At 64.0% G+C, this 57,671-nt stretch carries 49 protein-coding genes (1 of these 49 running past the window's edge); 25 read left to right on the plus strand and 24 right to left on the minus strand.

The features are described 5' to 3' along the window. A partial coding sequence (locus HYH07_RS28100) for an SDR family oxidoreductase (RefSeq protein WP_220005508.1) occupies positions 1–330 on the plus strand: 330 nt, incomplete at its 5' end. An 83-nt stretch (positions 331–413) separates the two neighbouring features. On the opposite strand, the gene HYH07_RS28105 is transcribed toward HYH07_RS28100, so the two are convergent. After that, positions 414–845: a DUF3775 domain-containing protein gene (locus HYH07_RS28105; RefSeq protein ID WP_220005509.1), complete on the minus strand. Its 432-nt coding sequence runs from the start codon at positions 843–845 to the stop codon at positions 414–416. A gap of 126 nt (positions 846–971) precedes the next feature. Here HYH07_RS28105 and HYH07_RS28110 point away from each other — a divergent pair, with 126 nt between their 5' ends. The 6 genes from HYH07_RS28110 to HYH07_RS28135 all read left to right on the plus strand — a co-directional run bounded on the left by HYH07_RS28110 (position 972) and on the right by HYH07_RS28135 (position 6,457). Continuing rightward, positions 972–1,823 carry an MBL fold metallo-hydrolase gene (locus HYH07_RS28110; RefSeq protein WP_220005510.1) on the plus strand — a complete coding sequence of 284 codons (852 nt, stop codon included), beginning with the start codon at positions 972–974 and terminating at the stop codon, positions 1,821–1,823. A gap of 267 nt (positions 1,824–2,090) precedes the next feature. After that, positions 2,091–2,933, plus strand: a complete 843-nt coding sequence (locus tag HYH07_RS28115) for a fumarylacetoacetate hydrolase family protein (RefSeq protein WP_057746856.1) — start codon at positions 2,091–2,093, stop codon at positions 2,931–2,933. Positions 2,934–3,096: 163 nt separating this feature from the next. Continuing rightward, on the plus strand, positions 3,097–3,708 hold the full coding sequence (locus HYH07_RS28120; RefSeq protein ID WP_220005511.1) for a glutathione S-transferase family protein: 612 nt from the start codon (positions 3,097–3,099) through the stop codon (positions 3,706–3,708). 106 nt (positions 3,709–3,814) lie between these two features. Next, a complete protein-coding gene (locus tag HYH07_RS28125) occupies positions 3,815–4,687 on the plus strand; it encodes an MBL fold metallo-hydrolase (protein ID WP_220005512.1) in 873 nt (290 codons plus the stop codon). Positions 4,688–4,808: 121 nt separating this feature from the next. Continuing rightward, positions 4,809–5,966 carry an alpha/beta fold hydrolase gene (locus tag HYH07_RS28130; RefSeq protein WP_220005513.1) on the plus strand — a complete coding sequence of 386 codons (1,158 nt, stop codon included), beginning with the start codon at positions 4,809–4,811 and terminating at the stop codon, positions 5,964–5,966. Between the two features lie 110 nt (positions 5,967–6,076). After that, the gene (locus HYH07_RS28135; protein ID WP_220005514.1) at positions 6,077–6,457 is read left to right on the plus strand and encodes a hypothetical protein; all 381 of its coding nucleotides are present in this window, start codon (positions 6,077–6,079) and stop codon (positions 6,455–6,457) included. Between the two features lie 119 nt (positions 6,458–6,576). Here HYH07_RS28135 and HYH07_RS28140 read toward each other — a convergent pair whose 3' ends face one another. Then, on the minus strand, positions 6,577–7,299 hold the full coding sequence (locus HYH07_RS28140) for a hypothetical protein (protein ID WP_220005579.1): 723 nt from the start codon (positions 7,297–7,299) through the stop codon (positions 6,577–6,579). 181 nt (positions 7,300–7,480) lie between these two features. Here HYH07_RS28140 and mbfA point away from each other — a divergent pair, with 181 nt between their 5' ends. The 4 genes from mbfA to HYH07_RS28160 all read left to right on the plus strand — a co-directional run bounded on the left by mbfA (position 7,481) and on the right by HYH07_RS28160 (position 11,163). Continuing rightward, on the plus strand, positions 7,481–8,452 hold the full coding sequence (gene mbfA, locus HYH07_RS28145) for an iron exporter MbfA (RefSeq protein ID WP_057746251.1): 972 nt from the start codon (positions 7,481–7,483) through the stop codon (positions 8,450–8,452). A gap of 80 nt (positions 8,453–8,532) precedes the next feature. After that, on the plus strand, positions 8,533–9,063 hold the full coding sequence (locus HYH07_RS28150; protein ID WP_220005515.1) for a cytochrome b: 531 nt from the start codon (positions 8,533–8,535) through the stop codon (positions 9,061–9,063). 101 nt (positions 9,064–9,164) lie between these two features. Beyond that, the gene (locus HYH07_RS28155; protein WP_220005516.1) at positions 9,165–10,637 is read left to right on the plus strand and encodes an amidase; all 1,473 of its coding nucleotides are present in this window, start codon (positions 9,165–9,167) and stop codon (positions 10,635–10,637) included. A gap of 172 nt (positions 10,638–10,809) precedes the next feature. Continuing rightward, positions 10,810–11,163: a nuclear transport factor 2 family protein gene (locus HYH07_RS28160; RefSeq protein WP_220005517.1), complete on the plus strand. Its 354-nt coding sequence runs from the start codon at positions 10,810–10,812 to the stop codon at positions 11,161–11,163. A gap of 148 nt (positions 11,164–11,311) precedes the next feature. On the opposite strand, the gene HYH07_RS28165 is transcribed toward HYH07_RS28160, so the two are convergent. Together HYH07_RS28165 and HYH07_RS28170 are read right to left on the minus strand one after the other, a co-directional pair. Next, complete coding sequence (locus tag HYH07_RS28165; protein ID WP_220005518.1) at positions 11,312–12,400, minus strand: Zn-dependent alcohol dehydrogenase; 1,089 nt, start codon at positions 12,398–12,400, stop codon at positions 11,312–11,314. A 71-nt stretch (positions 12,401–12,471) separates the two neighbouring features. After that, positions 12,472–14,256 carry an acyl-CoA dehydrogenase family protein gene (locus HYH07_RS28170; RefSeq protein ID WP_220005519.1) on the minus strand — a complete coding sequence of 595 codons (1,785 nt, stop codon included), beginning with the start codon at positions 14,254–14,256 and terminating at the stop codon, positions 12,472–12,474. A 234-nt stretch (positions 14,257–14,490) separates the two neighbouring features. On the opposite strand from HYH07_RS28170, the gene HYH07_RS28175 reads away from it, so the two are divergent. Next, positions 14,491–15,192, plus strand: coding sequence for an SDR family NAD(P)-dependent oxidoreductase (locus tag HYH07_RS28175; RefSeq protein ID WP_220005520.1), 702 nt, complete (start codon positions 14,491–14,493; stop codon positions 15,190–15,192). A gap of 131 nt (positions 15,193–15,323) precedes the next feature. Next, entirely contained in the window at positions 15,324–16,154 is an 831-nt protein-coding gene (locus HYH07_RS28180) for an enoyl-CoA hydratase (RefSeq protein WP_220005521.1), read from the plus strand. 210 nt (positions 16,155–16,364) lie between these two features. Here the strand turns inward: HYH07_RS28180 and HYH07_RS28185 are convergent, their stop codons facing one another. Both HYH07_RS28185 and HYH07_RS28190 read right to left on the minus strand, forming a co-directional pair. Continuing rightward, complete coding sequence (locus HYH07_RS28185) at positions 16,365–16,988, minus strand: GNAT family N-acetyltransferase (RefSeq protein WP_220005522.1); 624 nt, start codon at positions 16,986–16,988, stop codon at positions 16,365–16,367. Positions 16,989–17,055: 67 nt separating this feature from the next. After that, positions 17,056–17,259, minus strand: a complete 204-nt coding sequence (locus tag HYH07_RS28190) for a DUF1127 domain-containing protein (protein WP_220005523.1) — start codon at positions 17,257–17,259, stop codon at positions 17,056–17,058. A gap of 110 nt (positions 17,260–17,369) precedes the next feature. On the opposite strand from HYH07_RS28190, the gene HYH07_RS28195 reads away from it, so the two are divergent. Together HYH07_RS28195 and HYH07_RS28200 are read left to right on the plus strand one after the other, a co-directional pair. After that, on the plus strand, positions 17,370–18,263 hold the full coding sequence (locus tag HYH07_RS28195; protein ID WP_220005524.1) for a transcriptional regulator GcvA: 894 nt from the start codon (positions 17,370–17,372) through the stop codon (positions 18,261–18,263). Between the two features lie 143 nt (positions 18,264–18,406). Continuing rightward, positions 18,407–19,738, plus strand: coding sequence for an MFS transporter (locus HYH07_RS28200; RefSeq protein ID WP_220005525.1), 1,332 nt, complete (start codon positions 18,407–18,409; stop codon positions 19,736–19,738). Positions 19,739–19,858: 120 nt separating this feature from the next. Here HYH07_RS28200 and HYH07_RS28205 read toward each other — a convergent pair whose 3' ends face one another. The 3 genes from HYH07_RS28205 to HYH07_RS28215 are packed head-to-tail and all read right to left on the minus strand — an operon-like array spanning position 19,859 to position 22,465. After that, positions 19,859–20,272 carry a Rieske (2Fe-2S) protein gene (locus tag HYH07_RS28205; RefSeq protein WP_220005526.1) on the minus strand — a complete coding sequence of 138 codons (414 nt, stop codon included), beginning with the start codon at positions 20,270–20,272 and terminating at the stop codon, positions 19,859–19,861. Next, positions 20,272–21,381 carry an amidohydrolase family protein gene (locus HYH07_RS28210; protein WP_220005527.1) on the minus strand — a complete coding sequence of 370 codons (1,110 nt, stop codon included), beginning with the start codon at positions 21,379–21,381 and terminating at the stop codon, positions 20,272–20,274. The genes HYH07_RS28205 and HYH07_RS28210 overlap by 1 nt, the downstream gene beginning before the upstream one ends. Positions 21,382–21,406: 25 nt before the next feature. Beyond that, a complete protein-coding gene (locus HYH07_RS28215) occupies positions 21,407–22,465 on the minus strand; it encodes an amidohydrolase family protein (protein ID WP_220005528.1) in 1,059 nt (352 codons plus the stop codon). Positions 22,466–22,685: 220 nt separating this feature from the next. On the opposite strand from HYH07_RS28215, the gene HYH07_RS28220 reads away from it, so the two are divergent. Further along, a complete protein-coding gene (locus HYH07_RS28220; protein WP_220005529.1) occupies positions 22,686–23,168 on the plus strand; it encodes a CinA family protein in 483 nt (160 codons plus the stop codon). Between the two features lie 198 nt (positions 23,169–23,366). Here the strand turns inward: HYH07_RS28220 and HYH07_RS28225 are convergent, their stop codons facing one another. The 13 genes from HYH07_RS28225 to HYH07_RS28285 all read right to left on the minus strand — a co-directional run bounded on the left by HYH07_RS28225 (position 23,367) and on the right by HYH07_RS28285 (position 37,755). Next, entirely contained in the window at positions 23,367–23,642 is a 276-nt protein-coding gene (locus tag HYH07_RS28225; RefSeq protein WP_057746200.1) for a DUF1488 family protein, read from the minus strand. A gap of 101 nt (positions 23,643–23,743) precedes the next feature. Continuing rightward, a complete protein-coding gene (locus tag HYH07_RS28230) occupies positions 23,744–24,379 on the minus strand; it encodes a tetratricopeptide repeat protein (RefSeq protein ID WP_220005530.1) in 636 nt (211 codons plus the stop codon). Between the two features lie 147 nt (positions 24,380–24,526). Beyond that, positions 24,527–25,996, minus strand: coding sequence for an AMP nucleosidase (locus HYH07_RS28235; RefSeq protein WP_220005531.1), 1,470 nt, complete (start codon positions 25,994–25,996; stop codon positions 24,527–24,529). Between the two features lie 265 nt (positions 25,997–26,261). After that, on the minus strand, positions 26,262–27,596 hold the full coding sequence (locus HYH07_RS28240; protein ID WP_220005532.1) for an HlyD family type I secretion periplasmic adaptor subunit: 1,335 nt from the start codon (positions 27,594–27,596) through the stop codon (positions 26,262–26,264). Further along, positions 27,593–29,341: a type I secretion system permease/ATPase gene (locus tag HYH07_RS28245; RefSeq protein WP_220005533.1), complete on the minus strand. Its 1,749-nt coding sequence runs from the start codon at positions 29,339–29,341 to the stop codon at positions 27,593–27,595. The genes HYH07_RS28240 and HYH07_RS28245 overlap by 4 nt, the downstream gene beginning before the upstream one ends. 263 nt (positions 29,342–29,604) lie before the next feature. Beyond that, entirely contained in the window at positions 29,605–29,874 is a 270-nt protein-coding gene (locus HYH07_RS28250; protein WP_220005534.1) for a GlsB/YeaQ/YmgE family stress response membrane protein, read from the minus strand. 189 nt (positions 29,875–30,063) lie between these two features. Then, positions 30,064–31,035: an ABC transporter ATP-binding protein gene (locus HYH07_RS28255; protein WP_220005535.1), complete on the minus strand. Its 972-nt coding sequence runs from the start codon at positions 31,033–31,035 to the stop codon at positions 30,064–30,066. Then, positions 31,032–32,447 (minus strand): amidase, encoded by a 1,416-nt coding sequence (locus HYH07_RS28260; protein ID WP_220005536.1) that lies wholly within the window; start codon positions 32,445–32,447, stop codon positions 31,032–31,034. Before HYH07_RS28260 ends, HYH07_RS28255 begins: the two co-directional genes overlap by 4 nt. Then, on the minus strand, positions 32,444–32,641 hold the full coding sequence (locus tag HYH07_RS28265; protein WP_220005537.1) for a hypothetical protein: 198 nt from the start codon (positions 32,639–32,641) through the stop codon (positions 32,444–32,446). The genes HYH07_RS28260 and HYH07_RS28265 overlap by 4 nt, the downstream gene beginning before the upstream one ends. Then, positions 32,638–33,699 (minus strand): ABC transporter ATP-binding protein, encoded by a 1,062-nt coding sequence (locus tag HYH07_RS28270; protein ID WP_220005538.1) that lies wholly within the window; start codon positions 33,697–33,699, stop codon positions 32,638–32,640. Before HYH07_RS28270 ends, HYH07_RS28265 begins: the two co-directional genes overlap by 4 nt. Positions 33,700–33,883: 184 nt before the next feature. Next, positions 33,884–34,789, minus strand: a complete 906-nt coding sequence (locus HYH07_RS28275; RefSeq protein WP_220005539.1) for an ABC transporter permease — start codon at positions 34,787–34,789, stop codon at positions 33,884–33,886. 207 nt (positions 34,790–34,996) lie between these two features. After that, positions 34,997–35,950, minus strand: a complete 954-nt coding sequence (locus tag HYH07_RS28280) for an ABC transporter permease (RefSeq protein ID WP_220005540.1) — start codon at positions 35,948–35,950, stop codon at positions 34,997–34,999. Positions 35,951–36,096: 146 nt separating this feature from the next. Beyond that, positions 36,097–37,755, minus strand: a complete 1,659-nt coding sequence (locus HYH07_RS28285) for an ABC transporter substrate-binding protein (protein WP_220005541.1) — start codon at positions 37,753–37,755, stop codon at positions 36,097–36,099. Positions 37,756–37,957: 202 nt separating this feature from the next. Here HYH07_RS28285 and HYH07_RS28290 point away from each other — a divergent pair, with 202 nt between their 5' ends. Continuing rightward, a complete protein-coding gene (locus HYH07_RS28290; RefSeq protein ID WP_220005542.1) occupies positions 37,958–39,553 on the plus strand; it encodes an ABC transporter substrate-binding protein in 1,596 nt (531 codons plus the stop codon). A gap of 141 nt (positions 39,554–39,694) precedes the next feature. On the opposite strand, the gene HYH07_RS28295 is transcribed toward HYH07_RS28290, so the two are convergent. Both HYH07_RS28295 and HYH07_RS28300 read right to left on the minus strand, forming a co-directional pair. Then, positions 39,695–41,929, minus strand: coding sequence for a CHASE2 domain-containing protein (locus tag HYH07_RS28295; protein WP_220005543.1), 2,235 nt, complete (start codon positions 41,927–41,929; stop codon positions 39,695–39,697). Positions 41,930–42,046: 117 nt separating this feature from the next. Further along, a complete protein-coding gene (locus HYH07_RS28300; RefSeq protein WP_220005544.1) occupies positions 42,047–50,797 on the minus strand; it encodes a VCBS domain-containing protein in 8,751 nt (2,916 codons plus the stop codon). A 611-nt stretch (positions 50,798–51,408) separates the two neighbouring features. Here HYH07_RS28300 and HYH07_RS28305 point away from each other — a divergent pair. The 8 genes from HYH07_RS28305 to HYH07_RS28340 form a co-directional block, all read left to right on the plus strand. Beyond that, positions 51,409–52,155, plus strand: a complete 747-nt coding sequence (locus HYH07_RS28305; RefSeq protein ID WP_220005545.1) for a transglutaminase-like cysteine peptidase — start codon at positions 51,409–51,411, stop codon at positions 52,153–52,155. 226 nt (positions 52,156–52,381) lie between these two features. Further along, the gene (locus tag HYH07_RS28310) at positions 52,382–53,131 is read left to right on the plus strand and encodes an ABC transporter ATP-binding protein (RefSeq protein ID WP_057746846.1); all 750 of its coding nucleotides are present in this window, start codon (positions 52,382–52,384) and stop codon (positions 53,129–53,131) included. Continuing rightward, complete coding sequence (locus HYH07_RS28315; RefSeq protein WP_220005546.1) at positions 53,128–54,654, plus strand: permease; 1,527 nt, start codon at positions 53,128–53,130, stop codon at positions 54,652–54,654. The genes HYH07_RS28310 and HYH07_RS28315 overlap by 4 nt, the downstream gene beginning before the upstream one ends. A gap of 63 nt (positions 54,655–54,717) precedes the next feature. Then, positions 54,718–54,972, plus strand: coding sequence for an AbrB/MazE/SpoVT family DNA-binding domain-containing protein (locus tag HYH07_RS28320; protein WP_220005547.1), 255 nt, complete (start codon positions 54,718–54,720; stop codon positions 54,970–54,972). After that, the gene (locus HYH07_RS28325) at positions 54,969–55,364 is read left to right on the plus strand and encodes a type II toxin-antitoxin system VapC family toxin (RefSeq protein ID WP_220005548.1); all 396 of its coding nucleotides are present in this window, start codon (positions 54,969–54,971) and stop codon (positions 55,362–55,364) included. The genes HYH07_RS28320 and HYH07_RS28325 overlap by 4 nt, the downstream gene beginning before the upstream one ends. A 71-nt stretch (positions 55,365–55,435) precedes the next feature. Beyond that, complete coding sequence (locus tag HYH07_RS28330) at positions 55,436–56,251, plus strand: MBL fold metallo-hydrolase (protein ID WP_220005549.1); 816 nt, start codon at positions 55,436–55,438, stop codon at positions 56,249–56,251. A gap of 69 nt (positions 56,252–56,320) precedes the next feature. Then, positions 56,321–57,265 (plus strand): EamA family transporter, encoded by a 945-nt coding sequence (locus HYH07_RS28335; protein ID WP_220005550.1) that lies wholly within the window; start codon positions 56,321–56,323, stop codon positions 57,263–57,265. A 74-nt stretch (positions 57,266–57,339) separates the two neighbouring features. After that, a protein-coding gene (locus HYH07_RS28340) for a hypothetical protein (protein WP_220005551.1) crosses the window boundary here: on the plus strand, positions 57,340–57,671 show its 5' portion. 190 nt of this gene lie beyond the right edge of the window; 332 of the gene's 522 nt are visible here — the first part of the coding sequence; it begins with the start codon at positions 57,340–57,342; the stop codon falls past the right edge of the window.

Genomic DNA, 57,671 nt, shown 5'->3' on the forward strand with positions numbered 1-57,671 from the left:
GGCCTCTCCAACGGCGCGCGTGCCGGCCTCACCGGCTTCATCGCCGGCCTGTCGCGCAAGACCGTGATCAACAACGTCACCATCAACGGCCTGTTGCCGGGCCCGTTCGAGACCGATCGCCTGACCGGCACCGCCAAGGCCGAGGCCGACAAGCGCGGCACGACGCCGCAAGCGATCCTGGCCGAGCGGGCAAAACTCAACCCCGCCGGCCGCTTCGGCCAGCCCGACGAGTTCGGCTACGCCTGCGCCTTCCTCTGCGGCGCCAAGGCCGGCTTCATCACCGGCCAGAACATTTTGCTGGACGGTGGCGCGTTCCCGGGAACGCTGTGAGGCCAGTGGTGCTTCAACCTCTCCGAAGGGAGAGGTTGAAGCGGGCTCGCGGCTCGACCGATCAAACTCGAAGCGATTTTGCCTTACGACACCGGCGTGGTCCGCTCGTCGCTCCAGTCGATGCCGAGCTCGTCCATGCCGTCGGCGAGCAGATCGCCCAGCATCGGCTCGCCCAGGAGATATCGCACCGTCTCGCGGCGTGGCGCCTTGTACTCGCTGCGCGCCTCGACCGCGCGGGCGCGCAAATCGTCCCACTCCTCGACATCCCCGTCGCCACGGCCCAGCCACATCAGCGTGACCAGGTCGACCTGCTCGTCCTCGTTCAGCGCCCGGATGAAGCTGGCGAGCTCAGCTGCGACCGGATCGGAATTGTTGTCCTCGAGCACGTCGATCTCATCGTCGTCGGAGGGATTGGAGCCCGAATCCGGATCTGACCCGGATTCCTTGACGTCGAATTCGCGCGCCTTCTCGATGATGAAGGCGACCTTGTCGGCGGAAATCGCAAGCTCGGGCATGGGCTCCCCCTTTGGATCTCGACGGGTTCCTCACATAACGCAACATCACGACAGATGATCCATTGCGCTTGGCGGCGGAAAATGTGCATCTTTCGGCGGCAAACAGAGAAAATGGGGGTACGCCCGATGCGGTGGAGGGTCGGCCAGGTCAAAATCACTGGGATCGTCGAAATGGAGACGGTCGGCTCGACCCGCTTCATCCTGCCGGCCGCCACCAATGACGAAATCCGGAAGCTGCCCTGGCTGATCCCGCATTTCGCCACCGACGAAGGCCGGCTGAAAATGTCGATCCATTCGCTGGTGGTGGAGACGGCGGCGCGCCGCATCGTGGTCGACACCGGCCTCGGCAACGACAAGCAGGGCCGCGGCGTCCCGGTCTGGAATAACCGCAACACGCCGTTCCTCGAGATGATGACGGAAGCAGGCTTTCCGCCCGACAGTATCGATACCGTGCTGTGCACGCATCTGCACGTCGATCATGTCGGCTGGAATACGAAGCTGGTCGATGGCACATGGGTGCCGACCTTCCCGAAGGCGCGCTACCTGTTCGGCAGGACCGAATATGACTATTGGCGTGACTACAGGGCCGAGCCGGACAAGGTCGCGGTGTTCAACGATTCCGTGAAGCCTATCATCGATGCGGGCCTGGCCGAGCTGATCCCGAGCGATCATCGGATTTGCGAAGCGATCAGCGTTATCCCGACGCCGGGCCACAGCCCCGGGCATATGAGCGTGCTGATCGAATCCGGCGGCGAAGAGGCGCTGCTCAGCGGCGATGTCGCCCATCACCCCTGCCAGATGGCGCATCTCGACTGGTGCTCGGTCGTCGACACCGACACCGCTCAATCGGCCGCGAGCCGGCACAAGGTGTTCTCGCGCTTTGCCGACACCCCGACGCTGGTGATTGGCGGGCATTTCTCCGCCGGGCACATCAAACGGGACGGGGATGCGTTCAGGTTCGAGGCGCTGGGATCGTAGGGTGGGTTAGCCCTGCGGCTGCGCGAAGCGCAGTCGAGGGCGTAACCCACCTCTTCTGTTTCCGCAGAGGCAGAATTGGTGGGTTACGCCGAGCAGATGCGCTTTGCGCATCTGCGGGGCTAACCCACCCTACGATCCCGGGGTACGATCACTAACCCACCCACAAAGTAAGGGCTGCAATGCATCCCCTTTCGGCGGTTGAATTTCCCGCCGTGCTGTTCCATGAAGCTGTTCAACCGATCAGTCCATCCCAAGGGAGAAACCAGAATGAAGCTTGTTCGTTACGGCGAAAAGGGTGCGGAAAAGCCCGGCCTGATCGACAAATCCGGCCAGTTGCGCGACCTGTCGGCCCATCTGAAGGACCTCACCGGCGAGGCCTATTCCCCGGAATCCCTGAAGAAGCTCGCTGCCATCGACCCCGCCTCACTGCCCGCCGTCTCCGGCAAGCCGCGCTTCGGCGCACCCGTCACCGGCATCTCGAAATTCGTCGCGATCGGCCTCAACTACAGCGACCACGCCAAGGAGACCGGCGCTGCCATTCCGACCGAGCCGATCATCTTCATGAAGGCCAACACCTCGCTGTCGGGCCCGAACGACAACGTCGAGAAGCCGCGCGGCTCGACCAAGCTCGACTGGGAGGTCGAGATCGCCGCCATCATCGGCACCCGCGCCAAATACGTCTCGGAGGCCGACGCGCTGAACTACGTCGCCGGCTATTGCGTCTGCAACGACGTCTCCGAGCGCAACTTCCAGATCGAGCGCCTGGGTCAGTGGACCAAGGGCAAGTCGCACGACACGTTCGGCCCGCTCGGCCCCTGGCTCGCCACCAAGGACGAGATCAAGGACGTGCAGAACCTGTCGATGTGGCTCGACGTCAATGGTCAGCGCCGCCAGACCGGCTCGACCAAGACCATGATCTTCTCGATGGCCAAGTGCGTCTCCTACGTCTCGCAGTTCATGACGCTGCTGCCGGGTGACATCATCACCACGGGCACCCCGCCCGGCGTCGGACTCGGCATGAAGCCGCCGACCTTCCTCAATGTCGGCGACGTCGTCACGCTCGGCATCGAAGGCCTCGGCGAGCAGCGCCAGGAGATCGTGGCGGCGTAGGGCCGCTACGACCTCTCCCCGGCATTGCGAGCGAAGCGAAGCAATCCAGAATTCCTCTGCGGAAACAGACTGGATTGCTTCGTCGCCAGCGCAAAATTGCTTCGCAATTTTGTCGCGGGCTCCTCGCAATGACGATCGCAATTTTCATTTTCGGATGCTCGCCATGAAACTCTCCTTCTCCGCCGCCTCCCCTTTTGCCCGCAAGGTGCGCATCGCCGCGATCGAGCTCGGGCTGATCGACAAGATCGAGTTCATGCCGGCGACGGTCGCGCCCGGCACGGCCAACGAGGACTATTCGAAGATCACGCCGCTGAAGAAGCTGCCGGTGCTGATCACCAATGATGGCGACGTCATTCTGGATTCCTACGTCATCGTCGAATATCTCAACGAGATGGCGGGCGGCAGCCTGATCCCGGATTACGGCCCGCGGCGCTGGAAGACCAAGACCAATCACTCCCTCATCAACGGCATGCTCGATTCCATGCTGCTGTGCCGCTACGAGAAGATGGTGCGGCCGCAGGGCCTGCAATGGCAGGCGTGGTCGGACGACCATTGGAACCGGGCCTGGACCGGCATGGCGCGCTTCGAGAACATGCCCGAGGTGCTGAACGGCCCGTTCGACATCTCGCAGATCGGCCTTGTTTGCGTGCTCGGCTATGCCGACTTCCGCTTCGCCGATTGCGGCTGGCGCAAGGCCTATCCGAAGCTCGATGCCTTCCACCAGAAGATGCTGGAGCGGCCCTCGGTGAAGATCTCGGTCCCGCCGGCCGCGTAGCGGGATGATCATCAGCTCGCTTTAGGCTTGTTGTTGAGCGGGATCCTGTCGGAAAACCGCTGCATACTTTGTTTGCGGATCATGCTGCAACCAGCGGGAGTTCCTCATGAGCCTGAAATTTTCCGTCGGCGACCTCACCATCCATCGCGTCATCGAGCAGGAAACTTCATTCGTGCCGGCACTGGACATGCTGCCGGGACTGACGCCTGAGGTCCTGGCCGAGAACCGGGCGTGGATGCGGCAGGCCAAAGCACTGGACGAGCAGGATGTGCTGCTGCTGTGCTTCCAGTCCTATGTGGTGAAGACGCCGCACCACACCATCTTGATCGACAGCTGCATCGGCAACGACAAGCCGCGCCCCAATCGCGCGAAATGGAACATGAAGACCGACGACACCTATTTGCGCGCGCTCAATGCCGCGGGAGTCTCGGTCGACGACATCGACTTCGTGATGTGCACGCATCTGCATGTCGATCACGTCGGCTGGAACACGCGGCTGGAGAACGGCCGCTGGGTGCCGACCTTCCCCAGGGCGCGCTACCTCTTCGCCAAGCAGGAATACGATCACTGGTTCGAGCAGAATGCAAAGACGGCGATCCCGCCCTTCGTCGACAGCGTGCTGCCCGTGGTCGAAGCCAAGCGCCACGAGCTCGTCGGCAACGATCACCAGATCGGCGACCACGTCCGTATCCTGCCGACGCCCGGCCATACGCCGGGCCACATCGCTGTTACGATGGGCCGCGGCAAGGACGATGCGGTGTTTTCAGGCGATCTCATGCACTCGCCCTTGCAAACGCTTTATCCGGAGCTGTCGATCAAGTTCGACGTCGATCCGGCCAAGGCGGCCACGACGCGCCGCAGCTTCCTCGAGCGCTATTGCGACACCGATACGCTGTGCTGCACCGCGCATTTCCCCTCGCCGTCGGTGGGGAAGATCAGGCGCAAAGGCAACGCGTTCGTGTGTGCGGCGGTGGAGTGAAATGCCGTAGGGTGGGCAAAGGCGCCCTTGCGCCGTGCCCACCATCTCTCTCGATCACGAAAAATGCGTGGGCACGCTCCGCTTTGCCCACCCTACCGTTCCGCCCGCGTGGAGAGAAGCGATGACATCACTCGCCGACATTCCCCTGCCCGCCGGGATCCGCTCGCGTTATGTCGACGGCATCAACGGGCTGCGCATGCATGTGCTCGAGGCCGGTTTCGAGACCAAGAGCCGTCCCTGCATCCTGCTGCTGCACGGCTTTCCCGAGCTCGCCTTCTCCTGGCGCAAGGTGATGCCGGCGCTGGCCGGGGCCGGCTATCACGTGCTCGCACCCGATCAGCGTGGCTATGGCCGCACCACCGGATGGACCGCGGATTACGACGGCGATCTCGCACCGTTCTCGCTCCTTAATCTGGTGCGCGATGCACTCTCCCTCGTATCGGCGTTCGGCTACAGGCAGGTCGATCTCGCCGGGCATGATTTCGGCAGCCCGGTCGCGGCCTGGTGCGCGCTGATCCGGCCCGACGTGTTTCGCTCGGTGACGCTGATGAGCGCACCGTTCGGCGGTGCGCCGCCACTGCCGTTCAATACCGTCGATGCGCCGGCGAAGCCCGCGGTCGAAGATCCCGTGCATCGTGAGCTCGCCGCGCTGCCGCGCCCGCGCATCCACTATCAATGGTACTATTCGACACGCACGGCCAATGCCGACATGCTGCACGCGCCACAAGGCCTGCATGATTTCCTGCGCGCCTACTATCATCACAAGAGCGCGGACTGGACCGACAACAAGCCGTATCCGCTGCAATCATGGTCGGCGAACGAGCTTGCAAAACTGCCGACTTATTACGTGATGAATCTCGGCGAGACCATGGCCGAGACGGTCGCGAAGGAGATGCCATCGCGCGCCGCGATCGCCGCCAACCAATGGCTGCCGGACAGCGATCTCGCCTTTTACAGCGCCGAATATAGCCGGACCGGATTCCAGGGCGGGCTGCAATGGTATCGCTACGGCACGTCGGGCATGCTCAACGACGAGATGCAGCTGTTCGCCGGGCGCAGCATCGACGTGCCCTCCTGCTTCATCTCGGGCAAGCAGGATTGGGGCACCTATCAGCGCCCCGGCGTGTTCGAGGCGATGCAGGGCCCCGGCTGCACGAAGCTGCTCGGCTGCCATCTCGTCGACGGTGCTGGTCATTGGGTGCAACAAGAGCAGCCGGCGGAGGTCAGCCGGTTGCTGTTACAATTCCTCCGCCGCGCCGACACAGTCTCCGCAAGCTGAGCGACGCCACCCTCCAGCCACAAGGCATTAATCGGCGGTTCAGGGAACATTCGGCAATATTTGACGTTGCGAGATGCCGGAGCTGAGTCCGGCGACCATGGAGAACGACATTGGACAAGAAGATCGCCGGACTATTGGGAGCCGTGGCCGCACTCGGAACGCTAGGTGCCGCCCAGGCTGCGCCCGCGCCGACGGACGTCCTCCAGGCGAATTCATACGCGGACCTGCTCGAGCCGATTGCGAACGCCAGCGCCTTGCTGCAAGCCATCGATGAAGAGGCTCCGCCAAAAGCGAGCGAGAATGTTCAGCTCGCTCAATTCTACTACCATCATCATCATCATCACCATCACCACCACAGCTTCTATCGTCGTCGCTACTACGACTACGACGAGCCGGTCGTGGTGGTCCCGCGATATCGGCGGTATTATCATCACCATCATCACCATCACCACCACCATCATCACAGCTTCTATCGCCGCGACTACTACTGAGGTCGCCGATACCAGGATCGAGATGAACAGGACCTGCGGGTCCTGTTTGCATTTGATGACGGGAAACCAGGAAAGATAGGCAAGATCGCAGGGGCACAGTCCAGGAAGGGTCATCCGCCCTATCCGTTACGAGCCTTCTCCTTGGCCGCGCGGTGCAGGTGCCGATAGGTACCATCGAATACCGTATCAGATGACGACGTCCACTCGGTGCCTGCGGCCAGCTTGGGCCGATTGGCGTAGATCCGGCGGGCCTGCAGCTCGCGCTCTGCCGCTTCCTCCTCGCTCATCGGCTCGAGCTCGAAGGTCGCCTCCTCGGGAATGACGATGATTTGCGCGAAGGGCTCGTTGGGTCGGAAGATATGGGTTCGGCCCTCGGCCGGCGCCTTGAAGACGCAAAAGAACATCATGGGCCACCAATTGCGGATCAGCGCGGGGACCGCAATCGGCACGGTGTCGGTCGGATCGGCATAGAATCGCGGATGCGGCTCGGTGCGAACAGCCATGCCCTTTGCGACCTTGAGATCGAGCAGGATCTGATAGGTGTAGAAGGCGTCACCAAACTTGCGAAACGGTGGCCATTCCGCGCCGCCTTCGGGCGGCTCGCCCCAATCGGCTTCGAGGATCAAGCGCCCCTCTCTGGTCGTGACGTGAAGCTCGAAATCATAGGGATAGAACAGCTCGATGCCATATTGCGCGCCCTCGGAAAAGGGCACGCAGTGCCAGACCTGCTCACGCGAACCGTTCGCACGTGGTTCGCGCTTGCCGGCCCATCCGGGGATTTCGAGCTTGGTGCGGCGCGGCGCCAGCCGGGAATCATTCAGACGAAATTTGACCTTGTCCATCATTCCACCCGTCCACCCACATCCAAAGATTCGAACCAGTACGACGGGACCCGGTTCCGTGCACCCACGCACCGCTGTGACGTTCGCATGCAAGCCTTCGCGCGGCTCGCGTGAATTGACCCTGAACGAATTGCAGCCTATAGCAGTTTAGAATGCTTCTAAACTACATCAGGCGCAGTCAGTGAAGAATTTTGCCGATTTGACCGAGCGTGAAGTGCTGGCGGTCGCAATTTCCTCCGAAGAGGAGGACAGCCGCATCTACATGACCTTCGCCGAGGATCTCAAGGAGCGATATCCGGATTCGGCCAAGCTCTTCGAGCAGATGGCCGAGGAGGAGCGCAGCCACCGCCACATGCTGCTGGAAATGTATGAGCAGCGCTTCGGCCAGCATCTGCCGCCGATCCGCCGCGAAGACGTCAAGGGATTCCTGAAGCGCCGCCCGGTCTGGCTCACCAAGAACTTGCCGCTCGACACCATCCGCAGGGAGGTCGAGACCATGGAATTGCAGGCCGAGCGCTTTTACGTGAAGGCCGCCGAACACGCCCAGGATGTCGGTGTGCGCCGCCTGCTCGGCGATCTCGCGGAAGCCGAGAAAGGCCATGAAGAGACCGCTGCGAAACTGACAGACCAGATCCTGAGCTCCGACGTGCGCGCGGAAGAAGACCGCACCAACCGCCGCATGTTCGTGCTGCAATATGTGCAGCCGGGCCTCGCCGGCCTGATGGACGGCTCGGTCTCGACACTGGCGCCGTTGTTCGCTGCGGCCTTCGCCACACACCAGAACTGGCAGACGTTCCTGGTCGGCCTTGCTGCCTCCATCGGTGCCGGCATCAGCATGGGCTTTGCCGAAGCGTTGTCCGACGACGGCTCGCTCACAGGGCGCGGATCTCCATGGCTGCGCGGCCTCACCTGCGGCGCGATGACGACGCTCGGCGGGCTCGGTCACACCGCACCCTATCTGGTGCCCGACCACTGGGCCAACGCGTTCTGGATCGCGACCGGAATCGCAGGCGTCGTCGTGTTCTTCGAATTGTGGGCGATCGCCTTCATCCGCTCGCGCTACATGGACACGCCGTTCCTCCAGGCCGTGTTCCAGATCGTTCTCGGCGGCGCGATCGTGCTGGCGGTGGGAATATTGATCGGGGCGGCATAGGCGGCGGCGATGAAGCAACGTCGTTCATATCTCGTCGCGATCGTGAATCTGATCGGCGCAGCAGCAACTCCAGGTCCTCCATGATGCGCCACTTGCAATACGGCACACCTGCCAAGGTCTTCCATTGGTGCATCGTCGCGCTGCTCGCCGTGCAATACCCGATCGGCTGGCTGATGCCGGATATCCATCGCGGCATGAGCCCGGGTGCCGGAATGACGTTTCACGTCTCGATCGGGATCGCGATTCTCGTGCTGACGGCTCTCCGCCTGGTCTGGCGGCTCGCTCATCCGGTCGCGCCCGAAAGTTCTCTTCCCGTCTGGCAGCGCCTGAGCTCCGAGGTCGTGCACTGGCTGCTCTACGCGCTGGTGCTGGCGACGACAATCTCGGGCTGGCTGTTTGCCTCCTTCCGGGGCTGGTCGGTGTCGTTCTTCTATCTCGTGCCGCTGCCGATGCTGGCGTCCGACAACGCCGCAGCAGGGCGTACCATTGACGGCTTTCACCAGGCGATGGAATGGGCGCTGCTCGTCACCATCGTCGTTCACGTCGCCGCCGCGCTTGCGCACATCTTCATCTATCGCGACCGCGTGATGCAGCGAATGCTGCCAGGATAGCGCCGGGGATATCGTCAGGGCAGATCAACCGCGATCAAACGTCGGTTGCGGCATCGGCTAAAACTGCGCATCATCCATCAGTTGAAGCGCAGGAGCATGTCGTGGCGAAATCGGAATGGAGTTTCAAGAGCGCGGTCGAGCTGTCGGCTGCATTGGCAGCAAAAAAGGTCTCCGCCGTCGAACTCACGCAGGATGCGATCGACCGCATCGAGCGTCATGACGGCAAGATCAACGCGATCTGCGTGCGGGATTTCGATCGCGCCCTCGACGCGGCGCGCGCAGCTGACGCGGCGCTGGCGCGCGGCGAGCGCAAGCCGCTGCTCGGCCTGCCGATGATGATCAAGGAATCTTTCAACATCGCCGGCCTGCCCACGACCTGGGGGTTCGTGCCACATAAGGATTTCAGGCCTGCGGAAGACGCACTGCCGGTGGCCCGCATCAAAGAGGCTGGCGGCGTGATCCTCGGTAAGACCAACGTGCCGGTCGGCCTCAGCGACTGGCAGAGCTACAACGACATCTACGGCACCACGAGCAATCCCTACCATCTCGGCCGCACGCCGGGTGGATCGTCCGGGGGATCATCGGCAGCCCTTGCCGCGGGTTATTGCGCGCTCGCTACCGGCTCCGACATCGGCGGCTCCCTGCGCGTGCCGGCATTTCATTGCGGCATCTTCGCCCACAAGCCGACCCTCAATCTCTGCCCCGCCCGCGGTGAGACGCCGCCGCCATTTCCAGCCCTTCCCCGCGAAGGCGATCTCGCGGTCATCGGCCCGATGGCACGCACCGCTGCGGATCTCTCCTTGCTGCTCGACGTCATGGCCGGACCGGATCCGCTGGATGCCGGTGTCGCCTACAAGCTCGAGCTGCCCGTCGCGCGACATCAGTCGTTGCAGGATTTTCGTGTCCTGGTGATCGACAGCCATCCGCTGCTGCCGGCCGATCGGGATGTCCGTGGCGCGATCGACAGGCTAGCGACGGATCTTGCGAAGGCCGGCGTGACCGTCGCGCGCGAGAGCGCACTGCTGCCGGATTTCGCGGAGACGTCGCGGCTTTACATGCGGATGCTGCTGAGCTTCCTCGGCGCGTTCTTCCCACCCGACGAGCTCGCGGATTCGCGGGCGCGAGCAAGCCAGTTGTCGCCGGAGGACCGCAGCCTCGGCGCGGAGCGGCTGCGCGGCACGATTGCAAGCCACCGCGCCTGGGTGCTCGACGCAGGCAGCCGCGCAGGCCTGCGCGCGCGATGGCGCGCGCTGTTCAACAGCTTCGACGCGGTGATCTGCCCCATCATGCCGACGCCGGCCTTTCCGCATGATCATCTGCCCGATCAGAACCTGCGACGCATCAGCATCGACGGCACGGATTATCCCTATGTCGATCAGCTTGCCTGGCCGGGCATAGCAACGCTTCCGGGCCTGCCTGCGACGGCCGTTCCGCTCGGTCTGTCGAAGGACGGCCTGCCGGTCGGCGTGCAGATCGTCGGCCCGTGGCTCGAAGACCGCACGCCGCTGAAGCTCGCCGAGCTGATCGAGCGCGAGTTCGGCGGGTTCGTGCCGCCGAAGATGTTTGACGATTAGTGGTTCACCCCACCGTCATTGCGAGGAGCTCGCGACAAAATTGCGCAGCAATTTTGCGCTGATGCGACGAAGCAATCCAGACTACATCCGCGGAAACATCTCTGGATTGCTTCGCTTCGCTCGCAATGACGGAGCAAAATAATTGACGGCTTCGATAGGGAGAGGAAGCACCATGAGCCAGGACCTCGAACAGCTCACCGCACTCAACCGCGACTACGTCGCCTCAGTGCAGAACTGCGACGTCAAGCGCTTTGACGAGATCCTGGCGCCGGAGTTTTACTGCTCCAATCCCGACAAGACGCTGGTCGACCGCGCCGCCTTCCTGGAGCAGACCGCGCAGCCGATCGCGATCCGCAACCTGCACGCCTTCGACGTCATCATCCGCATCATGGGCGACTTCGCCATCATTCACGCGGCGACGAGCTACACCACCGCCGACGGCCAGCAGGCGACGGGGCGGTATACCGATTGCTGGGCGAAGAAGAACGGGACGTGGCTGGCGGTGTCGGCACACGTGTCGCGGTGAGGAGGGCACGCTGCCGCTCCACACTCAGCTGTCATGCCCCGGCTTGACCGGGGCATCCAGTACGCCGCGGCGATTATTCGTTCATACAACTTCCGCCGCGGAGTACTGGATCGCCCGCCTTCGCGGGCGATGACACCGTCGTTGTGGCCTAACTATCAAACACGATGACGCTGCGCAGCGTCTTGCCGGCCTTCATGTTGGCAAAGCCCTCGTTGATCTCGCTGAGCTTCAGCTTGGCCGAGATCCAGTCTTCCAGGTGCAGCCGGCCGCGCAGGTAGAAATCGACCAGGCGCGGCATGTCGACGCGGAAATGGTTGGAGCCCATCGACGAGCCCTGAATCTTCCGCTCCCTCAGGAAGTCGAAACCGTGCAGCTCGATCTTCTGGCCGAACGGGATCATGCCGACGATGGTGGCGGTGCCGCCCGAGGCCAGCATGGCGAAGGCCTGCTCGGCGGTCTCCTTGCGGCCGAGCACCTCGAAGGAATGCTGCACGCCGCCATTGGTGAGGTCGCGCACCTGCTTCACCACGTCGCCGTCGGCGGGGTTGATGATGTCGGTCGCGCCCAGCTTGGTCGCCAGCTGCAGCTTGGCCGGGTTGGTGTCGATGGCGATGATGCGGCCGGCGCCGGCGATCTGCGCGCCGTTGATCGCGGCCATGCCGACGCCGCCGCAGCCGATGACCGCGACCGTCTCGCCGGCCGTGACCTTCGCCGTATTCACCACCGCGCCGTAGCCGGTGATGACGCCGCAGCCGATCAGCGCAGCGAGCTCGAGCGGCATGTCTTTGCGGATTTTGACGATGGCGTTCTCGTGCACGAGCATCTGCTCGGCGAAGGACGAGAGATTGAGGAACTGGTGCAGCTTCTCGGGTTTCGACCACTGCATCCGATCTGAGACGCCCGGCAGCATCTTCACCGTGGTGTCGGTGCAGAGCACGGTGCGGCCGGTGGTGCAATTGTCGCAGGTGCCGCAGAACACGGACAGGCAGGTGACGACGTGATCGCCGGGCTTCACATAAGTCACGTCGGAGCCGACCTGCTCGACGATCCCAGCTGATTCATGGCCGAGCACCGCGGGCAGCGGATGCGGGTAGAGGCCTTCCATGAAGTGAAGGTCCGAATGGCAGAGGCCAGCGACAGCAGTGCGGATCAGGACCTCGCGCGGCCCTGGCTTCGGCAGGCTGACATCCTCGATGACGAGCGGCTTGTTGACTTCATAGAGGACGGCGGCCTTCATCGGTGTTCCCTCGTTGTTATGATTTTTTGAGTGCGGCTTCTATCTCTCCCTATGGGAGAGGTGAAAAGAGCCTACGCTGCCAGAACGAGTTCGCCAACCTCGCTCATGCCGGCCGAGCTGTCGCCGAGCAGAAGCGATCCGATCTTCGCCTGCACAGCATTTTCCGTCAGCCGGAACGGATCGCTCGGCGACACGCGATGGTCGATCACCAGCCGCGACAGCAGCAACCGGCGCGCATCGCCGCGCCTGTCGTGGATGCGATGCGCCTCCCAGGCGAGCGCCACTGCGCTGGCGACATGATAGAGCAGGCTCGTGGCGCGCCGCGCCTCGGCCTCGTTCTCGGACTTGCCGGCGACCTCGCGCGCGAAGTGGACCGCACGATCGACGAAGCCGCGCAGATTGTCGCGCCAGGCCTGCGGCACCGAGGCACTGTCATCGAGCCGCGCATGCAGATCGGCCGCGAGCGCGGATTCGGCACCATGGCGGCCGACCGCGCGCCTGAGCGCGTCGATCGCGACGATGTTGCCGGTGCCTTCCCAGACCGAGCCGAGATGCGCATCGCGCAGCAGGCGCGGGGTGGCGAATTCCTCGATATAGCCGATGCCGCCGCGCATCTCGAGCGCATCGCCGCAGACTTTTCGCGCGTCACGCGTGGCGCGGAATTTCAAGGTTGGCGTCAGGATGCGCAGCAGCGCCGCCGCGTCCTGGCTGCCGGCTTCGGCGCGGTCGAGCGCGTCTGCGGTGAGAAAGCTCATCGACAGCGCCTGCTCGACCGGCAGCATGATCTTCAGCATCTGGCGACGGCCGAGCGGCAGATCGATGATGCGGCTGCCGAACACGACGCGGTTCGTCGCCACCGTCATCGCATCATGATAGGCGCGGCGCATCAGCGCGGTCGACTTGACGCCATTGGAGAGCCGCGACGAGTTCACCATCTCGGCCATCTGCACGAAGCCGCGGTCGAGCTTGCCGACCGCATAGGCGATCGCGCCTTCGAGCTTGATCTCGCCCGAGGCCATCGAGCGGGTGCCGAGCTTGTCCTTCAGACGCACGATCCGATAGTGGTTCTGCGCGTCGTCATCGAGGAAGCGCGGCATCAGGAACAGGCCGACGCCGCGCGTGCCGGGGCCGGCGCCCTCCGGGCGCGCCAGCAGCATCACGACCTTGGCGTCCGCATTCGAGCAGAACCATTTCTCGCCGTAGAGGCGCCAGTGATCGCCCTCCTGCACCGCGCGCGTGGTGAGCATGCCGACGTCGGAGCCGCCTTCCTTCTCCGTCATGAATTGGCCGCCCTGCGTCAGCTTGCTCATGTCGGTCGAGGTCAGGCCATCGAGATATTTTGCCTTCAGCGCCTCACTGCCGAAATTCGAAAGCAATTTGGCGCAGCCATCGGTCACATTGATCGGGCAGCCCATGCCGAATTCGGTCTGGTTGAACAGAAACGTGAAAGCATGCTTGGCGACGACAGGATATTTGTCGGGCCAGCCCATGATGCCCTTGGCGTTCGACAGCGCGTGGATGCCGAATTCGCCGAAGGCGGCGTTCTCCAGCTCGCGATAGGCCGGGTGATATTCGATCCACTGCACGTCGCGGCCGAACTTGTCGCGCTGATGCAATATCGGCGTGTGCCGGTCGGCCAGCCGCGCGCATTCATCGAGACGGCCGCCGGCGAGCTCGCCGAGGCGGCCGAGATGCGGCTCGATGTGGCGAAACAGATTATCCGGCAGATGGATGCGCAGGAGGTCCGTCAGCGCCGGATCGGCACGGTAGAAATTCATGCCTGACGTGTCGGCCGCCAGCAGGCCGGAAGGTGCGGCCGCGGCACTTTTCGGCTGCGCTGTGACCGACTTGTGCATGATCGTCCTCTTCGTTTCCGCCCGGCGGCAGTTCTTATCGCTTGCCGCTTGAGATGATGTCGATCATGCTCCCGTCGCGAGAGGCGATAAAGCTGCAAATTGTCAGGGAGGCATGATTGCCGTGAAGGAGCAATTCGCTCTGCGGAATTGTGATCGGCAGGCCCATGGGGCCGGCTGGCTGTCCGCACGGCGGATGCCTAGATCAACGGCGTCCCGTCCCCGAGAGATCACATCATGGAACCTCCGAAATACACGATCGCGCTCATCGTCGGCGCCGGCGCAGGCCTGAGCGCCTCGCTGGCACGGCTGCTGTCGGCGCAAGGCATCCGCGTCGCGCTGGCCGCGCGCAAGATCGAGAAGCTGGGCGCATTGTGCAGCGAGACCGGCGCGAAGGCCTATGCCTGCAACGCCACCGAGCCTGAGGAGGTCGAGCGCCTGTTTGGCCTGGTCGAGCGCGAGATCGGCACGCCCGACCTCGTCGTTTACAACGCCTCTGGCCGTTCGCGCGGGCCGTTCGTCGAGCTGGTCCCGACCGATGTCGCGAATGCCATCGCGGTCAGCGCCTATGGCGGCTTCCTGGTGGCGCAGCAGGCCGCCAAGCGCATGGTGCCGAACCAGCACGGCGCGATCCTGTTCACCGGCGCCTCGGCCAGCGTCAAGGGCTATGCGCAATCCGCCCCGTTCGCGATGGGCAAGTTCGCGCTGCGCGGCCTCGCGCAGAGCATGGCACGCGAATTGTCGCCGCAAGGCATCCATGTCGCGCATTTCGTGATCGACGGCGGCATCCGCAGTGCGACACGCACGGAGGCAGCGGACAAGCCGGATTCGATGCTGGATCCCGATGCCATCGCCGAGAGCTACTGGAACGTGTTGCAGCAGCCGCGCAGCGCCTGGAGCTGGGAGCTCGAGCTGCGGCCCTGGGTGGAGAAGTTTTGAACGAGCTGCCGTTTGGTGGGCAAAGGCGCCTAGCGCCGTGCCCACGATCTCGAGATCAAGAACCAATGGTGGGCACGCTTCGCTTTGCCCACCCTACGAGAGCTCGCAATGAAAAAATAAAGGGAGGGTCAATGACCACCGAGACCACCATCGACACCGGCACCAATGAACTCCTCTGCGTCATCCGCGACCGCGTCGCCGTGATCACGCTGAACCGGCCGGAGGCGCGCAATTCGCTGTCGGACACGCTGACCCCGGCGCTGCGCACCATGATCCGCACCTGCGGCGAGAGCCCGGATGTCGGTGCGCTGCTCATCACCGGCGCGGGCGAGGCGTTCTGCGCCGGCGGCAACGTCAAGGGCATGGGCGCGCATCGCGATCCGAAGAAGCTGGAAATGTCCTTTGACGAGAAGGTAGCCGATCTCCAGGAGCGGCAGCGGCTGCTCACCGGCGCGCTGGTGTCGGTGCGCAAGCCGACCATCGCCGCCCTGCCCGGCCCTGCGGTCGGCGCCGGGCTGGCGATTGCCATGGCCTGCGATATCCGCATCGCCGCGCAATCGGCCTTTGTCGCCACCGGCTATGCCCGCATCGCGCTGAGCGGTGACTACGGCATCGCCTGGCTGCTCACCCGCCTGGTCGGCACCGCACGGGCGCGCGAGCTGCTGTTCACCGGCGACCGCGTCGACGCGGCGCGCGCCGAGACAATCGGCCTCGTCAACCGCGTCGTGCCCGACGACAAGCTGCAGACCGAAGCATTCGCATTGGCAAAGTCTCTCGCCGAAGGCCCGCGCCTGGCGCTGCGTTACATGAAGGACAATCTCGATGAGGCCCTGCTGTTCGATTTCGAGACGGCGCGCGATCACGAGGCCGAGCGATTGATCCGTCTCACCACGACCGCCGATCACAAGGAGGCGGTGCAGGCGTTTATCGAGAAGCGCAAGGCGGTGTTCACGGGGAAGTAGCAGCGTTAGAAAATCGTAGACCATCACCCTGAGGTGCTCGCCTCTTCGGCGAGCCTCGAAGGGCGACGGCCCGGATGCATCGGGGCCGCTCATCCTTCGAGGCTCCCGGCACGATGCATCGCATCGCGCCACTCGCACCTCAGGATGACGGAATGAGCACGCCAAAAAAATGCCCGGCGCTGGCTTGGCCAGGCCGGGCACCGAGTGGTGTCAGGCCGAGGCTGAGGGGCGTTCGGCCTGACGGGAAAGGGCGGCGAGACGCCAGCTCGCGCAGGGAATGTCCTGCGGCGCGACATGGATCTCCTTGTCGAAGCGCACCAGCTTCCAGTCATCGGGGTGATTGACGAAGGCAAAGCCGGATTTGCGTGCCAGCGAGATCATGGTTTCGTTGGAGCGCAGCGTGTCGCCGAACATGTGCTCGGCTTGAAGCGCGGCAGCGCGGCATTCGAGGTTCTTCATCAGCGCGGTGGCGATGCCGTGCCCCTGCCAGCGGTCGTCGACCGACAGGCCGAATTCGAGCGTCGCCGTTTCGGCGTGGAAGGCGTAGCGCGCCTCGGCAATGATGGTCTCGAAGCCATCGACCATCTTGGTCGCGACCACGGTGAAGCGCTCGCGCGCGCCGACATCGAGAAACTCGCTCAGCAGGCCCTTCGGCAGCTCGCTGATCGCGCCGAAGAAGCGGTTGTAGCGGGAGCGTGTCGTGAGCGACCGGAAATAGTGCTGAAGCTCGTCGGTATCGCGCGGCTCGACGAAGCGGAGTCTGACCGCCTCTCCCTGGCGGGTCCGCAGCGTATCCGAATATTGCTTCAGGTCTTCCAGGCGATAGCTGCTCATGACACGCGACCTCAAAAGAGGGACCTCCGGCGCCCCCGTGATCAGGCGGCGCCGGCCTGGCGGCCTATCAGGCCCGCCAGAAGGGTTTGTCGACCTCGTAGGCAATGTCGGTCCAGGACAGGCCGACGTCGTGCAGATCGCGGGCGGTCCAGTTGGTCAGTTCGCGCCGGGTCCGGTAGCGCTCGTGCCAGATGTGGAGCGTTTCGCCGATCTGGTAGAGCAGCCCGGGTGCATGATGATTTGTCATCGAATTCTGGGTCAAAGTAGACATGTTGAGCTCCTTGAGCTAACTTGAGGGCTAATATCTGCTTCCCACTGCGCCGCGACAAACGACAATTTGTACCTATTCGCATGAAATAAACTCATGCATCCTGCTGCCAAATGACTGCCAGATTGCCATCCCTGAACGGATTACGGGCGTTCGAGGCCGCCGCGCGCCATCTCAGCTTCACGGTGGCCGCATCCGAGCTGAACGTGACCCAGACCGCGATCAGCCATCAGATCCGGCGCCTTGAGGAGGAGCTCGGCATCCGCCTGTTCATCCGGCAGAACCGCGCGCTCGCGCTGACGCCGGAAGCGCGCGACTACCTGCCCGGCGTTCGCGCCGCCTTCAACGATCTCCGCCTCGCCACCGACCGGTTGCTGCGCAAGGACGACGACAAGGTTCTGACCGTCTCGACGATCGCTTCGCTCGCTGCGAAATGGCTGCTGCCGCGCCTGAGCGATTTCCAGGAGGCGCATCCCGGCATCGACGTCCGCATCACCACCTCGACCAGCCTCGTCGACTTCCAGCGCGACAATGTGGATGCCGCGATCCGCTACGGCCGAGGCCAATGGCCGGGCGTACGCGCCGACTGGCTGATGGCGGACGAGCTGTTTCCGGTGTGCAGCCCTTCACTGCTCCGCGGCGACAAATCGCTGCGCACGCCTGAGGACCTGAAGGACCACGTCCTGCTGCATACCACCACCAGCGACGATTGGCGCCTCTGGCTGACGGCAGCGGGGCTTTCAACCAACATCTCGCGACAGCCCGGCATCACCTTCGACATGACCTTGATGACGGTCCAGGCGGCGATCGATGGCATGGGCGTGGCGATGGGACGCACGTCCTACGTGCAGGACGACATCGCCAAGGGCCGGCTGGTGGTTCCCTTCAAGATCGCGCTGCCGGCCGATGCCGGCTTCTATCTGGTTTCGCCGGAGGGCCGTCGCGAGGCGCCGAAGCTTGCTGCCTTCCGCCAATGGATGATCGCTGCAACGCAGAATAAAGCCTGAAAAATCATCAACTTCCCCCGGAAAACTGATTGACTCGCCTCGCGGCGCGCGAGAAGGGGTAGACAGGTTGTCGCAGCAACAATCTGTCGCCGCGCCGTGAAAATGAGTTCCGGTCCGGCCACGTCTTCAGGGGAGCAACGTCAATGGCTGGACCAGCAGCATCATCAAATCCGCCCGCAATCAAGTCGCGCATCGGCGCGATCCTGCGCGCGACATCGGGCAATTTCCTCGAGCAGTTCGACTTCTTCCTGTTCGGATTCTATGCCGCCGCTATCGGCAAGGCGTTCTTCCCCTCGACCAACGAGACCGCGTCGCTGCTCAACACCTTCGGTGTGTTCTGGCTCGGGGCGTTGATGCGCCCTGTCGGCGCAATCGTCCTCGGCGCTTACATCGATCGCATCGGCCGCCGTCAGGGCCTGATCGTCACGCTCGGCATCATGGCGGTCGGCACCGTCGTCATCGCCTTCTGTCCGAGCTACGCCACGATCGGCATCGCAGCGCCCGTCATCGTGCTGATCGGCCGTTTGCTGCAGGGCTTCTCCGCCGGTGTCGAGCTCGGCGGCGTGTCGGTCTATCTCGCTGAGATTTCGACACCCGGCAATCGCGGTTTCTACACTTCGTTCCAGTCGTCGAGCCAGCAGGTCGCGATCTTCGTCGCCTCGATCCTCGGCTACATCCTGTCCGAGCTGATGCCGGCCGACACGGTCGCGTCCTGGGGCTGGCGCATTCCCTTCTTCGTCGGTTGCCTGATCATTCCCTTGATCTTCTTCCTGCGGCGCACGCTGGAGGAAACGCCGGCGTTCCTCGCCATGAAGAAGCACCCGACCGCGAGCCAAGTATTCGCTTCCGCGCTCGCCAATTGGCGGATCGTCATCCTCGGCATGATGATCGCGATCCTGACCACGACGACGTTCTACTTCGTGACGGTGTACACGCCGACCTTCGGCAAGACCGTGCTGAAGCTGTCGACGCAGGATGCGCTGCTGGTGACGTTGCTCGTCGCCGTCACCAATTTCATCTGGAACCCGGTGGGCGGTGCGCTGTCCGACCGCATCGGCCGCAAGCCGGTGCTGATCGGGATCGCGACGCTTGCGTTGCTCACCGCCTATCCGGCGCTGAGCTGGCTGGTGGCGGCACCGACCTTCGGCAAGCTGCTCGCGGTCGAGATGATGTTCTCGTTCTATTTCGGCATGTATAGCGGCACCATGCTCGGCGCACTGGTCGAGATCGTGCCGGCGCATGTGCGCACAACCTGCTTCTCGCTGGCCTTCGCGCTCGCAGCCGCGCTGTTCGGCACCTTCACGCCGTTCGCCTCGACCTGGCTGATCGAGCAGACCGGCAACAAGGCCATGCCCGGCGCCTGGCTGATGTTCGCGGCGCTGCTGGGTATCATCGCGGCCTCGATCGTCTATCGCGGCGGCGGCAAGGCGGTGCCGACGTATGATCCGGTCGTCGAGCCGATGGCGGGGCATTAAAGCCAGTGTCATTCCGGGGCGCCTCGAAGAGGCGAGCCCGGAATCCATCGTGCGACTGGAGTGCTGGGAGAAATGGATTCCGGGCTCGCGCTACGCGCGCCCCGGAATGACGGCGGAGACTTACAACTCCACCACCACGTAGTCGCTCTCGACCTTCACGGGAATCGTCTCGGCGACATAGGGTCCCTTCACCACGCTTGCGCCCGACTCGACATGGGCGGGATAGGCTTTCACGCGAAAGCGGCGGGGATCGCAATAGGATTGGCCGGTGCGGATGTCGAACTCCCAGCCGTGCCACGGGCAGCGGATGATCTCACCGAGTTTGGTGTACTCGATCTCGCCGGGATCCTTTGACTGCGCGAGGCCGATCAGCGGCCCCTCGCACAACGCAGCGCCCTGATGCGGGCAGCGGTTCATCAGGCCGAAATACTCGCCCTTGATGTTGAAGACCGCGATCGGCCGGCCGTCGATCTCGAGAAATTTTCGCGTGCCGGGCGGCAATTCATCGACCGCGGCAACCACATGCCGCGCCATCAAGCAATCCCGTACAGCTTCTTGGCATTGCCGAGATAGAACGCTTCGCGATTGGCCTCGCTCACGCCTGCCGGCAGCACCCGCGACGGCTCGTCATAATCCCAATGCGGATAGTCGGTCGCGAACAACAGCCGGTCCCAGCCGATCCATTTGATGACGTCGAACAGATCCTCGCGCCTTTCGGGATCTTCCATCGGCTGCGTGGTCCACCACACCTGCTCGCGGATATATTCGGACGGCGGCCGCTTTACATGCGGCACCTCGCTGCGCAGCCGTTGCCAGACCTTGTCGAGCCGCCACGCCAGCGACGGCGCCCAGCCGAAGCCGGCCTCGATCATCACCATCTTCAGCTTCGGGAAGCGTTCGAACACGCCTTCCAGCACCAGGCTCGCCAGCGCCGATTGCTGGCACTGCGAGTGGCCCACCATCTCCTCGATGTAATAGGACGGCCAGCCTGATGGCGTGATCGGGTTGCCGCCGAAGCCGAAGGCGTGCACGCCGACCGGAAGCCCCGCCTCTTCCGCGGCTTGATAGATCGGCCAATAGCGGCGCTGGCCGAGCGGCTCGACATTGCGGCTGAGCAGCAGCACCTGGACGAAGTTCTTGTCGCCGGCGCGCTCGCGAATCTCCGCAGCGGCCGACAGGCCGTCCTCATTGCCCACGACAATGGACGCCTTCAGGCGCTTGTCCTTGCTGGTCCATTTGTCGATCTGCCAATCGTTGATCGCGGAACACAGCGCCGCCGAGAGCTCATGATTGCGGATGCCCTGCCCGGTGTTGAGCGGATTGAGCACACCGAGCTGCACATTGTTGGGATCGAGCAGCTGCTTCTGCATGAAGGAGAGCGAAGAGCCCTGCGGGCCGCCTTCGGGAGGATAGGCATCGCGGCGCGAGGCGTTGGGCTGGGCCTTCGGATAGGGCGGGCCTTCCATCATGCCCTGATAGGCATGGACGCCGTAGATCTCGAGATGATGCTGCCAGCGTTTGGCGAGGTAGGGATAAAGCTCGGTCCGGGTCGCGCGTGCCGGATGGATGTCGCAGTCCGCGATCGCGGTCTTGGTCGTCAAGGGGGAGGACGTTTCGGTGCTCTCGCGGAACTGGATATTCATCGCCTTGCCTCCTTTGGCAGCGGGCTCATTTCAGGCGGGGATAGGTAGCATGCGGATTGTCGATCATGATCTTGCGCACGAGATCAGGGGTGAGACCCTCGGGCAGCGCATCCTGGCCGTCAAACTGCCAGTGCGGATAGTCCGTGGAGAATAGGACCAATTCGTCGGACTGCATATGATCAAACAGGCGAATTAATGTCTCGGGTTCCAGCGGCGCATCAAATGGCTGTAATGAGAAGCGGATGTTGCTGCGCACAATCTCGAGCGGCGCGCGATCGACCCAGGGCGTCTCCATCCGCACCCCGCGCCAGAACTTCTGCAGCCGCCAGAGAAAAGGCGAGATCCAGGACACGCCCGACTCCAGCATCACCATCTTCAGCCGCGGATATTTTGCGAACACGCCCTCGACGATCAGGCTGGTGAGCTGGGTCTGGAACGCCTGCGCCTGACCGACATAATCCTCGATGTGATAGGACCCCCAACCGACCGCGGTCGGCGGATTGTGATAGGCGGAACCGGCGTGGATGCCGACGGGGAGGTCGAGCCGTTCCGCGGCCTCATAAATCGGCCACAGCGCGCGCTTTCCGAGCGGCGTGTCGCCCATCACAAGCACCAGCACCTGCACGAAGCGCTTGTCTTCTGCGCAGCGCTCGATTTCGGCGACGGATTTCTCGATGCTTTGCATCGGGATCACGATCGAGCCGCGCAGCCGGGAGTCACGATCGAGCCATTCCCTGGCGAGCCATTCATTCAGCGCGCGGCAGAAGGCGGCCTGCATGTCCTCCGAGAACACCATCTGCACGCCGTAAAGCGGATTGCAGATGGCGTGCTTGAGCTGGAAGGGATCGAGCACATGGCGCTGCATATCCTCGAGGCTTTCGCCCGGCTTGCCGGTCTCGGGACGCCAATCGGGTCGCGCCACGATCGGCGAATTCTTCGGATAGGATTGCGAAACGAGGTCGACCATGCCGCGCGTCGTCACCTGGTCGCGCCAATAGTCGTTCAGGTAGGGCAGCAGGCTGGTCAGATGCGGCACGGCTGGATGCACATCGCAATCCACCCCACCGGCGATCAGGGACGCCATGACGTCTCCCTTCTCACGTTTCCTCGTCGGTCTCGTCGCGGGCGGCGCTTGGCCGCTTCGCTCCCGGGCGGCTCTTCGCCGCTTCGCTCCCGGGCGGCTCTTCGCCGCTCCGCCTTGTCAGCCATTCAAGCAGGCCTGCCCCTCGCCCGCAACTCGGCCAACGCTGCTGTCATATGCTAGGAAGGCTGAGCTCGGTTGCGAAGGGAACAAGGGGGAGAGGATGAAAGAGCTCGTCGGCATTGCGGAACAGGTGGCAGCGAAACTGATCGCGCGCAAACAGACGATTGCGGTTGCGGAATCCTCGGCCGGCGGCCTGATCGCGGCAAGCCTGCTCGCGGTGCCTGGCGCCTCCGCCTATTTCCTCGGCGGCGCCGTGGTCTACACCCGCGACGCCAGACGCGTGCTGATGGATATTTCGGACGAGGGGATGAAAGGCTTCCGCTCATCCTCGGAGCCCTACGCAAAACTCCTCGCCGAGCAGATGCGCGGCCGCTTCAGCTCCGACTGGGGCCTGTCCGAGACCGGCGCAGCCGGCCCCACCGGCAACCGCTACGGCGATGCCGCCGGCCACAGCTGCATGGCGGTCGCGGGGTCTGCGACGGAGGTGATGACGCTGGAGACGGACAGCAATGATCGCCTCGCCAACATGCAGATGTTCGCGGCGACGGCGCTGAAGTTGTTGTTGAGGAAGCTGGAGGGGTGAGCGGTTGCCAGCGACCACGCTTTCAGTAGTCTCCATCCTGAGGTGCTCCCCTTGCACCGCAAGGGGAGCCTCGAAGGACGACGGCCCGGCTGCATCTCGGCCGTGCATCCTTCGAGGCTCCCGGCGCGATGCTTCGCATCGCGCCACTCGCACCTCAGGATGACGGAGAGGCCGTATTTCTCGAGGCAAGGACCGACCTCACCTTCCCAAATGCCGCACAAAAATCCGCACCACATGGCCTTTGAACCGCGGCGCCTCGTCATAGAGATCTGACGCGATCCGCTCGATGGTTTCGCGCAAGGACAAGAACTGCGCTTGCCGGGCGCTGCTTTCGGTGCCCTGCATGCCCGCGAGCTCGTCCATCGCGGCGTCGCTGATCTGGCAATCCACAACGTCACCATCGTTGAGCATGGTGAAGCGGAAGGCCAGACGTTCGAGGTCGTGGCCGATGATCCTGTCGCGCGTCAGCGGCATCCAATTGTCCCGTTCGCCCCCGAACGGGACAATGCTGAAATTCGCCTGACTTGTCACCCCACAGGTGGCGGGCGGCTCACAGCTGGCCTGACCGGCCGGCTTCAGTACGCGAGAGCTGTACCGGTGGGCTTGCTCAGTGCTGCTGCCAGTGACTTGTACTCGTCGCAGTCCGTCCCGCAAATGGCCGCGATCCGGTTGAGATGGAACATCGCTTGCTCGCGATTGCCCTGCTCGAGCTGCCACAGGCCATAATATTGCCAGGTTAGCACGTGGTTCGGGTCGATCTTCAGCGCGTGCTCGTACCAGATCTGTGATTGCTTGTAGTCACCGAGCTTGCGGTAGGAGTAACCGATCAGGTTGGCGACATTCGCATTGTCGTCGTGGCCGAGTGACTTCAACTGCGCGATCGCAGCAAGGTAGTCGTTGCGCTCATAGATGGTGTCGTAGGCCACGCGGTAGCCTGCGGCAAAGGCCGGATCATCGATACTCGACTGGTTATTGGCCTTCTTGCCCTTCTGGGTGGCCTTGGTGCCGCTGCGCGACGGATAGGTCGGGGCCGGCGTACTCTGGCTGGAAGAGGGGTGGGCGAAGGGATCCATACCGCCTCCACCTCCACCGCCACCGCCTCCGCCGCCGCCTCCGCCTCCTGCTGCCCAGACAGGTGCAGATCCGGCTGTGGCAATGAGCGCCGCAAGATATGCGCCGCGAACGGCAAGCCTGATGTTCGGACTGACCATTATGGTCTCCTGATATCTGCTCGAACACGCCCCGGACGAGATGATAACCCTGCTTCGGCAGGGATATTCCCCGCGGGCACGCACGCGAGCATACGACGAGCTCGGTACGACAGGCGTGCTGCCGTTGTTGGGGCAGCTCCGATCGATTTACTGGAACGCGACCTCGGCAAAGCTGCGAAGCTTGCGCGAATGCAGCCGCTCCGATTCCTGCTGCTTGAGCCGCTCGAGCGCCTTCAGGCCGATCTCGAGATGCTGGCCGACCCGGGCGCGATAGAATTCGCTGGCCATGCCCGCGAGCTTGATCTCGCCGTGGAGCGGCTTGTCTGAGACGCAGAGCAGCGTGCCGTAGGGCACGCGGAAGCGGTAACCGTTGGCGGCGATCGCAGCCGATTCCATATCGAGCGCGACGGCGCGCGATTGCGACAGGCGGCGGATGACCTCTCGGCCGGAGATTTCCCAATTGCGGTTGTCGACGCTGGCGACCGTACCGGTGCGCATCAATCGCTTGAGCTCGAAACCTTCCAGACCCGTGACGTCCTCAACCGCTTGCTCCAGCGCGACCTGCATCTCGGCCAGCGCCGGGATCGGCACCCACGGCGGCAACTCGCGATCGAGCACATGGTCCTCGCGCACATAGCCATGCGCAAGCACGTAATCGCCGAGCCGCTGCGTGTTGCGGAGGCCCGCGCAGTGCCCGAGCATCAGCCAGGCATGCGGCCGCAGCACCGCGACGTGATCGGTGACATTGCGCGCATTGGAGGGACCGGTGCCGATATTGATCAGCGTGATGCCGCGACAGTCAGGCGCGACCAGATGGAAGGCCGGCATGTTCGGCGTGCGCGCGGGCGCGACCCCGGTCGTGCTTCCGTCAGCGCGCGTGATGACGTTGCCGGGTGCAACGAACGCGTCGAGCCCGGCTTCGCCGGACTGGAGCCGCTGCTGGCACGCTTGCGCGAAGGCATCGACGTAGAACTGGTAATTGGTGAAGATCACAAAGTTCTGGAAATGCTCGGGGTCCGTGCCGGTGTAGTGGTAGAGCCGGCGCAGCGAGTAGTCGACGCGGGCGGCGCGGAACAGCGAGAGCGGCTCGGGCGCGCCTGCCTGAAGCTGGAACGTACCGTCGGCGATGGAATCGTCCATGGTGGCGAGATCAGGCACGTCGAACGCGTCGCGCAATGATCGCGTCACCGACGAGTTCTCGCTGGTGGTGATGGCCGCCTCGATGTTGATGTCACGGCGATAGGCGAAGTGGATCGGGATCGGCTCGGCGGATTCACCGATCTCGACGGGCACGCCGTGGTTCTGGATCAACAAGCCGATCTGTTCGGTAAGATAGGCCCGAAACAGATCCGGCCGCGTCACGCTGGTCTCGTGCACACCGGGTCCCGCGACAAAGCCGTAGGAGAGACGCGAATCCAGCCGCGCATGCGTCGCCGTGGTGAGACGGACGAAAGGATAATAGGCCCGCACCCGCGTCGTGATCGCTTCACCCGAGACATAGGCCTCGAACCGGTCGCGCAGGAATTTGGTATTGCGCTCGTAGATCTCCTCGAGGCGGGCGACGGCCGCGGATGCGTCGGAGAAGGATTTGGTGGCGATGGAGGGTAGAGACTGCATTGTTCGACCGGCCAGGTTTTGGGAACGTGAGTCGAACTATAGCAACAACGTGGGCAATCGTCAGCGAAGGGTAGATTGCCTGTCACACGCACTGCTGTCATGCCCCGGCTTGGCCGGGGCATCCAGTACGCCGCGGCCTCTCGAGTCAACCACGACTGTCTCTGGAATACTGGATCGCCCGGTCAAGCCGGGCGATGACAGCCAGTCTGCCGCTCCAGATCCCGGATGCGCGCTAAGCGCGCTCCGGGATGATGCGCTTCGCGCATCACTTCTCCCGGAACGCCCGCATGAACTGGTCGTGCAGCGGCTTCAAGAGGTAGGACAGCATCGTGCGGTCGCCGGTCTGCACGAACGCCTCCACCGGCATGCCGGGGATCAGCTTGGAATCGCCGAGCTTGGCGACCTCTTCCGCCGACATCGAGACGCGGATGGTATAGTAGCTCTGGCCCGTGCGCTGGTCGGTGGTGACGTCCGGCGAGACGCGGCTGACGACGCCGTTGAGCTCCGGCGTGGTGCGCTGGTTGAAGGCGGACAGACGCAGCAGGGTTTTCTGGCCGATCTGCAGCTTGTCGATGTCGACCGGATTGACCTTGGCCTCGACCTGGAGATCGTCGGTCTGCGGCACGATCAGCATCAAGGTGTCGCCGGCGGTGACGACGCCGCCGACGGTGTGCACCGTCGATTGCAGCACCATGCCGTCCTGCGGAGCGCGAATGTCGACGCGGCGGAGCTGGTCCTCGGCCGCGACCTTGCGCTCGATCAGCTCGCCGCTCTTGTCGTTGGTCTCGCGCAGATCCTTGGAGACCTCGCTCACCATGTCCTTGTCGACCTGGATGATCTGCAATTCGGTCTCGGTGATCTTGCCCTTGGCCTGGGCCCGCGAGGCGACGTACTGCGCGCGCTCGCCATTGAGGCGGGCCGAGTCGCGCTCCAGCGTGGTCAGGCGCGAGATCTGCACCAGATGCTTGTCATAGAGATCGCGCACGCCGGTGAGCTCCTGCTGTACCAGCGCGATCTCCCTGTCCTTGGCTTTCTCCTGCGCGGAGAGACCTTCGATCTCCTCGTTGAGCTGCTGGATGCGCTCACGCAGCTGCGCCTTCTGGCCTGCACGGCCATTGACACGGACCTCGAACAGCTTGGTTTCGGCGGAGAGCAGCGCCTTGACGTCAGGATCGTCACGGCGGTCAAGCAGCGCTTGCGGAAACTCGATCTTGTCGAGACCGCGTTGCTCGGCCTGAAGCCGTGCCGCGCGCGCCTGCGCCGCGTCGAGGTTCTTGACGACGATGGCGAGGTTGGCCTTGGTCACGGTGTCATCGAGCCGTACCACGATGTCGCCCGCCTTGACCACGTCGCCGTCGCGGGCGCGCACCTCGCCGACCACGCCGCCGGTCGGATGCTGCACCTTCTTGACGTTGGATTCGACCACGACCTGGCCCGGCGCGATCAGCGCGCCCGAGATCAGCACCGTCGAGGCCCAGCCGCCGAGACCGATAGCGAGGAGCGCCACGATTCCAAGCCCGAGCATCAGGTGAAACCGGATGGAGTCCCGGACAGTCTTGGTCGCGCCCGCCTTGGTCCCGCCAACCGTCATCGTGCTCATGCTTTGGTCACTCCGCCTTCGCTGACGACCTTGATCGGCGCCGGCGGCGCGACGCGGGGCTGGAGCACCTGGGCGAGTACCTGCTCTTTCGGACCGAAGGCCTGCATGCGGCCGTCGCGCAGCACCAGGATCTGGTCGACCGCCTCGACGCCGATCGGCCGATGCGCCACCACGACGACGATGGCGCCGCGCTCGCGGGCGCTCCGGATCGCACGTGTCAGCGCCTCGTCACCTTCGGTGTCGAGGTTGGAATTGGGCTCGTCCAGCACGATCAGGAACGGATTGCCGTAGAGCGCGCGCGCCAGCGCGACGCGCTGGGCCTGGCCGGCCGAGAGCGAGGCGCCCTGCTCGCCGACCTGGGTGTTGTAGCCCTCGCGCATCTTGATGATCATCTCGTGCACACCGGCTGCCTTGGCCGCGGCGATGATGCCGTCGGAGGTCGCCTCGGGGTCGAAGCGGCTGATGTTCTGCGCGATGGTGCCGCCGAACAATTCGACGTCCTGCGGCAGATAGCCAATGTAGCGGCCGAGCACGTCGCTCGACCATTGGTCGAGCGCGGCGCCGTCGAGCCGGACCTTGCCGCGGACCGGCTGCCAGACGCCAACCAGCGCGCGGATCAGCGAGGATTTGCCGGAGCCGCTCGGCCCAATCACGCCGAGGCCGTTGCCGGCTTCGAGCGCGAAAGTGACGTCCTGCACGATGAGGCGCTGGTCGCCGGGCGCCACCATGGCAACACCTTCGACCGAGAGGCGGCTGGTGGGCGATTGCAATTGCGTCGGCGTCGCCTGCGCCGGCATCTGTTCCAGAAGCTTGCTGAGGCGGTGCCAGCTCTGGCGGGCCGCGACGAAGGATTTCCAATGCGCGATGGCGAGATCAACCGGTGCCAGCGCGCGGGCGGAGAGGATCGAGCCGGCGATGATGATGCCGGCGGTCGCCTCCTGGTGGATGACGAGCGTGGCGCCGACAGCGAGCACGGCCGATTGCAGCATCATGCGCAGCACTTTGGCGATCGCGCCGAGGCCGCCGGCGACGTCGCTCGCGCGCTGATTGCCGGCGAGGTATTTTTCGTTGGCCGCGCTCCAGCGCGCGTTGAGCCGGCCGGCCATGCCCATCGACACCAGCACCTCGGCATTGCGGCGGCTGGACTGGGCGAGGTCGTTGCGCTGGGCGGCAAGGCCCATCGCCTCCTTGGCCGGCTGGCGGGACAGAAACTCGGTGACCAGCGTCAGGCCGACCAGGATGACCGCGCCGACCAGCGCGGTCACGCCGATCCAGACGTGGAAGGCGAAGCAGATGCCGAGATAGAGCGGCAGCCAGGGCAGATCGAAGAAGGCGCTCGGGCCCATGCCGCCGAGGAAAGAGCGGACATTGTCGAGGTCGCGCAGCGGTTGCAGGCCCTCATTGCGATTGCCAACCAGCAGCGGCAGCCGCACGATGGTGTCGAACACGCGCCTGTTCAGGGCTTCGTCGAGCGCGGTGCCGACCCGTCCCAGGATGCGGCTGCGGATCATGTCGAGCACGCCCTGCGCCATGTAGAGGCCGCCGGCGAGCACGATCAGGCCGACCAGGGTCGGGATGCTGCGGCTCGGCAGCACCCGGTCGTAGACCTCCAGCATGAAGATCGACCCGGTCAAATAGAGCAGGTTGATCATGCAGCTCATGAAGCCGACGCCGACAAATGCCGAGCGGCAGGCACGCAGTGCGTCACCGAGCTCTGAACGGCGGAGGCCGGGTACGGCTGCCATCAGTCTGATCTCTTTCGGGTGAGGGGCAGTCCCCCTGGATTCAAAGGCGAATCGTGGCGTAAGCGCCGCGGATTAATATCGGGTTCTCACCCCTTGCAATGCAATCTAATTCATCCGGGCCTGGCCACATCTACTGCGGACAGGCCGATCCGCAAGTCCGGTACTTCACAGTCTTTGCGGCTTTTTCGAGTAAAGACAAGCGCCTCCCCCAGGGCGCTGACAAGCCGCTGGGGAGAGGCGCAAGGTTCCGATCGGTCGGACCGCTAGAGCCGGCCGCCGCCGCGGACCAGCCGGACCACCAGCAGCAGGATGATGGCGCCGATCGCGGAATAGATGATCTCCGAGACCAGCCCGAGGCCGAGATGGATGCCGAGCCTCGGGAACAGGAAGGTCGCCACGAACGCGCCGGCGATGCCGATCACGATATCGCCGATGATGCCAAACCCGCTCCCCCGCACGACCTTGCCAGCAAGCCAACCGGCCACCAGGCCGACGAACAGGATGACGATCAGGCTTTGACCAGAAATGTACATAAGATGAAGTCCCTCTCCGTTAACCTAGCCATGGAACGGGAACCGGGATGAACGGGGTCTGAATGGTGTTCCCGCAGGGGCCCCAGGCCTCGAATCGCGAAAACAACCCCATGCACAGTAGAAACGGCCGCCCCGCGATGCGCGAGGCGTGACGTGACAAGGGTGTGCCGGCGCAGTGGATTTTTGAGTTCAGGAGCGCACCGGCTCCGCCAGCACGCATCGTGCCGCCCGACCGGGTCCGACCTCGACGTCCGGCGGCAGTTGCTCGAGGCAGCGGGGCTGGGCCGCAGCGCAGCGCGGGGCGAAGGAGCAGGTGTTCGGCTTTTCGGCCAGCGACGGCGGGGTGCCGGGAATGGTTTCCAGCCGCTGGCCGCGCCTGGCGCCGTGGATGGTCGAGGCGAGCAGGCCCCTGGCATAGGGGTGGACCGGGGTGCGGACGATGTCGCGCAAGGTCCCCTGCTCCACGACCTGGCCGGCATACATCACCGCGACGCGGTCGCAGATCTCGATCGCGACACCAATGTCGTGGGTGACGAAGATGACGGACATGCCGAACTCGCGCTGCAGCTCGCGCAGCAGCAGCAGGATCTGGATCTGCACGGTGGCATCGAGCGCGGTGGTGGGCTCGTCCGCGAGCAGGATCCTGGGACGACAGGCGAGCGCGAGCGCGATCATCGCGCGCTGGCGCATGCCGCCGGACATTTCGTGCGGATAGGCGTCCAGCCGCCTCCTCGCCGAGGGGATGCGCACGATGTCCAGCATCTCGAGCGCCCGCGCGCGCCCTTCCGCATAGCTCTTGCCTTCATGGCGCACGACGCTTTCGGCGATCTGCGCGCCGATGGTGTAGACAGGATCGAGCGCGAGCGCCGGCTCCTGGAAGATCATCGACACGGTCTGGCCGCGGAACGACGACAGCTGCTCGTCGTCCATTGCGAGCACATCCTGCCCCATCACATCGACCGTGCCGGAAATCTGCGTGCGCTTCTTCGGCAACAGCCGCATCAGGGCGCGCAGGGTCACGCTCTTGCCCGAGCCTGACTCGCCGAGCAGGCCCAGCACTTCGCTAGTCCCCAGCGAGAGATTGAGATCGTTCACGGCATAGACCGTGCGCTCGCCGGTGAAGCGGATGTTGAGGCCTGAGATCTCGACGAGCTTTGTCATGACGGCAGTTTGGGCAACCTCTCGTGATAGTCGGTGGCGCGCTGGAATGCCGCGCCGATGGTCAGCAAAGTCGCTTCATCGAAGGAGCGGCCGATCAGCTGCATGCCGACAGGCAAGCCGCTCGCGGTGAAGCCCGAGGGGATGGTCAGCGACGGCAGGCCCAGAAAATTCACCGGGCGGGTGAACAGCGTCAGCCGCTGCAGCAGCGCCGGCGCGTTCGGTCCGCCGCCGACATCGCTCTCCTCGATCGTCGGTGCCGGCACGGGCGAGGCCGGCGCGATGATCGCGTCGACGCCGGCGGTTGCCGCATTGTGTGCGGCGAGCGCCGCGCCGCGCCAGCGCATCGCCTCGAGATAGGTGATGGCGGGAACGGCGAGACCGTTCTGAAGCCGCATCAAGGTCTGCGCGCCATAGTCCTGGGGCCGCTCGATCATCCAGCGCTTGTGGAAGGCGGCCGCTTCCGCGGCGAGCACGAGCTGGCTTGCGGCCTGCAATTGACGCTGGTCGGGCAGCTCGACCTTGACGATGTCGGCGCCCTCACGCTTGAGCACCGCAATGGTCTCGTCCAGCACGCGCGCGACCTCGGGATCGAGATCGTCGACATAGAACGATGCGGGCACCCCGAGCTTGAGGCCCTTCAGCGAGCCCCTGGTCGCCGCGACGTAGTCCGACAGCGGCTCCCGACTCGTGGTCGTATCCTCGGGGTCGGGGCCAGCTATCAACGCCAGCAGCAGCGCGCAGTCTTCCGCGGTCCGCGCGAGCGGGCCAACTGTATCGAGCGATTGCGACAGCGGCATCGCGCCGGCGCGGCTGACGCGGCCGACGGTGGTCTTCAGCCCCGTGACGCCGCAGAAATGCGCGGGAAAGCGGATCGAGCCGCCGGTGTCCGAGCCCAGCGCCGCATAGGTCAGTCGCGCGGCGACGGCCGAGCCGGAGCCCGAGGAGGAGCCGCCGGTGATATGGGCGACATTCCAGGGATTGCGCACCGGGCCGTAATGGGCATTGTGCCCGGTCGGGCCGTAGGCGAATTCGGCGAGATGCAGCGTGCCAAGACGGACCTGGCCGGCATCCTTCAGCCGCTGCAACGCGGTCGACGTCACCGCCGGCACGAAATCGCGGCGGATCAGCGAGCCGCAGGTGCAGACCTTGCCGGCATCATAATACATGTCCTTGTGCGCGAGCGGCACGCCATGCAGCGGACCGCGCACCACGCCCTTCGCAAGCTCGGCGTCGGCGCTATCAGCCGCCTTCAGCGCGGCTTCGGACTCGATCGACATGAAGGCGTTGAGATGAGGCTGCCATTGCGCAATGCGGTGCAGCAGCGCGCGTGTCACCTCATGCGAGGACACCTGCTTCATCGCGATCGCGCGCGCGACCTCGGTGAGCGTCATCAAGGCGGGCTCGGTGCTCATTTCGACACCTTCTGGGTCTGCGCGAGCGGATAGAGCGCGGGCTCGAGGTCGAACGGCAGCGTGCCGGCGATGGCGGCAAAGCCCTCGAAGGCAGGTCCGATGGAGTTCGAGATGCGCGTTGCGATCTCGTCGTTCACGGGGACGCCGGCGATCTGCGCCGTCGCCTGGATTTCCTTTGTCGTCGGTCTTGTCATGCGGTTTCCTCTTGGGGCGCGCGGCTGTGGCCTGAACCTGGAATCGCCATGTAGCACGCAGCCTCGTGGCCCATACTATCGAGCGCCGTGAGCTTTGGCGTCGCATTTGCGCAGAGCGGCTCCGCAAACGGGCAACGGGTGTGGAAACGGCAGCCCGAAGGCGGATCGATCGGGTTGGGCGGGTCGCCCGAGATCGGCGGCTTCTCGGTGCGCCTGTCAGGGTCGGAGGACGGCATCGCAGCGAGAAGCGCGCGCGTATAGGGATGCGCGGGACTGTCCCAGACCTGGTCGACCGGGCCGAGCTCGACGACCTCGCCGAGATACATGACCAGCACGCGGTCCGAGATGTAGCGCACGACGTTGAGGTCGTGGCTGATGAAGAGATAGGTCAGCCCGAACTCGCGCTTGAGATCGGCAAGCAGATTGAGCACCTGCGCCTCGACGGATTTGTCGAGCGCGGAGACGGCTTCGTCCAGGATCACCAGCCGCGGCGACAGCGCCAGCGCACGCGCGATGTTGACGCGCTGGCGCTGGCCGCCGGAGATTTCGTGCGGATAGCGGTTGGCGAAATTTGCAGGGACGAGGCCGACCTTGCCGAGCAGCTCGCGGGCCAGCGCGCGCGCCGCGCCGTCGGCCATGCCGTGGACTTTCGGGCCGAAGGCGATGGACTCTTCGATCGTCAGGCGTGGATTGAGCGAGGCATAGGAGTCCTGGAACACCATCTGCATGCCGCGGCGCAATTGGCGCAAGGACAGCGACTGCCCGACGGTCATGCCGTCATAGATGACGTCGCCGTCATCGCGCGGCATCAGATGCATCAGGAGGCGCGCGGTGGTGGACTTGCCGCAGCCGGACTCGCCGACGATGCCGACGGTCTCGCCCTTGGCGACGGAGAAGGAGACGTTGTCGACGGCGCGCACGGTGCGCTTGCCGGCGAACAATCCGCCACGCACGGGGAAGTGTTTCGTCAGGCCGTTGACCTGGAGCAGCGGCTGCGCAACGCCGCCGCGGTCTTCGACCGGCTCCAGCATGGCAACGGAAGTGTTGATCTCGGTCATGGCCGCGCGCTCCCACCTCTCCCCGTCGGGGAGAGGTCGCGCCGAAGGCGCGGGTGAGGGGGCGCGGCAAACTCGGTGCAGCGTAACCCCTCACCCGGATTGCATCTGGCGATGCAATCCGACCTCTCCCTACGGGAGAGGTGTACGGAGCACGCCGCGATAGTCCGCCTTGGCATCATCATTCTCAATTCCTGATGTCCATGGCGCTGCGCAGGCCGTCCGAGAGCAGGTTGAAGCAGATCGAGACGGCGAAGATCATCGCGCCCGGCAGGGCCGCGACCCAGGGGTTGACGTAGATCGCGGTGCGCAGGGTGTTCAGCATCAGGCCCCATTCCGGCTCCGGCGGCTTGGTGCCGAGGCCGAGGAAGGAGAGGCCGGCGGCCAGGATCATCGAGACCGAGATGAGGCTGGTGGCATAGACGAAGATCGCGCCCAGCACATTGCCGAGGATGTGCACGCGCATGATCGTGAGCGGCCCCGCGCCGGAGGCGCGCGCGGCCTCGACGAAATCCATGTTGCGCACACCGGTCGTGACGCTCTCGGCGACGCGGGTGATCTGCGGCACGAACACGATGGTCAGCGCCACGATGGAGTTGAGGATGCCGGCACCCAGCGCGCCTGATATCGCGATCGCCAGCAGCACGGAGGGGAACGCGTAGAACACGTCGACGGTGCGCATGATCGCGGTGTTGAGCCTGCCGCCGACATAGCCGGCGATGATGCCGAGCGAGGTCCCGATGCAGAAGGCGAGGATCACGGGCAGAATGCCGATGACGAGCGACAGCCGCCCGCCATAGATCAGCCGTGCCAGCATGTCGCGGCCGAGCTCGTCGGTGCCGAGCGGATAGCCAGACGTGCCGATGTGGCGGAGGCGTCGGATCATCGAGCCCTTGTAGGGATCTTCCAGCCCAAGCCACGGCGCGAGGATCGCGGAGACGAAGATCAGCAGCAGCACGATGGCGCAGGCCATGCTGACCTTGTCGCGCAGGATGCGGCGGCCGACCGTCGCCCAATAGCCGCGGGCGTTGGTAGCGGGCGCGACCTGCAGCGCGGCGTCGGGGGTGGTGGCGGACAAGGGAAGCTCGGTCATGGGCGGGCTCCCGAAAGATGGTACGATCGATGCAAGCCAAGGTGGTGGTGCACCTCTCCCGCTTGCGGGAGAGGTCGGCGCATCGCGCCGGGTGAGGGCTTTCTCCTCTGGGGGGTTCTCGCGCGAGGAGACACCCTCTCCCCAACCCTCCCCCGCAGGCGGGGGAGGGAGCGCACCATTAGCGTGGCGACCGCTGGGCTCATCCCGCTAGCCCCGCTTGATGCGCGGGTCGATCGCGGCTTGCGCGATGTCGACCAGGAGGTTGAGGACAACGAAGAACAGCGCCAGCACCAGGATCGTGCCCTGCAGCAGCGGCAGGTCGCGCTGGAAGATTGCAGAGTTGAGCAGGAAGCCGGAGCCCGGCCAGGAGAACACGGTCTCGATCAGGATCGAGCCGCCGAGCATGTAGCCGAGCTGGAGCCCCATCACCGCGAGCGCGGTCGGGGCGGCGTTCTTGATGACGTGGCGGAACACGCCGCGTTCGTGCAGACCCTTGGCGCGCAACGCCTCGACGAAGTCCTGCGAGAGAATATCGCCGGTGAGCGCGCGCACGGTGCGGGTGACGATGCCCATCGGGATCACCGAGGTCGTGATCGCCGGCAGCACGAGATATTGCAGATGCGCCCAGTCCCAGGCCCAGAAATTGGAGCCGTTGGGTCCGGCGCCGACCGCGGGCAGCCAGTTCAGCTCGACCGAGAAGATGATGACCAGCACCATGCCGAGCCAGTAATGCGGTACTGAGACGCCGGCGATGGCAAAGGAGGTCGCGACCTTGTCGATCCAGGTCTCGCGGAAATAGCCGGCGATCAGCCCGAGCAGGATGCCCATGGTGAAGCCGATGACGGCCGCGGCAATCGCCAGCGTCACCGTGTTGCCGACCGCACGCATGACTTCGGCCAGCACCGGGCGGCCGGTCGCGATGGAATTGCCGAGGTCGCCATGCAGCGCGCGCAACAGCCAGAGTCCGAACTGCACCGGCAGCGGCCGGTCGAAACCGTAGGCGGCGCGGAGCTGCGCGGCGAGCTCCTGCGAGGCATCGGCGGGGAGCACCGCGACCAGCGGATCACCCGGCGTGATGTGCACGAGCAGAAAGCACACCAGCGCGACGCTGATGACGATTGGGATGACATAGACGATGCGTCTGGCGGTATAGGCGAGCACGTTTGGTTACTCAGGTTAGCGCGGAGATGCCGTCATGGCCGGGCTTGTCCCGGCCATCCACGTTCTTCGCTTCGGAACCACGAAGCAAGAAAGGCGTGGATGCCCGGGTCAAGCCCGGGCATGACGGATAGATAGAACAGCGATCGCTACGGCGTCATCGAGATCGGCGAGAAGTCGATGAACCAGCTCTTCGGCTGGATCACGCCTGTCACTTTCGGGCTGATGGCGCGCGGGCCGACGTCGTGGGCGACGTAGAGGAAGGCGGCGTCATCGACGGAGGCTGCGTGCAGCTCGGCCAGCGCGGCGTCGCGCGCGGCGGGATCGAAGGTCTGCCGCGCGGTCTTGACCAGCTCGTCGAATTTGGGATTGTTGATATAACCCCAATTGTTCGAGACCGGCGGGGCCATGCCCGATTGCAGGAAGCGCACCAGCGCGAAGAACGGGTCCATCGCCGCATAGGTGACGTTGGTCGCGTTCGAACCGTTGGCCGAGGGGTCCTTGGCGCCGCGGCGCCAGTTGGTGAACAGCGTATTCCACTCGATGACATCGAGCTGCACGTCGAAATAGCATTCGGCGAGCGCCTGCTGGAGATATTCGTTCATCGGCAGCGGCTGCATCTGGCCCGAGCCTGAAGCCGACGTCTGGATCTTGACCGTCAACTTCTTGTTCGGACCGAAGCCGGCCTCCTGCATCAGCTTTTGCGCGGCCGGCTTGTCGTACTTGATCTCGAAGGTCGGTTTTCCCCGCCAGGGATGGCCGGGCTCGAAGGTGCCTGATGCGGGCACCATGAGCCCCGCAAGCAGCCCGTCCTTGAGGCCTTCGCGATCGACGCAGAGATTGGCCGCCTTGCGGACGCGGATGTCGTTCCAGGGCGAGCCCTCGACGCGCGAGAACTGCCACGGCCAGACATGCGGCTGCTCGTTGGCGTAGAGCTTGAAGCCGCGCTGCTTCAGCTCGGGCAGCGCATCCGGCGCCGGCGCCTCCACCCAATCGACCTGGCCGGACAGCAGCGCCGCGGTGCGCGCATTGGCCTCCGGCATCGGCAACAGCACCATCTTGTCGATCTTGGGCACGCGGGCCTTGTTCCAATAGTCAGCATTCTTGACCAGCTCGAGCCGTTCGCGCGGGGTGAAGCTCGCCATCTTCCATGGCCCGGTGCCCGCGGCGTCCTTGGCAAAGGCGGCCCAGGCCGCCTGCGACTTGGCCTTGGCATCAGTGCCTTCGGCCTTGTCATAGAAATGCTGCCACTTCGCCGGGCTCGCCATGAACAGGTTGGTGAGATTGATCGGCAGGAAGCTGTCGGGCTCCTTGGTGGTGAGCTCGACGGTCATGTCGTCGATCTTCTTCGCGGAGGCCAGCGTCGGCATGCGCGAGGCGGTGACGCCGACCTGGCTCGGATCGAACTGCGGCGCGTCCTGCTTCAAGACCTTGTCGACGTTCCACACCACGGCATCGGCATTGAACGGCGTGCCGTCGTGGAAGGTGACGCCGGGGCGCAGCTTGAAGGTCCATTTGGTCTTGTCGGCATCGTCGACCTTCCATTCGGTCGCAAGGCCTGGAATCACCACGCTCGGCTTGTCGGCGGAGGAGAGGTCCCAGCCGGTGAGCGCGTCATACATGGTGAGGCCGGTGAAGCGGTTGCCTTCAAAACCCTGATCGGGCTGACCGAGCGTGCGCGGAATGTCCGCGGCGGTCATGCCGATGCGCAGCACGGTCTCGGCGCCCGCCGCGCGCGGCCAGGCGGCCGCAGAGGTCAGGGCGAGTGCAGCAATCAGTGCTGCGCGCGCGGTTGTCTTGATGAGCATTGCTGTCGTCCTTTTCCCGGAAACGATGATTAATTTTGATGCAAACGTATGCAATGGCTATGCCAGTGGAGGAAAGTTATTCTGCAAATTGCCCCTGCGACGACAAGTCCTTGTGATCGCCCGTGTGCATGGCCACCGCCCTGCCTATTCTGGCATCAAGATTGCAGCGTTTGAGCCCGAATTCTCCTGGGAGCTTTGGGCCATGCGTATTCGTTTTACGACCTGTCTCGCTGCGCTTGCGCTGGCGACATCAGCACTCTCGGCGCGCGCCGAAACGGTGGTGCGCTACGGCATCTCGATGGCGGATATTCCGCTGACGACGGGTCAGCCCGATCGCGGCGCCGGCGCCTACCAGTTCACGGCCTACACCATCTACGATCCGCTGGTGGCCTGGGAGATGGATGTCGCCGACCGCCCTGGCAAGCTGGTGCCCGGGCTCGCGACCGAATGGAAGGTCGATGACAACGACAAGACGAAGTGGCGCTTCGCCCTGCGCAAGGGCGTGAAGTTTCACGACGGCAGCGAGTTCAACGCCGATGCGGTGATCTGGAATCTCGACAAGGTGCTCAACGACAAGGCGCCGCAATTCGACAAGCGCCAGAGCGCGCAGGTGAAGACCCGCCTGCCCTCCGTCGCCAGCTACGCCAAGATCGACGACTTCACGGTGGAGATCACGACCAAGACCGTCGACTCATTCTTCCCCTATCAGATGCTGTGGTTCCTGGTCTCGAGCCCGGCACAATATGAGAAGCTCGGCAAGGATTGGGACAAGTTCGCGAGCCAGCCGTCGGGCACCGGCCCGTTCAAGCTGACCAAACTGGTGCCGCGCGAGCTCGCCGAGCTAGCCAAGAATCCGGACTATTGGAACGCGAAGCGGATTGCCAAGGTCGACAAGATCGTGCTGGTGCCGATGCCGGAAGCGCTGACGCGCACCAATGCGCTACTCGCCGGCCAGGTCGACCTGATCGAGACGCCGGCTCCCGATGCCGTACCGCAGCTCAAAGCCGCCGGCATGAAGCTCGTCGACAACGTCACGCCGCATGTCTGGAATTATCATCTCAGCGTGCTGCCGGGCTCGCCCTGGACCGACATCCGCCTGCGCAAGGCACTGAACCTTGCCATCAACCGTGACGAGGTCGTCGGCCTGATGAACGGCCTCGCCAAACCCGCCAAGGGCCAGGTCGACCCGTCGAGCCCATGGTTCGGCAAGCCGAGCTTTGAATTGAAGTACGATCTCGCGGCCGCGAAGAAGCTGGTCGAGGAAGCCGGCTATTCCAAAGCAAAGCCGCTGAAGACCACCTTCATCATCGCGCAGGGCGGTACCGGCCAGATGCTGTCGCTGCCGATGAACGAATTCCTGCAGCAGAGCTTCAAGGAGATCGGGATCGAGATCGAGTTCAAGGTGGTCGAGCTCGAGACGCTCTATACGCATTGGCGCAAGGGCGCCGCCGACGAGATGAATGCCGGCATCACCGCCAACAACATCGCCTATGTCACGTCAGACCCGCTCTACGCCATCGTCCGCTTCTTCCACTCCGGCCAGATCGCGCCTGTCGGCGTCAACTGGGGCGGCTACAAGAACCCTGAGGTCGATGCGCTGATCGACCAGGCCAAGCAGACCTTCGACAGCGGCAAGCAGGACGAACTGCTGGCCCGGGCCCATGCGCTTGTCGTCGACGATGCCGTGCTGGTCTGGGTCGTGCACGACACCAACCCGCACGCGCTGTCGCCGAAGATCAAGCAGTTCGTGCAGGCGCAGCACTGGTTCCAGGATCTGACCACGATCGGGGTGGAGTGAAGAAGCACGGCTGTCGTAGGGTGGGTTAGCCGAAGGCGTAACCCACCACTGTCCGTCGCTGCGGAAACCAAAGTGGTGGGTTACGCCTTGCAGACGCGCTTCGCGCATCTGCAAGGCTAACCCACCCTACAAACCACACACCTACTTCGTCAGCAGCGCATATGCGCCGGTCCAGCCCTCCGGCGGCGGATTGGCTTCGAACTCCCTGATGCGCGCTTCGTAGAGCTTGAACAGCTTTTCCAGCGTGTCGGCGTCCTCGCTGCAGCGGCCGCGCTCGATGGCGTCGAGCGCGCCCTGCCAGTCGCGATTGCGGTAGCAGCCGAGCATCTCGATGGTGATGTTGCGCAGGCGCTGGAACGCGGCCGATTGCATTACGTCCTCGCGGCCGGCGATGGCATAGATCACCTCCGGCTCGGTCTTGCCCTTGACCATGATGAAGTCGAGCTCGAGGATCGCGAACCTGTCCTTGGCGGCGAGCGCCGTTCGCGAGCCGACGATGATCGGGAAGCCGTATTCCTTGGTCTGGCCTTCCAGGCGCGAGGCGAGGTTCACGCTGTCGCCGAGCACCGAATAGTTCTTCTTCAGATCGGAGCCCATGTTGCCGACCACGCCGATGCCGGTGTTGAGGCCGATGCCGACATTGAGCGGGATGTAGACGTGGCCGCCGTCGGCCGCTTCCTGCTCGCGCTCCCTGTTGACCACGTCGATCTTCTCAAGCATCTGGATCGCGGCTTCGCAGGCATGGACCTGGTGCTCGGCATCGTCGAGCGGCGCGTTCCAGAACGCCATGATGGCGTCGCCCATATATTTGTCGACGTAACCTTTCTGTTCGATGATCACGTCCGTCAGCGGCGTCAGGAAGCGGTTCATCAGCGCGATCAGGCCTTGCGGATCGTGCTTGTAGCTCTCCGAGATCGTGGTGAAGCCGCGCACATCGGAGAACATGATCGTCAGCTCGCGCTCCTCGCCGCCGAGCACGACTTTCTCCGGCGATTGCGCCAGCTGTTCGACCAGCACCGGCGACATGTATTGGGCGAAGATGCCGCGGATCTGCACGCGCTGGCGCTGCTCACGCACGAAACTCGCGAAGATGAAGGTGAGGTAGATCGCGGTGGTCGACAGCAACGGATAGGTGAAGTCGATGAGGTAGCGGTATTGGGCGTAGAAGAACCAGGACACGCCGACGAGGATCGCGGCGAACAAGGCGCCGGCCAGCACCAGCCGGACGGGACCGAGATTCGGCGTGAAGATGATGACGAGCATGCCGATGATCAGCGCGGCGAGCAACTCGACGCCGAGCGCATAGTTCGGCTGGGAAATGACCGCGCCGCTCAGCACGCTTTCGAGCACCTGGGCGTGGATCTCGACGCCCGGCATGGTCGAGGACACCGGCGTGGTCTTGATGTCGTTCAGCCCGGCCGCGGAAGTGCCGATCAGCACCAGCTTGCCGTTGATCCTGCTCGGCGGAACGGAGTTGTCGAGCACGTCGGCCGCCGAGACATAGAGCGATGGATCGCGGCGAGCATAGTGCACCCAGAGCTGGCCGTTCTTGTCGGTCGGGATCTCCGCGCCCTTGATGCGGATGGCGCGAATGCCGCTCTTGTCGGTCCTCACCAGCAGCGTCGGCGTTCCCGTGACCACACGCAGGATCTCGAGGCTGAGCGAGGGCATAATGTTGCCCTGGGCCTGCATGATCATGGGCACGCGGCGGATGAAGCCGTCGCGCTCGGTCTTGATCGAGAACAGGCCGCGGCCGGCGGCGACATTCTCGATGACGGGCACGTTGCGCAGCAAGCCGGGGAATTCGAACAGAAACTTTTCGGCGTTCTCCTCTCCGACCGTGGCGACGCCGGTGAAGGGCAGTGTCTTGTCAAGCTCCGACTCGATCGCCGGCAGACCAGTCTCGCCGAGGACAACGCGCGAGCGCTTGATCGCTTCGGACAGGATCTGGTCGTTGCTCGGCAGCTCGCGCAGCCTGCTGCGGGTGGCGTCATCCAGGTAGCGCATCTGGCCCGCGACCAGATCCGGATTGAGCCGGTCGGGTTCCGAGAACACCACGTCGAAGCCGATCGCGACCGCGCCGCGGCTGGTGAGATTGCTGATCATGTCGGCGATGCGCGTGCGCGGCCATGGCCACTGGCCGATTTTGGCGAGGCTCTTGTCGTCGATGTCGACGATGGTGACCGGCCGCACCCCCTTCTTGTCGCGCGGGTCGATCAGCTGGAACATGTCGAAGGTGCGCAGCCGCAGCTCCTGCACCGGCGGCGGATCCCAGACGCGCAGAGCTGCGAACACGACCAGCAGCGCAAGGCACAGCAGCCGCGCCAGGCCGAACTTTCGCGCAAACCACCGGCGCAGGATCTTGAGACGTTTCATGTTGGTCGAAGTTCCTGCCGCGCGCCGCCTCCGTTGGACCGATCATGCAGCGAAGGCCTGCAAATTGCCATGCCCCACCGGCGGACGATACGGTCTTTTTGGCCGCGACCAGCCCCGTTACACGGAGCCACCGACGGAGTGATTGGTGACGATGAAGTCGCTGGCATGCAGGTTGTTGACAGCGACATTCTTCAACAGGATCGTCTCGTGATCGTCCAGCCGGACCAGCGTATCGGCATTCTGCTGGGTGAGGATGATATCGCTGAACGAGTTGATGTTGTCGAACTGGCGTACGTCGATCTTGTCGAGCGTGGTGTCGAATTCGTAGACCGTGTGCTGGACCGTATCCGAAAAGAATTTTGGCGCGAACACAAACTGGTCCTGCCCGCCTTTGCCGTCCAACGTGTCGCTTTGCCCGCTCGCGAACAACACGTCCTTGCCGCTGGTGCCGACCAGCGAGACCGGTCCCGAGCCGCCCTCGTTGAAAACGAAATTAACGGTATCGCTGGCGCCGAAATTGTCGGTGACCTTGAACGTGATCATGTCCGTCGCCGGCTTGTCCTGTCCCGGATTGTAGGTGACGCCACTCTTCAACAGATTATTGATTTCGTTGAGACTGCCGGCCGCCGTTGCCGGAGAAACGCTTGATGCCCCCGCTTGCGTCGAAGCGCTGAGCGCAAATGCTTCTGACGGTGCCGCGGGATCTTCGTCGGTGATTGCCAAACCAAGCACGGACGTCGTGCCGTCCGGATTTTCCGACACAGTGAAATGGGTCGTATCGATTTCGGGACCAGCGAGCGGATCGATCGTGACGGCGTGAGTCTGAGGCAAGGTCGTCGCGGAGGTATGGCTGCTGTCGACGACGCTCGTTGCGGTCACCGTGATGTTAAAGCTGCCGGCATAGCCGACCGGCGTCGTCAGCGTGAGGTTGCCACCGAGATCGGTGGCCTCGATGTGCCAAGTGTTGTTGCCGGCGTCGTAGGTTCCGTAGTTGAATTCGGAACCGACGGGCGCACCTGCGATCGTCACGTAGGTGTCGTCGGGGTGCGCGCCGGTCGGGATGGTGACCGTGATCGGCACGTTGATCGGGGTGTGCTCAGGCCCTTCCGACTTGGCAATATTGGACAACTCGCCGGAACTAAGCCCCAGGAAGTCCTCGATCGAAGCCGTGTACGCGGGATATGAGCTCAAAAACGCTTCAAAGTTTCCGTCAGTCGGGACAATTTGGGAGCCGTTGACATCGCTGTGCGCCGTCGAGACGATGGCGACCTGGCCGGTGACGCGGGTGTCGCCGAAGCCATTCTCGAAGCTCTGCACGACCTCGCCGTTCACCCGGATATTGTCGACGGCCAGGAAGGACGTAACTGCATAGTCCTGCTCGTTCATCACACCTGCGCCAAAGGCGTAGGTGCCGTCGGTCTGAATCTTATAGGTAAATGTGTGCCAGCCGGTCGAGCCATAGCTTCCGGTCGCCGCGATGTCCGATAACAGGAACGCGGCGCCATTTACGCTGGCGAAGGCAAAGTCGTTGTACGGCAGATAGTCATCAGTGGTGAAATTCCAATCAACACTGACGATGTCACCGGCATGCAGCGACAGCGGGGTCACAAGCGCCGAGCCATCCGTGGGATAGATGCTCGTATTCGGCCCAAGCGACAGGACCGGAGCGACGGCCATTTCAACCTCCGCCGGCGCCGTCACTTCCGTGCCTATCGAGGCAGCCTGGTCCGACACCGGCGTCGTGCCGCCATGGCCGGCGCCGGAGATGTCGATCGAGACCGGGGAGCTGGCACTGACCGCGCCAGTATAGGTGTTGTCGATCGCGTGGACATCGAGCGTGCCGGGCGTGCCGCTGAAACTTTCATTCGGAACGAAGCGGATCAGCGTATCAGTGCTGAGCACCAGCGCATGGGTATTGCTGACGCCGGAAATATCGACCCACTGGTCGGTGCCGGCGATCTCGTATTGCCAGCTGCCCTGGTCCGACGTGGCGTTGTCGGCGCTGACCGCGATCGCCTTGAAGCTCGCGCCGGTATCGACGTCGTGGAACTTGCCCGCGAAGAGGTCGCTGACGGCGCTGCCGGTCGGATTGGTGTTGTCGGCAGCGACGGAATCCAGCGTCGTGCCGTCGAGCGTCGGGGCATCGTTGGCGCCGTTAACGTTCACCGTCAGCGTCGCGGTGCCGTGCGCGCCATGCGTGTCCGTGGTTTGGACCGTGAACGTGTCGACATAGGCGCCTGCCTGCAACGCGTTGATTGCCGCAGAGTCGGGCACGTAGTCGTAGTTGCCGCTGGAATCGACCGTCAGCGAACCGTACTGTCCCGCCACCGTCGTCGTCGCGTTGTGCTCGGCATCGAGCAAGGCGTAGCTCAGCGTCGCCGTCTCGCCGGTGTCGGCATCGGTGCCGGCCAGCTTGCCGGTGAGATCGGCGAAGCTGTCGGAGACGCCCGTATCGGCGAGCGTGCCGATGTCGAGATCGGCGAGGGCCGGCGCGTCGTTCGCGCCCGATATCGTGACGGTGACCTCGGCCGTGTCGGTCTTGTGGCCGTCGTCGAGCGTGATGGTGGAAACCACCGTGGCGGTCTGGCCCTGGCCGAGGAAATCCAGCGCGCTATCGGTGATCGAATAGCTCCAGCCGACCGTGCCGTTGTTCTTGCTGCCGGCCTGCTGCAGCGTCAGCGCGTGTTCGAGCGCGGAGATCTCGTCGGGCGTCAGGGTCAGAGCCGTGGTGTGGTCGGCGGCGAGCCAGGCCACGTCTTGATGGGTGATCTTCGCCGTCGGCCGCTCGGTCAGATCGATGTCGGTGAAATCGATGGTGCCGGTGCCGCCCGACGCCGGATCCGTCGTGGCGTCGCCGGTCTTGTTATCAAGCTCGGCGAAGCTGACGCTCGGCGACGCCTCGGCGGCGTTGAAGGCCGGCGCGTCGTCGGCGGCATTGAGCGTGATCAGCGTGCCGCCATGGCCGTCGCTGCTACCGGCAAAATGCGCGTTGCTGTAGTCCCCTCCGGTGAGCTTCACCGTGATGCTGTGGCCGTAGGCATCGCTGACGACGAGATCGCCGGTCGCGGAATCGTAGGTCGCGGAGGTACCGCCGTCGAACGCGATGGTCGACAGGTCGAGCTTGTCGGTCGAAGCAAAGCCTGCAACCGCCCCGCCGAAGCTGGACGTGTCGATCTGGAGCTCGGCGCCGCCGCCGTTGAAGGTGATCGTCTGCGACACCGCGGCGTCGACATCGAGCGTCGCATTGGCATCGATCGTGACCGAGCCGGAGCCGGACAGCGAACCGAACAGCGATAGGGTGCCGGTGTTGACCTCGATGGTGCCGGTGTTGACGATGGTGCCCGAAATCGACGCCGCGCCCCAGCTGTCGATCTCGTTGGAGCTGTTGATGCCGAGCCCGGTCCCGGAGATCGAGGCGCCGTTGAGCAGATCGATGACGCCATCATTGACGATGGAGGACAAATTGCCGAACACGCTGGTGCCGGAGACTGTCCAGGTCCCGTGCATCTCATTGTTGAAGGTGGCGGTGGCGGCCGAGATGTTGCCGTTGATGTGCCCGCTGTTGTTGATGGTGACGGGACCACCGGTCTCGACGATCGCCGAGGTCGTCGACGTCACGGATCCCGCATCGTCGAGCCCGATCGTTCCGGAATTGTCGATCAGAACCGAGGCCGAACTGCCCGCATGCACCGAGATCGCCGCAAAGCCGTCCGCGCCGGTGACGCGGCCATCCGCATCGTTGGTGATGTGAACCTGGCCCGTCGCGTTGAACGCCTGCGTTACGCCGATTCCGACGCCACTCGTGCCGGTGATGTGGCCGTCATTAGTTATGGTGATGTTGGCGGCGCCATTGCCGAAAGCCGTGAGGCCGGCTGCACCGGTGGCGGAGCCTCCGTTGGTGACATTGATGTCACCCCCGCCGAGATCGAACACGTTGATCGCGGTGCCTGCGGCCGTGATCGAGGAACCCTCGCCCGTCGTCACAGTGACCGTGCCAACGCCTTGCGTGAAAGCCGCAATGCCCGAGCCCGCATCGGTGATGATCGTGGCATCGCTCTGGACCGTGACGTCACCATGGACCGCACCGTCGAAATTGCTGCCACCGCCGGTATATCCGGCCATGATGCCGGCCGGCGCATGGTTGCTCTTGGTGTTGATCACGCCGGAGTGGATGGTCCCGTGGGCGCTGACGAAGATCGTGCTGTGCACGTCGCTGCCGATCGCGGTCGCCTCGTTGACGGCGTCAATACCGACACTGCCCGACTTGAGGACGTCGCCATGCGACATCACAACGCTGATGTCACCGGCGTTGAGGCTGTAGGCATCGATGCCGTAGCCTGACGTTGCCTCGACATGAGCATTGGCACCGATGTTGACGGTCACGTCGCCCGTGCCGCCGCTGATCGCCGATGCCTTGATGCCCGCCACCGCGCCGGTCACGGTGGTGCCGGCGCCATCATTCACCGTGACGTCGCCATTGCCGTAGTTGTAGGCGTGGATGCCATGGCCGCCAGAAGTGATATCGGCGTAGTTGTTGACGACGACGCTGCCGTTTACATCCGTGTTGGCCACCGAACCGGTGGTCGCGCCGTTGTAGCCGGCCTGGATGCCGGCTGGCGTATTGCCGCTCTGGTTCAGGCCGCTGCCGGAGTTGATCGTGCCATGCGCATTGACGGTGATCGTGCTGTCCTCGGACGCATCGAGCGAGGTCGCCCGGTTGACGGCGACGATACCGGAGCTGTCCGAGGTCACGACGCTACCCGACTCGGTCGTGACCTTGATGTCACCGACGCCGTAACTGCGCGCCCGGATAGCATAAATCGAGCTACCCGTGACGTTGCCGCCGGCATCGATGGTGACGTCGCCGTCGCCGTGGGTCGTTGCATCGATGCCGTAGGCACCGCCGACCGCGCCGCCAAGCTGGGTGATCGAGATGTCGCCGGCGTTGGCGGCATTCAGATTCTCGACCAGAATGCCTTCCGAATTCGCCCCGGTGCCCGTCGCCTTGCCGGTGAGATTGTCGATCGTGATGTTGCCCGAACCCGTCGCGCTGTCGGTCAGCGCGATGCCGTTGCCGGCGAGCCCGGTGGTGTCACCCGTCGCGGTCAGCGAGATGTTGCCGGCGCCGTTCTGGGTGACGACGACGCCATTCGCCGCGCCCTTCAGCGTGCCAGTGGGCGTGAGCACGACGTTGCCTGGTGCGCCGGCCATGCCGCCGGACGCAGTGAAATCCAGCGCGTCACCGCTCGAGGTCGTGATGTCGGCCGCGCCGGTGACCGTGAACGTGCCGCCGGTCGAGGACTGGCCGGTGATGGTGCCGGTAAAGCTCCGGCCGCCGACCTTGTCGAGCTCAAGCGTATCGGCGCCCCCGGCGAAGGTCACGGTCTGCGCGGTCGCGCCGGCGAGCTCCAGCGTTGCGCCATCGTCGATGACCAGCGAGCCGGCGCCCGCGACGCCGCCGGAGAGGTTCAGTGTCCCCGCCTGCACCTCGATCATGCCGGTGTTGGTGATGCCGGCCGAAATCGTGTTGAGGCCGGACACGCCGTAGAGATGGCCGGAATTGCTGAGGCTGCCGCCGTTGATCGAAGCCGCCGTCAGATAAAGCTTCGAGGCGCCGTCAACGGTGACCACGCCACTATTGTTGGTCACGTTGAGGCTCGACAGCTTCAGAATGCCGCCATCGATCGCCTTGATATCGGCAGTGTTGACAATGGCCTCGCCGGTGACGTCGAGCTCGCCGCCGTTGGCCTGGAGCAGCTTGCTGTTGGTGAGCGTATGGATGATGACGGGGTCGATCGTCAGCGTGCCGCTGGTGACTGATATCGTGCCGGTGTTGGTGATGTCGGCATTGCTGATGGCGCTCGCACCGGTCGATTCCAGCGTACCGGCAAGCGTCAGCGTGCCGCCGTCGATCGTCCCGCTAGAAAGATCGAGCGTCGAGCCCGACTCGACCGACACGGCGCCGCCGCTGATCGTGGCGTCGTTCAGGAACATCTCCGCATGAGCGTCGACGCTGATGTTGCCGGCGTTGTTGACGATCGAGTCTTTGTCGATCGTCAGCGCAGCATCCGCAAGGACTTCGATCGTGCCGAGGGACAAATTGCCGACGGTCTCGTTCGCAAACTCGACCGCACCCTTGACGTGAACCACACCGGAATTGTTCAGCGTGCCGTTCTCGATCAGGCTGGTGCCGTCGAGCTCCAGCGTGCCGAAAATGGCGAGGGTGCCGCCGTCGATCGTCACGGCGTCGGCGACCAGCGTCGCGACGGAATCGACCTGCACGGTACCGCCGGCATTGGCGATGCCGGTGTCCAGCGTCAGCGTGCCGCCCGACAATTCGATTGTGCCGGAATTGGTGATGGTGGTCAGCGTGTCGATCTTGCCGCCTGCGGCGAGCGTGAGCTGGCCCGCGTTGGTAATCTTGGCGGTACTGGCGACGACGTCGCCGTTCGTCCTGGTGATCGTCTCGACATCGATCGCGCCGCCGACAAGAACGGTGCCGTCCGCCGCATTGGTGAACTTCGCATCGGCATTGAGCGTGAGCTTGCCCCCGAGCGTCAACGTGCTGTGATTGATGACCTCCGGCGCCGTGTGGTGCACCGTGGTGTCGTAATCGTCCATCGTCAGCGACTTGCCGTACGCGGCAGCGTCGATCGTGACGGGATAGGACGGCGTCAGCCCATGCAGCTGATCGGTGATGATGATGACGTCATCCTTGCTGGTCGGAACCGTGCCGGTTTCCCAGTTCGCAGCGTCCTTCCAGAAACCGCCCGAGGGCTGGTTCGTCCCGATCCAAACCACCGCCGCGGCGTCGGTGCCCGTGATCGTGACGGTGATGGTCTGTTGCGAGGTCGCATTGTGCTCGTCGGCGACCGTGACGGTGTAGACCAGCGTCAGCACTTCGCCCTTCGGAATGAAGTCGGCGAGATAGACGGGCAGATCGGCCAGCGACCAGTTGATGGTCCCGGTGCCGGTCCCGGTTGAATCCAAGCCGTTCCCGATCGCAACCGACATGGCCTTCTGGAACGCGGCAAGCGGGCCCGGCGGCACCGTGGTGCCGTCCGGCAGACTCGCGCTGGTCAGCGCCACCGACACGGTGTGGGTGTCCGTGAGGTCGACATCCTTGAAGGTGAGGGTGCCAGTGGTCGGAACGTTGGTGGTGAGCGGCCCGCCCGGCACGCTGGTGCCGCCGGAGAAGGTGATGGTCGGCACGCTGGTCGTGATCACCGGCCTGTCGTTGGTGCCGGTGATCGTGATGGTGATCGGGATGTCCTTGGTTTCAGGGTTGACCGCGAAATTGTTGTTGACGTGGACAACGTAAGTCAGCGTCAGCGTTTCGCCGTCGGCGAGGAAGTCGAACGCGTGGTCGGGGATCGTGTAGGTTGCAACCGCGGTTCCGTTGTTGTTGTTGCCGCTATCGGCCACAACATTGATCTTGACCTGCGTCGCCGCAATATCCTGCTTCTGGAGAGCAGTGAGCGAGGGAGTGACGTCGTGATGCCCGGAATCCGTATAGGTGTATTTTGATGCATCGAGATCCACCGACACCGTCGGCCGGTCGCCCAGGTTTTGGTCGACGAAGTTGATCCTGAAGATGGTGATATCCTGAGGCACGGCATCGCCGGTGGCGTCGGCGTGGTCGCCGGTCGCCTTCGCGTGCTCGGTCAGGGCGAACGCAGTCGCCACATTGCCGTTGACATCGAGGACGCTCGCGAACGGCGCGCCGGGAATACGCTCGATACCCCCCTTGTCGGACCCACCCGGCGCAGGACTGCCGGCACCGCCGGCGACGGTGTTGGTGAAGATCGCCTGTGCGGTGCTGCCGTCCGGCGTCTTGATCAGGACGGTATCGCCGATCTGGGTGATGCTATCGGTGGAGTTGTTGGTGAGCTTGGTGTTGGTGTTGTTGTCGGTGAACTTCAGCGTGAACACGTCGTTGATCAGCTTCTGCACGTCCGGCGACAGCAGTGCATTGCTAACCGAGACGTTGCCGCCGCTGATCTGGATCATCTGGCCGGCCTGGTTGACCGTCGCGATCGGCAGCAGCGTCTGCTTGTCGAACAGGATGTAGGAGCCGGTGGTGCCGTTCGGCTCGACCAGCACCTGGAAGTTCGCCTGCGGCTGCGGGTCGCCGCCGCCTGAGGGTACGACGAAAGCGATCTCGGTCAGCACCGCCGTGCCGCGAATGCCCATGGTGGCGACCGGCGTGTCGACCTTCATGTCGCCGTGCTTGGCGGTCTCGCCGGCGACGAAGGTGATGGTGCCCGCGACCAGGCTGAGCAGCGAGGAATTGTTCGACCCGTTGGGGTCGTAGACCATCTCGTTCAGCACCATCCGCGCGTTGGCGGACAGGCCGAACACGGTGCCGTCGATGAAGGTGATGCCGAGCGTCGAGTCCGAGCCGGTCGAGACCACGTCGCCCTTCTCGACGTTGTCGCCATTGTTGAGGATGACCGAGACGCCGTTGCGGACCACGGTCGCACTGCCGGTCAGCTTGGTGACGTGACCGATGACCTGCGCCGCGGCGGCGCCGGGCGCAGCCTGCGCGACCTGAACGTAGCCGGTGAGCGCGCTGACGATGTCGCCGGTGAGGTGGGCGCCGTCGGGCGAGGCGATCGCCGCGCGCTTGTCGCCCCTGAAATAGTCGTGAACGACGAAGTCGTGACCGTCGTGCGAGAGCACCAGATCACTGCCGGTGCGCTTGAACTCGCCATGGAAGATCAGATTGGGGTCGGCAATGACCACCGCACCGTCAGGCACGTGGCCATGCGCCGTGGCGGTAAAGGATTCAACATGGCTATCGGCGGACGAACGGGAACCCTGGCCATCCAAGGTCAGCCCGGCGTCAAATTTGCCAGCGTAATTCAACCGGGCACCATGAAAAGGGTTAAAATCTAAGTAAGTATCGACCGCTTAAGCTTGCATAGCATTACCAAGTCCTTAGCGAAACCATCTATTGCTTGTGTGGTTTCGTGTCACTTGGCGGCGGAGGCCTATGCCTACGGCGACACCCAAAGATAAAATGAAGTAAGGCTTACAGAGATTTCGAGTAAATCGTCGCGCGCCCAAGTCAATCTTCCACTAGATTACGTATTCGATGGTATTAACCATCCACCGGATACTTATGTCATCTTTTCTTCGTAACACCCCGGGCCATACTGTGGCGAATACGGAGCTAAATCTGTGACCTAACTAACAGAACCCGGAAAATAGCTGGTCATTAGCCATGGAAGCCGAATCGCTTCCCGCAACTTCCGGCTGCGCTCCCGTTGATTTCGCGGCGGCGTCTCTCGTTGCCCGGGCCTGTAAACTTTTACGGAGTCCGGGAAGGGGCGGTTGAGCGTGCTCCAGGCCAGTCGGCCCCCTGCCGCGCGCGTTAAGCAGAACAAAACGGCCCGTCTCGCACTATCTCCGCGAAAGCAACAAAGCCCGGCGCGTCCAGGTCGAGAGGGACCTGCGAAGCCGGACAGGGATGTCAGATGAAGACCGCTGCTCGCTCGCGCGCCTGGCGCGCTATCCTTTTGCTGTGGGGATTGATCCTGCTCGGATCGGCCGCCGATCTTCGCGCAGCCAATTTGCTGTCGCCGGGCGCGGGCGCGCTCATACGCAAATCAGCCGAGCCGTTCGGCGTGTTCGCCTTCGCCATTTCGAGCGGAGGCATGCGGCAGAAATGGCTTGGACTGAAGGAGAAGCTCGACGATGACATGGTGCAGCTGGTGCTGTGCGACGGCGATCGCGACAATTGCGCTTCGCCCGCGGCGCTGAAGCTGCTCGCCATCGTCGACGAGGCCCGCACCCGCGACGGCCGCGCGCGGCTCGGCGAGACCAACCGCGCCATCAACCTCGCCATCCGCGCCGAAAGTGACGGCGCCGAAGATATCTGGAGCTCGCCCCTGGAGACCTTCCAGCGCGGCGCCGGCGATTGCGAGGATTACGCCATAGCCAAGCTGGCCGCGTTGCGGCTTGCCGGCGTCGCCGCCGAGGACCTCCGCCTCGTCGTGGTGCGCGATATCAGGAGCGGCGAAGGCCATGCCATTGCCTCCGCGAGGCTCGACGGCCACTGGCTGATGCTGGACAACCGCCGCATGGCGATGGTCGAGGATGACGACGCGCGCAACTATCAGCCGCTGTTCGTGCTCTATCAGTCCGCCGTGCTGAGATATGTCGGCGAGCCCGTGCGGCTCGCGGGCGTCGACAGCCAGCACGTCTCGAGCGCGGCACATTGATCCGGCTCGCAGTCCGGTAGCTACATCCAAGGCCTGCCCGCTCAAGGTGACCGAGGAAGGTGCAGCGATCGTGCGGGATCCGGTAGGGGCTCTTTACGGATCGCTGCCGCGCTCCCATTTGCAGATGAGCTTGCAAGTGACCGCATTTGCGGCAGCGCGATTCACGAGGCCGAAACATGTTCGGGTCAGGGTCGCGACAGATGCAAAACCTGTTGGTGTGGCCGTCATGAAGCCGGACAGCTCGGCGCTCGAAGTCCGAGGATTAACGAAGCGTTTTGACCGCTTGGCGGTCGACAACCTCGATCTCACCATTCATGCCGGCGAATTCTATGCGCTGGTCGGCCCTAACGGTGCCGGCAAGACCACCACGTTGCGCATGGTCGCGGGCCTGCTCAGGCCCGATGAGGGCGGCGTTTCGATCTTCGGCATTGATGCGCTCGCGAATCCCGTCGCGGCCAAGCAGGTGATGGCATGGGTCTCGGACGAGCCGATGATCTATGACAAGCTCACGCCGCTTGAGTACCTCGAATTCGTCGCCGGCCTCTGGGGCATTGCGCCTTCAGCGTCGAAACCAGTCGCCGAGGAGCTGGTGAGCTCGCTCGGGCTTGAGCCGCACCGGCACGAGCGCTGCGAAGGTTTCTCCAAGGGCATGCGCCAGAAGGTGGCGCTTGCCGGCGCACTGGTGCACGATCCCCGCCTCATCATTCTCGACGAGCCGCTGACGGGCCTCGACGCCGTCTCGGCCCGCCATGTCAAGGGGCTGCTCGGGATGCGCGTCCGGGCCGGCTGCACCGTGATCATGACGACGCATATTCTCGAGGTCGCCGAGCGCATGGCCGACCGCATCGGCGTGATTGCCGCAGGCCGTCTCGTGGCGGAGGGCACCCTGACCGAGCTGCGCCAGCAGAACGGCCATGCCGACACCAGTCTCGAAGATCTCTTCATCGCCTTGGTGACGCTGCAGGACGCGGCATGAGCTCGGCGACCGCGCTCTCCTGGTTTGCCCGTCACGAGCTCCGCCTCGCCTGGCGCGAATGGTTCGCCATGATGACCGGTGGCCGGCGCCGGCGCGCCCGCGCCGCCATGATCGGGCTGTTGTTCTTCGCCGCACTGCTGCATCTCCCGGCCTGGGCGGTGATCGGCCGCTTCGCCAAGCTGCCATTGCCGCTCGACAAATCCTCGCTGATCGTGATCTCGGCGACGATCTTCCTCGCCTGGACCCTGATGCTCTCGCAGGCGATCGAATCGGTGACGCGGGTGTTTTACGCCCGCGCCGATCTCGATCTCATCATGTCCTCGCCGGCAACGCTCGCCAATCTGTTCTCGGTGCGCATCGCCGCAATCGCACTCACCGTCACGGTGATGGCGCTGCTGTTCTCGACGCCGTTCATCGACGTGCTGTTGATCGGTGGCGGTGCGCGCTGGCTTGCCGCCTTCGGCGTGGTCATCGCGATGGGCCTCTCGGCCGCGGCGATCGCGATCGCCGTCACGATTCTCCTGTTCCGCCTGATCGGCCCGACGCGAACGCGCTTCGTCGCCCAGATCCTGGCTGCGATCATCGGTGCGGGCTTCGTGATCGCGCTCCAGGTCGCGGCGATCGTCTCCTACGGCACGCTGTCGCGCTTCACCATCCTGACCTCAGGCACCCTCGCCGCCCACGCGCCCGACATCGACAGCATCTGGTGGTGGCCGGCGCGAGCCACCATGGGCGATGTCAAGGCGCTGCTGCTGCTTCTCGCGCTGGGGCTGATGTTGCTCGGATGCGTGATGGCGATCTTCTCGGGCCGTTTCGCCGACACCGCAATCGACGCTGCCGCTTACGGCACATCCGGCCGCAAGCGTGCGAAGGAACGTCCGTTCCGCGGCGGCTCGCGGCAACAGGCGCTGCGGCGCAAGGAGTTCGTGCTGCTCTGTCGCGATCCCTGGCTGATCTCTCAGACCCTGATGCAGCTGCTCTATCTGGTGCCGCCGGCGCTGTTGCTCTGGCGTAGCTTTGGCGACAGCTCCGCGGCGCTGACGCTGATCACGCCCGTGATCGTGATGGCCGCGGGTCAGCTCGCCGGCGGGCTCGCCTGGCTGACGATCTCGGGCGAGGACGCGCCGGACCTGGTCGCGACCGCGCCGCTGACGCCCTCAAGCGTCATCCGCGCCAAGATCGAAGTGGTGTTGATCGCGATCGCAATCATCTTCTGCCCGCTGGTGGCCGCGCTGGTTTTTGCTTCACCATTCCAGGCGGCAATCACGGCCACCATGATCATCATCGGCGCGGCCTCCGCCACCGCGATCCAGCTCTGGTTCCGGGTCCAGGCCCGGCGCAGCCAGTTCCGTCGCCGCCAGACCTCGTCGCGGCTTGCGACCTTTGCCGAAGCCTTCTCCTCGATCGGCTGGGCCGCCACCGCCGCGCTGCTGCTGACGCTGCCGACCGCCGGCATCGTCAGCGGCCTGATCACCGCGGGCCTGGTGGCGATGACCTGGAAATTCAGCCCGAGGCGCGATTAATGACCGTCCTTGAACGTAAGGATAAATTGCCTTACTTGTAAGATATCGAGGATGGAGGGTTCCATGAGCACGCTCACTGTTACGGCAAAGGGCCAGGTTACGCTGCGGAAAGACCTGTTGGAGCACCTTGGTGTGCATCCCGGCGACAAGATTTCCATAGAAAAGCTTCCTGGGGGACGAGTTGAGGTCAAGGCAGCTCGACCCACCGGAAAGATTTCGGATGCTTTCGGCTTTTTGAAAGGAAAAACGAACGGTAGGTCGCTGTCGATCGAGGAGATGAACGAAATCATCGCCGACGGCTGGGCCGGCAAACGATGAAGATAACACCCGACACCAATGTCCTGGTACGGGTTCTAGTCGGGGACGACGCTGAACAAAGCAAGGCGGCCCAAGCCATTCTCAAGAAGGCGGACACAGTAGCGATCTCGATCTCCGCGCTGTGCGAGCTGACGTGGGTCCTCTCACGAGGCTACAAGGCATCCGCCGAGAACATCGCGGCCTCGATCCGACACTTCATCAGTGCCTCTAACGTGATCGTCAACCGGCCTCTAGCTGAGGCCGGATTGGCATTCCTCGATGCGGGCGGCGACTTCGCCGATGGTGTCATTGCTCATGAAGGCTACTGGCTTGGCGCCGATACCTTCGTGTCTTTTGACAGAAAGGCCGTGAAACTAGTCGAGGCAAGCGGCGGATTGGCGCGGCTCCCGTAGCCACACATGACGTTGCGCAAAATCGACGATACACTCTTCGGATCGCCGAATGAGCAACGGATGGCCGCGCCATGCCTCGACTGGTTCTGACGATCTTTGCCCTCTTCGGCTCACTTCTCTCACCGGCCCTCGCCCAGCAGCCGCCTCAGCGCAGCGAATGCCTGGCGATGGCGAATGCTGCGCCCCGCGCCATGCCGGTCGCCTTTCGGCAGGCGGCTGCGGCGGCGGAGGTCGAGATCACCTATGCCGGTCACTCCACCTATTTCATCGACACGCCGGGCGGCGTGCGCATCGCGACCGATTACAGCGGCGCCTATCAAGTGGGCCGGCTGCCTGATGTCGTCACCATGAACCGGGCGCACAGCACCCACTATTCGCTCAATCCGGACAAGCGCATTCCCCACGTGCTGCATGGCTGGGGCGAGGACGGCAAGCCGGCGGTCATATCGGAGCGCATCGGCGATAGCTTCATCCGCAACGTCACGACCGACATCCGCCGCTATTTCGGCGACGATTCCGGCACGGACATGATTCGCGACGGCAATTCGATCTTCATCTTCGAGGTCGCGGGCCTGTGCATCGGGCATCTCGGCCATCTCCACCACAAGCTCGACGACAGCCATTTTGCCCAGATCGGCCGGCTCGATATCGTGATGGTGCCGATCGACGGCACCTACACCATGTCGCTCGATGGTGTTTCGGAGATCACCAAGCGGCTGCGTGCCTCGGTGGTGTTGCCGATGCACCGCTTTGCCACCCCGCTCGACGAGTTCATGCAACGCATCGGCCGGCAATTCGAGATCGACCGCCGCCCCGGGCGTTCCTTGCGGATGTCGCGGGATATGCTGCCGACGACGCCGACGGTGATCATCCTCGACGGGGTCTGAGGCCGACACCGGAACGCATGACCCCGCTCCGACTTGGTTGCGTCGAGATCATCCTCGATCGGAGCAATCATGAGCAGAAGGTTCCTGGTCATCGGCGCGTTTGCCGCCATCTATTTGCTTTGGGGTTCCACCTATTTCGCCATCACGTTGGGATTGAAATCGATCCCGCCGTTCTTGCTGATGGCGCTTCGCTCGTTCTGCGGCGGCATCGTGTTGCTGGCCATGAGCGGCAGGCAGATCGCGGGCGTCTCCTTGCCGATGTGGGCGGGTGCGAGCCTGTGCGGGCTGCTCTTCTTTGTCGGCTGCCACGGCGTGCTCGCCTTCGCGCAGCAATCGGTCCCGTCGGGCGTGGCAGCCATCGTGCTTGCCACGATTCCCTTCTGGATCCTGCTGATCGATTTCCTGTTCCCGGGCGATCAGCGAGTGAAGCCGCTTGCCCTGCTGGCGCTGATCCCCGGTTTCTTTGGAGTTGGGCTCGTCGCATGGCAGCACATCGAGCAGGCCGGCATCAGCATGCTTCCCATTGTCTGGCTCCTGCTTGCGGCGCTGTCGTGGTCAACAGGGACGGTTCTGTCCCGACGCATGTCGAGCCAGACGTCCGCCATTCTGCTGTCGGGGATGCAGCTCTCGGTCGGAGGCATCGTGTTGTTCGCAATCAGCTGGCTGGCGGGCGAGATCGGCGGCTTCAGTCCGAGCGACGTCTCGCCGACGTCGCTTGCGGCCGCGCTTTGGCTGATCATCTCGGGCAGCGTGATCGGATTCGTTGCCTACAACTGGCTATTGGAGAATGTCTCGACCTCGCTGGTATCGACCTACACGTTCGTCAACCCTGTCATCGCCGTGCTGCTCGGCACTATCGTGCTCGGCGAGCCGTTCTCGCGCATGATGCTGCTCGGTGCGGGGCTCGTCATTGTCTCCGTGATCGTCATCTGGTGCGTGGAGCGCTCAGAGAGCCATCGGACGAGCGACAAGGCTGGCCGGGGCGTCGGACATCTGTCCTTGCACAAGACCTGAGCCATCGACGGCAATTTTCTCCAAGTCGATTCTCGGCCGGTCGTGCTGATCTCCTTGGCAAACAGGAGATCGACATGACCGGCTTTGCCAGATTATTGCACGCGGATGGCCCCAACCCTGAACACGCGGCCGCGCTTCAGCTCTATGGCCGCTTCGTCGGCGATTGGGACGCCGAGATCGCGGCCCACGGCGCTGATGGAACGAAGCACACCGCGCCCGGCGAGATCCATTTCGGCTGGGTGCTGGAAGGACGGGCCGTGCAGGATGTCTGGATCATTCCCCGTCGCGCTGATGGCCCCGCCTTTCCGATCGCCGGCAATTGGTACGGCACGACGCTGCGGGTCTACGATCCCACCATTTCCGCGTGGCGGATTTCCTGGTTCGATCCCGCGCGCTGTGTGTTCCG

The sequence above is a fragment of the Bradyrhizobium sp. BR 10261 genome (assembly GCF_019455395.1).
Classification (GTDB): Bacteria; Pseudomonadota; Alphaproteobacteria; order Rhizobiales; family Xanthobacteraceae; genus Bradyrhizobium; species Bradyrhizobium manausense.

Bases quoted from the DNA above. Each gene is read 5' to 3' on its own strand.
- HYH07_RS28130 (WP_220005513.1), top strand. From the start codon at position 4,809: ATGACATCACTCGCCGACATTCCCCTGCCCGCCGGGATCCGCTCGCGT.
- HYH07_RS28265 (WP_220005537.1), bottom strand. From the start codon at position 32,641: ATGACAAGACCGACGACAAAGGAAATCCAGGCGACGGCGCAGATCGCC.
- HYH07_RS28255 (WP_220005535.1), bottom strand. From the start codon at position 31,035: ATGACAAAGCTCGTCGAGATCTCAGGCCTCAACATCCGCTTCACCGGC.
- HYH07_RS28320 (WP_220005547.1), top strand. From the start codon at position 54,718: ATGAGCACGCTCACTGTTACGGCAAAGGGCCAGGTTACGCTGCGGAAA.
- HYH07_RS28330 (WP_220005549.1), top strand. From the start codon at position 55,436: ATGCCTCGACTGGTTCTGACGATCTTTGCCCTCTTCGGCTCACTTCTC.
- HYH07_RS28245 (WP_220005533.1), bottom strand. From the start codon at position 29,341: ATGGCAGCCGTACCCGGCCTCCGCCGTTCAGAGCTCGGTGACGCACTG.
- HYH07_RS28180 (WP_220005521.1), top strand. From the start codon at position 15,324: ATGACCACCGAGACCACCATCGACACCGGCACCAATGAACTCCTCTGC.
- HYH07_RS28220 (WP_220005529.1), top strand. From the start codon at position 22,686: ATGAAAGAGCTCGTCGGCATTGCGGAACAGGTGGCAGCGAAACTGATC.
- HYH07_RS28200 (WP_220005525.1), top strand. From the start codon at position 18,407: ATGGCTGGACCAGCAGCATCATCAAATCCGCCCGCAATCAAGTCGCGC.
- HYH07_RS28150 (WP_220005515.1), top strand. From the start codon at position 8,533: ATGATGCGCCACTTGCAATACGGCACACCTGCCAAGGTCTTCCATTGG.
- HYH07_RS28160 (WP_220005517.1), top strand. From the start codon at position 10,810: ATGAGCCAGGACCTCGAACAGCTCACCGCACTCAACCGCGACTACGTC.
- HYH07_RS28290 (WP_220005542.1), top strand. From the start codon at position 37,958: ATGCGTATTCGTTTTACGACCTGTCTCGCTGCGCTTGCGCTGGCGACA.
- HYH07_RS28120 (WP_220005511.1), top strand. From the start codon at position 3,097: ATGAAACTCTCCTTCTCCGCCGCCTCCCCTTTTGCCCGCAAGGTGCGC.
- HYH07_RS28195 (WP_220005524.1), top strand. From the start codon at position 17,370: ATGACTGCCAGATTGCCATCCCTGAACGGATTACGGGCGTTCGAGGCC.
- HYH07_RS28295 (WP_220005543.1), bottom strand. From the start codon at position 41,929: ATGAAACGTCTCAAGATCCTGCGCCGGTGGTTTGCGCGAAAGTTCGGC.
- HYH07_RS28260 (WP_220005536.1), bottom strand. From the start codon at position 32,447: ATGAGCACCGAGCCCGCCTTGATGACGCTCACCGAGGTCGCGCGCGCG.
- HYH07_RS28190 (WP_220005523.1), bottom strand. From the start codon at position 17,259: ATGTCTACTTTGACCCAGAATTCGATGACAAATCATCATGCACCCGGG.
- HYH07_RS28165 (WP_220005518.1), bottom strand. From the start codon at position 12,400: ATGAAGGCCGCCGTCCTCTATGAAGTCAACAAGCCGCTCGTCATCGAG.
- HYH07_RS28315 (WP_220005546.1), top strand. From the start codon at position 53,128: ATGAGCTCGGCGACCGCGCTCTCCTGGTTTGCCCGTCACGAGCTCCGC.
- HYH07_RS28110 (WP_220005510.1), top strand. From the start codon at position 972: ATGCGGTGGAGGGTCGGCCAGGTCAAAATCACTGGGATCGTCGAAATG.
- HYH07_RS28310 (WP_057746846.1), top strand. From the start codon at position 52,382: ATGAAGCCGGACAGCTCGGCGCTCGAAGTCCGAGGATTAACGAAGCGT.
- HYH07_RS28325 (WP_220005548.1), top strand. From the start codon at position 54,969: ATGAAGATAACACCCGACACCAATGTCCTGGTACGGGTTCTAGTCGGG.
- HYH07_RS28235 (WP_220005531.1), bottom strand. From the start codon at position 25,996: ATGCAGTCTCTACCCTCCATCGCCACCAAATCCTTCTCCGACGCATCC.
- HYH07_RS28170 (WP_220005519.1), bottom strand. From the start codon at position 14,256: ATGCACAAGTCGGTCACAGCGCAGCCGAAAAGTGCCGCGGCCGCACCT.
- HYH07_RS28285 (WP_220005541.1), bottom strand. From the start codon at position 37,755: ATGCTCATCAAGACAACCGCGCGCGCAGCACTGATTGCTGCACTCGCC.
- HYH07_RS28275 (WP_220005539.1), bottom strand. From the start codon at position 34,789: ATGACCGAGCTTCCCTTGTCCGCCACCACCCCCGACGCCGCGCTGCAG.
- HYH07_RS28105 (WP_220005509.1), bottom strand. From the start codon at position 845: ATGCCCGAGCTTGCGATTTCCGCCGACAAGGTCGCCTTCATCATCGAG.
- HYH07_RS28140 (WP_220005579.1), bottom strand. From the start codon at position 7,299: ATGGACAAGGTCAAATTTCGTCTGAATGATTCCCGGCTGGCGCCGCGC.
- HYH07_RS28205 (WP_220005526.1), bottom strand. From the start codon at position 20,272: ATGGCGCGGCATGTGGTTGCCGCGGTCGATGAATTGCCGCCCGGCACG.
- HYH07_RS28225 (WP_057746200.1), bottom strand. From the start codon at position 23,642: ATGCCGCTGACGCGCGACAGGATCATCGGCCACGACCTCGAACGTCTG.
- HYH07_RS28335 (WP_220005550.1), top strand. From the start codon at position 56,321: ATGAGCAGAAGGTTCCTGGTCATCGGCGCGTTTGCCGCCATCTATTTG.
- HYH07_RS28240 (WP_220005532.1), bottom strand. From the start codon at position 27,596: ATGAGCACGATGACGGTTGGCGGGACCAAGGCGGGCGCGACCAAGACT.
- HYH07_RS28250 (WP_220005534.1), bottom strand. From the start codon at position 29,874: ATGTACATTTCTGGTCAAAGCCTGATCGTCATCCTGTTCGTCGGCCTG.
- HYH07_RS28115 (WP_057746856.1), top strand. From the start codon at position 2,091: ATGAAGCTTGTTCGTTACGGCGAAAAGGGTGCGGAAAAGCCCGGCCTG.
- HYH07_RS28270 (WP_220005538.1), bottom strand. From the start codon at position 33,699: ATGACCGAGATCAACACTTCCGTTGCCATGCTGGAGCCGGTCGAAGAC.
- HYH07_RS28215 (WP_220005528.1), bottom strand. From the start codon at position 22,465: ATGGCGTCCCTGATCGCCGGTGGGGTGGATTGCGATGTGCATCCAGCC.
- HYH07_RS28175 (WP_220005520.1), top strand. From the start codon at position 14,491: ATGGAACCTCCGAAATACACGATCGCGCTCATCGTCGGCGCCGGCGCA.
- HYH07_RS28305 (WP_220005545.1), top strand. From the start codon at position 51,409: ATGAAGACCGCTGCTCGCTCGCGCGCCTGGCGCGCTATCCTTTTGCTG.
- HYH07_RS28210 (WP_220005527.1), bottom strand. From the start codon at position 21,381: ATGAATATCCAGTTCCGCGAGAGCACCGAAACGTCCTCCCCCTTGACG.
- HYH07_RS28125 (WP_220005512.1), top strand. From the start codon at position 3,815: ATGAGCCTGAAATTTTCCGTCGGCGACCTCACCATCCATCGCGTCATC.
- HYH07_RS28230 (WP_220005530.1), bottom strand. From the start codon at position 24,379: ATGGTCAGTCCGAACATCAGGCTTGCCGTTCGCGGCGCATATCTTGCG.
- HYH07_RS28185 (WP_220005522.1), bottom strand. From the start codon at position 16,988: ATGAGCAGCTATCGCCTGGAAGACCTGAAGCAATATTCGGATACGCTG.